Annotated in this window: 50 protein-coding genes and 6 pseudogenes (1 of these 56 running past the window's edge); 23 read left to right on the forward strand and 33 right to left on the reverse strand. The window is 69.9% G+C overall.

The window, feature by feature from the left end:
* Nucleotides 1–450, reverse strand: a 450-nt coding sequence (locus tag IEZ17_RS42820) for an amidase family protein (protein ID WP_268249848.1), incomplete at its 3' end; no start/stop codon positions are given.
* Between the two features lie 505 nt (nucleotides 451–955).
* On the opposite strand from IEZ17_RS42820, the gene IEZ17_RS25405 reads away from it, so the two are divergent.
* Entirely contained in the window at nucleotides 956–1,702 is a 747-nt protein-coding gene (locus IEZ17_RS25405) for a hypothetical protein (protein WP_189303897.1), read from the forward strand.
* A 51-nt stretch (nucleotides 1,703–1,753) separates the two neighbouring features.
* Nucleotides 1,754–2,854: a calcium:cation antiporter gene (locus IEZ17_RS25410; RefSeq protein ID WP_189303900.1), complete on the forward strand. Its 1,101-nt coding sequence runs from the start codon at nucleotides 1,754–1,756 to the stop codon at nucleotides 2,852–2,854.
* Here IEZ17_RS25410 and IEZ17_RS25415 read toward each other — a convergent pair.
* Nucleotides 2,844–4,796 carry an APC family permease gene (locus IEZ17_RS25415; RefSeq protein WP_189303902.1) on the reverse strand — a complete coding sequence of 651 codons (1,953 nt, stop codon included), beginning with the start codon at nucleotides 4,794–4,796 and terminating at the stop codon, nucleotides 2,844–2,846. The two genes, IEZ17_RS25410 and IEZ17_RS25415, sit on opposite strands and share 11 nt — an antisense overlap.
* Before the next feature lie 177 nt (nucleotides 4,797–4,973).
* Here IEZ17_RS25415 and IEZ17_RS25420 point away from each other — a divergent pair, with 177 nt between their 5' ends.
* The 5 genes from IEZ17_RS25420 to IEZ17_RS25440 all read left to right on the forward strand — a co-directional run bounded on the left by IEZ17_RS25420 (nucleotide 4,974) and on the right by IEZ17_RS25440 (nucleotide 11,719).
* A complete protein-coding gene (locus IEZ17_RS25420) occupies nucleotides 4,974–5,777 on the forward strand; it encodes a polysaccharide deacetylase family protein (RefSeq protein ID WP_189303904.1) in 804 nt (267 codons plus the stop codon).
* A gap of 243 nt (nucleotides 5,778–6,020) precedes the next feature.
* Entirely contained in the window at nucleotides 6,021–8,288 is a 2,268-nt protein-coding gene (locus tag IEZ17_RS25425; protein WP_189303906.1) for an MMPL family transporter, read from the forward strand.
* A 53-nt stretch (nucleotides 8,289–8,341) separates the two neighbouring features.
* Nucleotides 8,342–9,367, forward strand: coding sequence for a non-homologous end-joining DNA ligase (gene ligD / locus IEZ17_RS25430; RefSeq protein ID WP_189303908.1), 1,026 nt, complete (start codon nucleotides 8,342–8,344; stop codon nucleotides 9,365–9,367).
* A 344-nt stretch (nucleotides 9,368–9,711) separates the two neighbouring features.
* Complete coding sequence (locus IEZ17_RS25435) at nucleotides 9,712–10,746, forward strand: glutathione S-transferase family protein (RefSeq protein ID WP_189303909.1); 1,035 nt, start codon at nucleotides 9,712–9,714, stop codon at nucleotides 10,744–10,746.
* 106 nt (nucleotides 10,747–10,852) lie between these two features.
* A complete protein-coding gene (locus tag IEZ17_RS25440; RefSeq protein ID WP_189303911.1) occupies nucleotides 10,853–11,719 on the forward strand; it encodes an AraC family transcriptional regulator in 867 nt (288 codons plus the stop codon).
* A 98-nt stretch (nucleotides 11,720–11,817) separates the two neighbouring features.
* On the opposite strand, the gene IEZ17_RS25445 is transcribed toward IEZ17_RS25440, so the two are convergent.
* Nucleotides 11,818–13,158: an aminotransferase-like domain-containing protein gene (locus IEZ17_RS25445; RefSeq protein WP_189303913.1), complete on the reverse strand. Its 1,341-nt coding sequence runs from the start codon at nucleotides 13,156–13,158 to the stop codon at nucleotides 11,818–11,820.
* A gap of 106 nt (nucleotides 13,159–13,264) precedes the next feature.
* Here IEZ17_RS25445 and IEZ17_RS25450 point away from each other — a divergent pair, with 106 nt between their 5' ends.
* From IEZ17_RS25450 to IEZ17_RS25460, 3 genes are all read left to right on the forward strand, one after another.
* Nucleotides 13,265–14,074 (forward strand): alpha/beta fold hydrolase, encoded by an 810-nt coding sequence (locus IEZ17_RS25450; RefSeq protein WP_189303915.1) that lies wholly within the window; start codon nucleotides 13,265–13,267, stop codon nucleotides 14,072–14,074.
* Between the two features lie 148 nt (nucleotides 14,075–14,222).
* On the forward strand, nucleotides 14,223–14,669 hold the full coding sequence (locus tag IEZ17_RS25455; RefSeq protein ID WP_189303917.1) for an RrF2 family transcriptional regulator: 447 nt from the start codon (nucleotides 14,223–14,225) through the stop codon (nucleotides 14,667–14,669).
* A 136-nt stretch (nucleotides 14,670–14,805) separates the two neighbouring features.
* Nucleotides 14,806–16,029 carry a globin domain-containing protein gene (locus IEZ17_RS25460; RefSeq protein ID WP_189303919.1) on the forward strand — a complete coding sequence of 408 codons (1,224 nt, stop codon included), beginning with the start codon at nucleotides 14,806–14,808 and terminating at the stop codon, nucleotides 16,027–16,029.
* Between the two features lie 42 nt (nucleotides 16,030–16,071).
* On the opposite strand, the gene IEZ17_RS43935 is transcribed toward IEZ17_RS25460, so the two are convergent.
* A complete protein-coding gene (locus tag IEZ17_RS43935; RefSeq protein WP_268249846.1) occupies nucleotides 16,072–16,194 on the reverse strand; it encodes a hypothetical protein in 123 nt (40 codons plus the stop codon).
* 294 nt (nucleotides 16,195–16,488) lie between these two features.
* On the opposite strand from IEZ17_RS43935, the gene IEZ17_RS25465 reads away from it, so the two are divergent.
* The 3 genes from IEZ17_RS25465 (at nucleotide 16,489) to IEZ17_RS25475 (ending at nucleotide 19,195) form a co-directional block, all read left to right on the forward strand.
* Nucleotides 16,489–18,108: an alpha/beta fold hydrolase gene (locus tag IEZ17_RS25465; RefSeq protein ID WP_189303921.1), complete on the forward strand. Its 1,620-nt coding sequence runs from the start codon at nucleotides 16,489–16,491 to the stop codon at nucleotides 18,106–18,108.
* A 95-nt stretch (nucleotides 18,109–18,203) separates the two neighbouring features.
* Nucleotides 18,204–18,659, forward strand: a complete 456-nt coding sequence (locus IEZ17_RS25470) for a pyridoxamine 5'-phosphate oxidase family protein (protein WP_189303923.1) — start codon at nucleotides 18,204–18,206, stop codon at nucleotides 18,657–18,659.
* 56 nt (nucleotides 18,660–18,715) lie between these two features.
* Nucleotides 18,716–19,195 carry a hypothetical protein gene (locus IEZ17_RS25475; protein ID WP_189303925.1) on the forward strand — a complete coding sequence of 160 codons (480 nt, stop codon included), beginning with the start codon at nucleotides 18,716–18,718 and terminating at the stop codon, nucleotides 19,193–19,195.
* Nucleotides 19,196–19,218: 23 nt separating this feature from the next.
* On the opposite strand, the gene IEZ17_RS25480 is transcribed toward IEZ17_RS25475, so the two are convergent.
* The 10 genes and pseudogenes from IEZ17_RS25480 to IEZ17_RS25525 all read right to left on the reverse strand — a co-directional run.
* Nucleotides 19,219–20,082 (reverse strand): amino acid ABC transporter permease, encoded by an 864-nt coding sequence (locus IEZ17_RS25480; protein WP_189303927.1) that lies wholly within the window; start codon nucleotides 20,080–20,082, stop codon nucleotides 19,219–19,221.
* Nucleotides 20,079–20,723: an amino acid ABC transporter permease gene (locus IEZ17_RS25485; protein ID WP_189303929.1), complete on the reverse strand. Its 645-nt coding sequence runs from the start codon at nucleotides 20,721–20,723 to the stop codon at nucleotides 20,079–20,081. The genes IEZ17_RS25480 and IEZ17_RS25485 overlap by 4 nt, the downstream gene beginning before the upstream one ends.
* 34 nt (nucleotides 20,724–20,757) lie before the next feature.
* On the reverse strand, nucleotides 20,758–21,750 hold the full coding sequence (locus IEZ17_RS25490) for a glutamate ABC transporter substrate-binding protein (RefSeq protein ID WP_189303931.1): 993 nt from the start codon (nucleotides 21,748–21,750) through the stop codon (nucleotides 20,758–20,760).
* 14 nt (nucleotides 21,751–21,764) lie between these two features.
* A complete protein-coding gene (locus IEZ17_RS25495) occupies nucleotides 21,765–22,508 on the reverse strand; it encodes an amino acid ABC transporter ATP-binding protein (protein WP_189303933.1) in 744 nt (247 codons plus the stop codon).
* Nucleotides 22,509–22,674: 166 nt separating this feature from the next.
* On the reverse strand, nucleotides 22,675–23,115 hold the full coding sequence (locus tag IEZ17_RS25500) for a DUF6278 family protein (protein ID WP_189303935.1): 441 nt from the start codon (nucleotides 23,113–23,115) through the stop codon (nucleotides 22,675–22,677).
* Nucleotides 23,116–23,221: 106 nt separating this feature from the next.
* Nucleotides 23,222–24,001, reverse strand: coding sequence for an exodeoxyribonuclease III (locus IEZ17_RS25505; RefSeq protein ID WP_189303937.1), 780 nt, complete (start codon nucleotides 23,999–24,001; stop codon nucleotides 23,222–23,224).
* 30 nt (nucleotides 24,002–24,031) lie between these two features.
* Entirely contained in the window at nucleotides 24,032–24,670 is a 639-nt protein-coding gene (locus IEZ17_RS25510) for an MBL fold metallo-hydrolase (protein WP_189303939.1), read from the reverse strand.
* Nucleotides 24,671–24,743: 73 nt separating this feature from the next.
* Nucleotides 24,744–26,027: a bifunctional 3-oxoadipate enol-lactonase/4-carboxymuconolactone decarboxylase PcaDC gene (gene pcaDC, locus IEZ17_RS25515; protein WP_189303941.1), complete on the reverse strand. Its 1,284-nt coding sequence runs from the start codon at nucleotides 26,025–26,027 to the stop codon at nucleotides 24,744–24,746.
* Between the two features lie 754 nt (nucleotides 26,028–26,781).
* Nucleotides 26,782–29,622, reverse strand: a complete 2,841-nt coding sequence (locus tag IEZ17_RS25520) for a helix-turn-helix transcriptional regulator (RefSeq protein ID WP_189303943.1) — start codon at nucleotides 29,620–29,622, stop codon at nucleotides 26,782–26,784.
* 392 nt (nucleotides 29,623–30,014) lie between these two features.
* Nucleotides 30,015–30,455 (reverse strand): annotated as a pseudogene (locus IEZ17_RS25525) (ABC transporter permease); the annotation flags it as partial.
* Between the two features lie 196 nt (nucleotides 30,456–30,651).
* Between IEZ17_RS25525 and IEZ17_RS25530 the strand changes: the two are divergent.
* Entirely contained in the window at nucleotides 30,652–31,881 is a 1,230-nt protein-coding gene (locus IEZ17_RS25530; protein WP_189303947.1) for a ricin-type beta-trefoil lectin domain protein, read from the forward strand.
* 222 nt (nucleotides 31,882–32,103) lie between these two features.
* Here the strand turns inward: IEZ17_RS25530 and IEZ17_RS25535 are convergent, their stop codons facing one another.
* Nucleotides 32,104–32,349 carry a hypothetical protein gene (locus IEZ17_RS25535; RefSeq protein WP_189303949.1) on the reverse strand — a complete coding sequence of 82 codons (246 nt, stop codon included), beginning with the start codon at nucleotides 32,347–32,349 and terminating at the stop codon, nucleotides 32,104–32,106.
* Between the two features lie 47 nt (nucleotides 32,350–32,396).
* Nucleotides 32,397–33,044, reverse strand: a complete 648-nt coding sequence (locus IEZ17_RS44575) for an IS3 family transposase (protein WP_373299929.1) — start codon at nucleotides 33,042–33,044, stop codon at nucleotides 32,397–32,399.
* A gap of 468 nt (nucleotides 33,045–33,512) precedes the next feature.
* On the opposite strand from IEZ17_RS44575, the gene ilvC reads away from it, so the two are divergent.
* Nucleotides 33,513–34,511 carry a ketol-acid reductoisomerase gene (ilvC, locus tag IEZ17_RS25545; RefSeq protein WP_189303953.1) on the forward strand — a complete coding sequence of 333 codons (999 nt, stop codon included), beginning with the start codon at nucleotides 33,513–33,515 and terminating at the stop codon, nucleotides 34,509–34,511.
* Between the two features lie 409 nt (nucleotides 34,512–34,920).
* Here the strand turns inward: ilvC and IEZ17_RS44580 are convergent, their stop codons facing one another.
* From IEZ17_RS44580 to IEZ17_RS25570, 5 genes are all read right to left on the reverse strand, one after another.
* Nucleotides 34,921–35,118: a hypothetical protein gene (locus IEZ17_RS44580; RefSeq protein ID WP_189303955.1), complete on the reverse strand. Its 198-nt coding sequence runs from the start codon at nucleotides 35,116–35,118 to the stop codon at nucleotides 34,921–34,923.
* Complete coding sequence (locus IEZ17_RS44585) at nucleotides 35,105–35,755, reverse strand: hypothetical protein (RefSeq protein WP_189303957.1); 651 nt, start codon at nucleotides 35,753–35,755, stop codon at nucleotides 35,105–35,107. The genes IEZ17_RS44580 and IEZ17_RS44585 overlap by 14 nt, the downstream gene beginning before the upstream one ends.
* Nucleotides 35,756–35,809: 54 nt before the next feature.
* Complete coding sequence (locus tag IEZ17_RS25560; RefSeq protein WP_189303959.1) at nucleotides 35,810–36,289, reverse strand: hypothetical protein; 480 nt, start codon at nucleotides 36,287–36,289, stop codon at nucleotides 35,810–35,812.
* A 241-nt stretch (nucleotides 36,290–36,530) separates the two neighbouring features.
* Nucleotides 36,531–37,490: a polysaccharide lyase family 20 protein gene (locus tag IEZ17_RS25565; protein ID WP_189303960.1), complete on the reverse strand. Its 960-nt coding sequence runs from the start codon at nucleotides 37,488–37,490 to the stop codon at nucleotides 36,531–36,533.
* 708 nt (nucleotides 37,491–38,198) lie between these two features.
* Complete coding sequence (locus IEZ17_RS25570; RefSeq protein WP_189303962.1) at nucleotides 38,199–38,942, reverse strand: alpha/beta fold hydrolase; 744 nt, start codon at nucleotides 38,940–38,942, stop codon at nucleotides 38,199–38,201.
* A gap of 83 nt (nucleotides 38,943–39,025) precedes the next feature.
* Here IEZ17_RS25570 and IEZ17_RS25575 point away from each other — a divergent pair, with 83 nt between their 5' ends.
* On the forward strand, nucleotides 39,026–40,000 hold the full coding sequence (locus IEZ17_RS25575) for a helix-turn-helix transcriptional regulator (RefSeq protein ID WP_189303964.1): 975 nt from the start codon (nucleotides 39,026–39,028) through the stop codon (nucleotides 39,998–40,000).
* A 298-nt stretch (nucleotides 40,001–40,298) separates the two neighbouring features.
* Here IEZ17_RS25575 and IEZ17_RS25580 read toward each other — a convergent pair.
* Nucleotides 40,299–40,764 (reverse strand): annotated as a pseudogene (locus tag IEZ17_RS25580) (MepB family protein).
* Nucleotides 40,765–40,837: 73 nt separating this feature from the next.
* On the opposite strand from IEZ17_RS25580, the gene IEZ17_RS25585 reads away from it, so the two are divergent.
* Both IEZ17_RS25585 and IEZ17_RS25590 read left to right on the forward strand, forming a co-directional pair.
* Nucleotides 40,838–41,506 carry a response regulator transcription factor gene (locus IEZ17_RS25585; RefSeq protein ID WP_189303965.1) on the forward strand — a complete coding sequence of 223 codons (669 nt, stop codon included), beginning with the start codon at nucleotides 40,838–40,840 and terminating at the stop codon, nucleotides 41,504–41,506.
* Complete coding sequence (locus tag IEZ17_RS25590; protein ID WP_189303967.1) at nucleotides 41,503–42,840, forward strand: sensor histidine kinase; 1,338 nt, start codon at nucleotides 41,503–41,505, stop codon at nucleotides 42,838–42,840. The genes IEZ17_RS25585 and IEZ17_RS25590 overlap by 4 nt, the downstream gene beginning before the upstream one ends.
* A 346-nt stretch (nucleotides 42,841–43,186) precedes the next feature.
* Here the strand turns inward: IEZ17_RS25590 and IEZ17_RS25595 are convergent.
* The 5 genes and pseudogenes from IEZ17_RS25595 to IEZ17_RS25615 all read right to left on the reverse strand — a co-directional run.
* Nucleotides 43,187–43,612: pseudogene (locus IEZ17_RS25595) on the reverse strand (alpha/beta hydrolase fold domain-containing protein); the annotation flags it as partial.
* 2 nt (nucleotides 43,613–43,614) lie between these two features.
* A pseudogene (locus IEZ17_RS25600) lies at nucleotides 43,615–44,618 on the reverse strand (IS110 family RNA-guided transposase); the annotation flags it as partial.
* A 131-nt stretch (nucleotides 44,619–44,749) separates the two neighbouring features.
* Nucleotides 44,750–45,193, reverse strand: coding sequence for a GlcG/HbpS family heme-binding protein (locus tag IEZ17_RS25605; RefSeq protein ID WP_189303971.1), 444 nt, complete (start codon nucleotides 45,191–45,193; stop codon nucleotides 44,750–44,752).
* Between the two features lie 78 nt (nucleotides 45,194–45,271).
* On the reverse strand, nucleotides 45,272–45,592 hold the full coding sequence (locus tag IEZ17_RS25610) for an NIPSNAP family protein (RefSeq protein ID WP_189303973.1): 321 nt from the start codon (nucleotides 45,590–45,592) through the stop codon (nucleotides 45,272–45,274).
* A 179-nt stretch (nucleotides 45,593–45,771) separates the two neighbouring features.
* Nucleotides 45,772–46,734, reverse strand: a complete 963-nt coding sequence (locus IEZ17_RS25615; protein ID WP_189303975.1) for an NADP-dependent oxidoreductase — start codon at nucleotides 46,732–46,734, stop codon at nucleotides 45,772–45,774.
* 149 nt (nucleotides 46,735–46,883) lie between these two features.
* Here IEZ17_RS25615 and IEZ17_RS25620 point away from each other — a divergent pair, with 149 nt between their 5' ends.
* Entirely contained in the window at nucleotides 46,884–47,282 is a 399-nt protein-coding gene (locus tag IEZ17_RS25620) for a winged helix-turn-helix transcriptional regulator (RefSeq protein WP_189303977.1), read from the forward strand.
* A gap of 705 nt (nucleotides 47,283–47,987) precedes the next feature.
* Here IEZ17_RS25620 and IEZ17_RS25625 read toward each other — a convergent pair.
* Nucleotides 47,988–48,581: a TetR/AcrR family transcriptional regulator gene (locus IEZ17_RS25625; RefSeq protein WP_189303979.1), complete on the reverse strand. Its 594-nt coding sequence runs from the start codon at nucleotides 48,579–48,581 to the stop codon at nucleotides 47,988–47,990.
* A 123-nt stretch (nucleotides 48,582–48,704) separates the two neighbouring features.
* Here IEZ17_RS25625 and IEZ17_RS25630 point away from each other — a divergent pair, with 123 nt between their 5' ends.
* Nucleotides 48,705–49,814, forward strand: coding sequence for an FAD-dependent oxidoreductase (locus tag IEZ17_RS25630; RefSeq protein WP_189303981.1), 1,110 nt, complete (start codon nucleotides 48,705–48,707; stop codon nucleotides 49,812–49,814).
* A gap of 194 nt (nucleotides 49,815–50,008) precedes the next feature.
* Here IEZ17_RS25630 and IEZ17_RS25635 read toward each other — a convergent pair whose 3' ends face one another.
* Nucleotides 50,009–50,245: a hypothetical protein gene (locus IEZ17_RS25635; RefSeq protein WP_189303984.1), complete on the reverse strand. Its 237-nt coding sequence runs from the start codon at nucleotides 50,243–50,245 to the stop codon at nucleotides 50,009–50,011.
* A 518-nt stretch (nucleotides 50,246–50,763) separates the two neighbouring features.
* Here IEZ17_RS25635 and IEZ17_RS25640 point away from each other — a divergent pair.
* Nucleotides 50,764–51,006: pseudogene (locus IEZ17_RS25640) on the forward strand (allantoicase); the annotation flags it as partial.
* 546 nt (nucleotides 51,007–51,552) lie between these two features.
* On the opposite strand, the gene IEZ17_RS42840 reads toward IEZ17_RS25640, so the two are convergent.
* The 4 genes and pseudogenes from IEZ17_RS42840 to IEZ17_RS25655 all read right to left on the reverse strand — a co-directional run bounded on the left by IEZ17_RS42840 (nucleotide 51,553) and on the right by IEZ17_RS25655 (nucleotide 54,259).
* Nucleotides 51,553–52,395, reverse strand: a complete 843-nt coding sequence (locus tag IEZ17_RS42840; protein WP_373299933.1) for a serine/threonine-protein kinase — start codon at nucleotides 52,393–52,395, stop codon at nucleotides 51,553–51,555.
* A gap of 21 nt (nucleotides 52,396–52,416) precedes the next feature.
* Nucleotides 52,417–53,109, reverse strand: a pseudogene (locus IEZ17_RS42845) (SPFH domain-containing protein); the annotation flags it as partial.
* Between the two features lie 160 nt (nucleotides 53,110–53,269).
* On the reverse strand, nucleotides 53,270–53,572 hold the full coding sequence (locus IEZ17_RS25650; RefSeq protein WP_229852623.1) for a hypothetical protein: 303 nt from the start codon (nucleotides 53,570–53,572) through the stop codon (nucleotides 53,270–53,272).
* A gap of 99 nt (nucleotides 53,573–53,671) precedes the next feature.
* The gene (locus IEZ17_RS25655; RefSeq protein WP_189303988.1) at nucleotides 53,672–54,259 is read right to left on the reverse strand and encodes a TetR/AcrR family transcriptional regulator; all 588 of its coding nucleotides are present in this window, start codon (nucleotides 54,257–54,259) and stop codon (nucleotides 53,672–53,674) included.
* A gap of 277 nt (nucleotides 54,260–54,536) precedes the next feature.
* On the opposite strand from IEZ17_RS25655, the gene IEZ17_RS25660 reads away from it, so the two are divergent.
* On the forward strand, nucleotides 54,537–55,478 hold the full coding sequence (locus IEZ17_RS25660; RefSeq protein ID WP_189303990.1) for an alpha/beta hydrolase family protein: 942 nt from the start codon (nucleotides 54,537–54,539) through the stop codon (nucleotides 55,476–55,478).
* Nucleotides 55,479–55,661: 183 nt separating this feature from the next.
* Nucleotides 55,662–56,089, forward strand: the 5' portion of a protein-coding gene (locus IEZ17_RS25665) for an LLM class flavin-dependent oxidoreductase (protein WP_189303992.1). The gene runs 451 nt beyond the window's last position; the window shows 428 of its 879 coding nt (coding positions 1–428); its start codon is at nucleotides 55,662–55,664; its stop codon lies beyond the right edge, outside the window.

The following is a 56,089-nucleotide window of genomic DNA, read 5'->3' on the forward strand; positions in this document are numbered from 1 at the left end:
CCAGGGGTTGCGGGTGTCGCCGAAGGCCGGGCCCTCGGTGAACGGCCACTGGCCCAGTTCGCAGGCGTTGGTCTTGCCGACGATGACCGCGCCGGCCGCGCGCAGCCGCCGGACGACCTCGGAGTCGCGGTCCTTGGGCGGGAACACCCCGGCACAGCCGAACGCGGTCGGCTCGCCCGCCACGTCCGTGTCGTCCTTGACCGCGACCGGCACCCCGAGCAGCGGCAGCCGCTCCCCGGCGGCCAGTCTGCGGTCGGCCGCCGCGGCCTCGCCGAGCGCCGCCTCGGCCCGGACCCGCCGGAAGGCGTTGACGGTGTCCTGGGTGGCCGCGATCCGGTCCAGGCAGCGCTGGACGAGTGCGGTGGCGGCGACCCGTCCGTCGGCGAGCGCCTGCGCCTGTTCGGCGAGCCCTTCCCACTGGCCGTCCAGTTCCCCCGCCGTCCGGCGGATACCGCGTTCCCGGCGTCTCCGGCGTTCCTGGCTCTCGTCAACGCTCACGCTGCGTGCCCTCCCTGGGACCGCCCACTCGAACGAACGCCCCAGGAGGCTAATCGGCGCCGCAGAAGCCAGCAACGACACGCGCGGCGCGGCACGTCGACGACACACGGACGGCACACACGGGCCCGTCGTGTGCCGTGGGCGTTACGGGAATTCCGGCCCGCTGCCGCGCGCGGCGCGGGGCGCCCGGCCAACTCCCGGTGGATACCGGCCCGATCGGGTTCCTCGGCGTGGAGCCGGCCGCGGGCAGGGTGCCGCCGGACAGGAAGCGGGCGGCGGGCGGCGGGTGCCGGCACCTGCCCGAAGGACCGTCCGCCCCACTCCTTGACGGCGCCGTCAGGAACCGGACCCCACGCGCGGCAACCGCACGCAGAAACAGGGCATTTATGGAAGTAGACGCCATCTTGGACACCCCCCGCTCGAACACGCACCCGGGCAGCCGCTACGCTCGCCCGCCATGGACGACACCCTGCTGCTCCTGACCACGGCGACCGTGGCCCTCCTCGTGGGACTCGGCGCCGGCTGGGCCGTGCAATCGGCGATGGCACGCCGCAAGCTGGCCCGCGAACAGAGCTTCTTCGGGCTGCCGGAGGGCTCGGAATGCGTCCTGGTCACGCACCGGGACAGCACCTCGGCCCACTGGAGCATCCCGCGGCACGACGCGCTGGCGCTGCTCGGCCTGGCCTCGGTGGTGGAGATCTGCGGTGCGCACCCCGAGGTGGCCCCGCACGACACCGGCCTCCAGGGCTTCGGCGCGCGCACCGAGTTCTGCGTCGGCGACCCGACCGCGCACCGCCGCCTCGCCGCCCACATGACCAATCTGCTGCCCGGTGTCACGGTGCACCCGGGCGACGAGTCCGGCGCCGGCCGCGGCACGTTCACCATCGGCGGTACGGCGTACCGGATGGAGCCGGGCGCGGTGGAGTACGTCCTGCTGGCCCGGCTCACGGCCGGGGAGGGCGACCGCCCGGTGTTCCTGGCGGCCGGGCAGCGCCCGGTCACCCACCGGGCCGCGGTCCGGCACCTGGTCCGCAACCGGGCCCGGCTGGCCCGTAAGCACGGCGCCGACGGCCAGTTCTGCCTGCTGCTGAAGGTGGTCAACTCGCAGGCGTACGGACCCGATGTCGTCGAGCTGGTCGCCGATGTCACCAAGGCCGCGATCGCCCCGGCGGAGCTGAAGGGACAGCACCGGGCGGCGGCCTGAGCCCGGTTCACCGACGGGCAGCCGCCGGTCTTCTCTGCGAAGCTCGGGGGCATGATCGCGCCTCTCCGTTCGGCCGCCCTGCACTGGACCGGTGTGCTGCCGGTCGCGGCGGTGGTGCTGCTGGCGCTGACCTGGGGGCGGGCGCTGCCGGCCGTGCTGGTGGTGCTGGTGTCGCTGTTCCTGGCCGGGGCGGTGCTGGCCGCGGTGCATCACGCGGAGGTGATCGCGCACCGGGTGGGCGAGCCCTTCGGGTCGCTGGTCCTGGCGGTCGCGGTGACCATCATCGAGGTTGCGCTGATCGTCACGCTGATGGTGGACGGCGGCGACAAGAGCGCCGCGCTGGCCCGCGACACGGTCTTCGCGGCCGTGATGATCACGTGCAACGGCATCGTGGGGCTGTCGCTGCTCATCGGCTCGCTCAAGCACAAGGTGGCGGTCTTCAACGCCGAGGGCACCGGCGCCGCGCTGGCCACGGTCGCGACGGTGGCCGGCCTCAGCCTGGTCCTGCCGACCTTCACCACCACGACGCCGGGCCCGCGGTTCTCCCCTCCGCAGCTGGTCTTCGCGGCGCTCGCCGCGCTGGCGCTGTACGGCCTGTTCGTGGCCACCCAGACCGTCCGGCACCGGGACTACTTCCTGCCGATGACCACCGCCGGCGAGGTGATCGACGGCGAGGACCACGCCCATCCGCCCACCGCCCGGGGCGCGCTGCTCAGCCTCGGGCTGCTGGCGCTGGCGCTGATCGCGGTGGTGGGGCTGGCCAAGGCGGTGTCCCCGACGATCGAGTCGGCGGTGGTCGCCGCGGGGCTGCCGTCCTCGGTCGTCGGCATCGTGATCGCCCTGCTGGTGCTGCTGCCGGAGACCATCGCGGCGGCGCGCGCGGCCCGCCGCGACCGGGTGCAGACCAGCCTCAACCTCGGCCTCGGCTCGGCGATGGCGAGCATCGGCCTGACCATCCCGGCGGTCGCGCTGGCCAGCGTCTGGCTGAAGGGTCCGCTGATCCTGGGCCTGGGCGCCAGCCATATGGTGCTGCTCGCGCTCACGGTGATCGTCGGCGACCTGACCGTGGTCACCGGGCGGGCCACCCCGCTCCAGGCGGGTGTCCATCTGGCGCTGCTGGCCGCGTACATCGTGCTCGCGGTCAGCCCGTGACGCGCTCGTCGCGGTGCGATCGCAGGGCCTTGCTCGACGACAGCCGGTAGGGGACGTTGACCACCGTCACCCCGGGCGTGAACAGCAGCCGGGCCTTCAGCCGCAGCGCGCTCTGGTTGTGCAGCAGGTGCTCCCACCAGTGGCCCACGATGTATTCCGGGATCACGACGGTGAGCGCGCCGCCGGGATTCCGTGCGCCGACGTCCACGATGTAGTCGATCACCGGCCGGGTGAAGTCCCGGTAGGGCGAGCTGAGCACCTGGAGCGGCACGTCGATGTCATGGGCGTCCCACTGCTCGCGCAGCCCCTGGACGTCCCGGGGGTCGACGGCGACGGTCAGCGCGTGCAGCGAGGTGGGCCGCAGCGCGCGGGCGTAGCCGAGCGCCTTGAGCGTCGGGGCGTGCAGTGCGGACACCAGCACCACCACGTGGTTCCCGGCCGGCTCCCAGGGCCGCGCGTCCGGCGCGACCGCCAGTTCCTCGGCGACCCGCCGGTAGTGCTCGTGGACCCCGCGCATCGCCAGGAACAGCAGCGGCATCGCGATCGCCACGATCCAGGCGCCATGGGTGAACTTGGTGATCAGGACGATGACCAGCACCACCCCGGTGAGCAGCGCGCCGACCGCGTTGATCGCCTGCGACCGCCGGTGGCGCAGCCGCACCGGCCGCGGCAGTCCCGGCTCGGCGAGCATGCCGCGCCAGTGCCGCACCATCCCGGTCTGGGACAGCGTGAACGAGACGAAGACGCCGATGATGTAGAGCTGGATCAGATGGGTCAGCTCCGCCTTGAACAGGACGATCAACCCGATGGCGGCCAGCGCCAGCAGGGTCACGCCGTTGGAGAAGACCAGCCGGTCCCCGCGGTTGTGCAGTTGGCGCGGCAGATAGCTGTCCGCGGCGAGGATCGACGCCAGCATCGGAAATCCGTTGAAGGCGGTGTTCGCGGCCAGGATCAGCACCCCGGCGGTGAAAGCCTGGAGCAGATAGAAGAACGTGTGCGCATCGCCGAAGCTGGCCCGTCCGATCTGGGCGAGGGCGGTGGCGGTCGGCGTGTGCGGCGGCAGCCCCAATGCGGTGGTGTCCACCGCCACATGCACCTGGTACACCATCGCGAGAAAGGTGATGCCGGCGAACATGGTGATGGAGAAGAAGCCCACGACCAGCAGCGTGGTGGCGGCATTCCGGCTCTTCGGCCGGCGGAACGCGGGCACGCCGTTGCTGATCGCCTCGACCCCGGTCAGCGCCGTGCACCCGGACGCGAACGCCCGCATCCCCAGCAGCACCAGCGCCGGTCCGGAGAAGGCGGACGCGGCGTGCAGCGGCAGATCCGCCGACTCCGCCCGGGGGGTGGCACCGGTGGCCATGCGCACCGCGGCGAACGCGAACATCAGGTACACGAAGAAGATGAATCCGTACGTCGGGACCGCGAAAATCCGCCCCGATTCGCGGACCCCGCGCAGGTTCATCAGCGCCAGCAGGCTCACGAATCCGACCGACAGCGCCACATCGTGCCCGCCCAGTTCCGGAATGGCCGAGGTGATCGCGGCGACGCCGGACACCACCGAAACGGCCACCGTCAGCACGTAGTCGACCAGCAGCGCGCTGGCCGCGGTGAGCGCCGCATCGCGCCCCAGATTCTGCGCGCTGACGATATAGGCACCGCCGCCGCCCGGATACGCGTAACAGGTCTGCCGGTACGAGGCGACCACCACCGCCAGGACGACGACGATGGCCGCCGCCGCGTACCAGGCCAGGTGCAGCAGCACGACCCCGCCGAGGCCCACGACCAGCAGGATCTCCTCGGTGGCGTAGGCGACCGAGGACAGCGGGTCGCTACAGAAGATCGGCAGCGCCAGCCGCTTCGGCAGCAGCGTCTCGCCGAGCCGCGCGCTGTCCAGCGGGCGACCCACCATGATCCGCTTCGGCCTGATCAGGTGCCTCATACCCGGACAAAATAGGGTCTGCCGGACCGGGTACTCCCTTCCCACTCCGACGCGATACGCCAAACCCCCCGGCCCTGCGAGCCGAACGGGTACGGAACCGGCACCGCACGGTGTCGCTCCGCCCGCCGGCCGCGCACCCGTGAGAGCCCATGCAGGGTGACGTCCGATCACCCCGCCATGACGCGGCGCCTGCTCCTGCGCACCGCCGCGGTGATCGGCACCCTCGCCACCGCCCGCGTCCTGCTCTCCCCGGACGACGACGCTCCCGGACCGGGCCCCGGCCCGCAGACCCGAGCCCGGCCGCCGGCCGCCGCGCCGCCGGACGCGCACCGGCTGCCCCCTTTGGCCGGCGAGACCTCCCGCTCCGGACCCGGCGCCTCCCCGCCGCACGCCGGTGTCGCCTTCACCGTCCCGGCCCGCGCCGGCCGGATCGCGCTCACCTTCGACGACGGCCCCGACCCCCGCTACACCCCGGAAATCCTGGAGGTGCTGCGCCGGCACGACACCCGGGCCACCTTCTTCGTCGTCGGCGAATGCGCCGTGGAGTTCCCCGATCTGCTGCACTTCATCGCCGAGGAGGGCCATGCCGTCGGCAACCACACCTGGACCCACCCGCAGCTGACCACTCTCCCGCTCGGCCGCGTCCGGGCCGAACTCGGCCGCACCAGCGCCCTGATCGAGGAGGTCCTGGGCACCGCCCCCGCAATCGCCCGCGCCCCGTACGGTGACTGGGACCAGCCCTCCCTCGACATCTGCAACGACCTGGGCATGTCCCCCGTCGGCTGGTCGGTCGACTCGCGGGACTGGACGTGCCCGGGGTCGGAGACCATCGCCGGCACGGTCCTGGACGAGCTGCGGCCCGGCGCGATCGTGCTGTCCCACGACGGCGGCGGCGACCGCGTCGAGACCGTCCAGGCCCTGGACCGGTATCTGCCGCAGCTGCTCGACAAGGGCTTCCGGCCCGGGCGGATCACGCCCTGACTTCCGCCGCCCGGCCCGCGCGAAGGTGAGAGCCGTCACCCCGCGCGCCGGATGCCGGATTGATGGTTTATCGTTCAATTGGCAGCGCACCCCTCGGCGGGCAGCGCGCCCCCAGGACCGCCCCGGCCGGGTTCCCCCGTCCGGCCGGGGCTTCCCCCCTCTCCCCCGGCCGTCGCGCCCGCGGAACCACCCGTCTCGCTCCCCCCGCATGCCGCCCCGGCGAAACCCGCCTTGAATGCAGGCATGTCGTTGCCGAACTCGCCGAGCGGGCCGGGCAGCAGGCGGCCCGAGGGAGCATTGCGGCGCATCGGGGAGTGGTGCGCCCGGCACTCCGTGGTGGTCCTGGTGCTGTGGCTGGTGGCGCTGGCCGGGGTGCAGGTGCTCCAGCGGACGTTCGGCGGGGAGTACTCCGACGACTTCTCGCTGCCCGGGGTGCAGTCGAGCCAGGGGCGGGACATCCTCGCCCGGCACGAGCCGAAGGCCGGGGGCTACGCCAGCCAAGTGGTGCTGCACGACGCCACGGAGCCGCTGACCGCCGCCGGCGGGCAGATCGCCGGTGCGGTCACCGAACTGGGGCGGCTGCCGGACGTACTGGCGGCGCAGAGCCCGCTGCCGCCGCCCGGCACCGCCGCGAAGCCGCCGGCGCCGGGGACGCCGAACACCGGGCCGCTGTCCGCCGACGGCCGGACCGGCTACATCGCGGTACGGTTCCGGGTCCCGCCGCTCACCCTGGGGCCCGACTACCTCACCGGCGTGGACAGGGCGGTGGCACCGCTGCGCGCGGCCGGGGTGCAGGTGGAGTACGGCGGGGCGCTGGGCGAGCTGGCCCGGCCGCGGACCGACGACCGGCTCAGCGAGGCGATCGGGTTCGCGGTGGCGATCCTGGTGCTGCTGGCCGGGTTCGGGAGCGTCCTGGCCGCCGGGGTGCCGCTGCTGACCGCGCTGATCGGCGTGATCTGCGGGCTGGGCTGCCTGGGGCTGCTGGCCGCCGCGTTCACCTTCGCCACCGTCTCCCCCACCCTGGCCACGATGATCGGCCTCGGCGTCGGGATCGACTACGCGCTGTTCCTGATCACCCGTCACCGCCAGCACCTCATGGACGGCGCCGATCCGGCCGTCGCCGCGGGCCGGGCGGTGGCCACCGGCGGCCGGGCGGTCCTGGTGTCCGGCATCACCGTCATCATCGCGCTGACCGGACTCTCCGTCTCGGGCATCGGCTTCATCGGGAAGCTGGGCATGGCCGCGGCGGTCACCGTGATCACCGCGGTCCTCGGGGCGCTCACCCTCGTCCCCGCGCTGCTCGGGCTGCTCGGCCGCGGGATCGACCGGTTCCACGTCCGCCGGCCCGTCGCGGAGGCGGACCCCGCGCCGGCCACCGGGGCACCGGGCGGCCGGGACCGGTACGCGCAGCGGGTGGCGCGCCGGCCGTGGTGGTACCTGGTGGGCGGCGTGATCGTCCTCGCGGTGCTGGCCGTACCGCTCTTCTCGATGCGGCTGGGGCACATCGGCGACGGCGCCGACCCGACGTCCTTCACCGACCGGCGGGCCTTCGATCTGATGTCGTCGGCGTTCGGGCCCGGCTCGACGGGGCCGCTGACACTGGTCGTCGACCAGAGCGAGGTACCGAAGGCGGACCGCCCGGCGCTGGCGGAGCAGGCCCAGCAGGTCCTCACCGAGGTCCCGGGCGCCGCCGCGGTCACGCCCCTGCGGCCCACCCCGGACGGCGCGGCGCTGACCGCGACCGCGTACTCCGACCAGGCCCCGCAGCAGCCCGGCACCGCCGCGCTGACCCACCGCCTGGTGCACACCGTCCTCCCCGAGGCGGTACGCGGCTACGACGCACACGGCTATGTGACCGGCACGACGGCGGGACAGGTGGACTTCCTGGACATCGTGGCCGCCCGGCTCCCGCTGATCATCGCCGTGGTCGTCGCCCTCGCCTTCCTGATCATCCTGATCGTCTTCCGCGGGGTGCTGGTCGCCGTGAAGGCCGCGGTACTCAACGTCCTTTCGATCGCCGCCTCTTACGGGGTGGTGGTGGCCGTCTTCCAGTGGGGCTGGGGCGGTCCGGCGCTGGGCGTCCCCGGCACCGTGCCGATCGAGAGCTACGTGCCGATGATGATGTTCGCGATCGTCTTCGGGCTGAGCACGGACTACGAGATCTTCCTGCTGTCCCGGGTCCACGAGAACTGGCTGCGGACCGCGGATGCCCGGGCGAGCGTCGCGCACGCCCTGGAGATCACCGCCCGGGTGATCACCTGCGCCGCGCTGATCATGGTCAGTGTCTTCGCCGCGTTCATCCTCAGCGACAACATCGTGGTGAAGATGCTCGGCCTGGGCCTGGCGGTGAGCGTCCTGATCGACGCGACGGTGGTACGGCTGCTGCTGGTGCCCGCGGTGCTGACGCTGCTGGGGCCGCGCGCCTGGTGGACGCCCTGGTGGCTGGACCGGGCGCTGCCGTACGTGGACGCCGAGGGGCAGGCGCCGCGCGCCCCACAGCCGGTCCGCTGAACCGCGGCGGCTCCCGCCCTGCGCGGACCGCCGCCGCCCCCGATCATCGAACTATGGCCCCGACCGCCGGACGCGGCTCTGCCGATGACCCTGATTACCCCGACGTCCCCGGCAACGCCGCCGCGTCCCCGTATCCGCCGTATCCCGTGATCCAGCCGATGCTGGCCACGATCGGGCCGCTGCCCGGCGAGCTGGAAGCGCCGGACTGGGCGTTCGAGGCCAAGTGGGACGGGGCGCGGTGCATCGTGAACACCCCGGGCGACGGGACGGTCCGGCTGATCACCCGGGCCGGCAACGACGTGACCCTGACGTACCCGGAGCTGGGCCCGCTCGGCGAGCAGCTGCGCGGGCGGCCCGCGGTGCTCGACGGCGAGGTGGTGGTGCTGGACTCCCGCGGACGGCCCGACTTCGGGCTCCTCCAGCGCCGGATGGGCGTGGTGAACCCGCGCCGCACGGCCCGTCTGGCGATGGAGGTCCCCGTTCAGCTCATCCTCTTCGACCTGATGTATCTGGGCGGATGGCTGGTGGACTTCCCGTACCACGAGCGCCGGGCGGTGCTGTCCGGGCTGCGGCTCGGCGGCCCCAACTGGTCGGTGCCGGCCTACGTGGCGGGCCACGGCGAGCAGGCGTGGGAGGCGGCGCTGCGCGGCGGCCACGAGGGCGTCGTGGCGAAGCGGCTGATGTCCCGCTACGTCCCCGGGGTGCGGTCACCCGACTGGCGCAAGACGAAGCACCTGGAGACGCTGGACATCGTCATCGGCGGCTGGACGGAGGGCCACGGGGTGCTCACCGGGCTCCCCGGAGCGGTGGTGGCGGGCGTACCGGAGCCGGCCGGGCTGCGGTACGTCGGCTCCGTGGGCTCGGGCCTGTCCGACCGGGAGCGCCGGGAGCTCAAGCAGTACCTGGGGGTGATTCCGCTGGACCGCTCGCCGTTCCGCAATCCCGTGGATCTGCCGGGTGTCCACTGGGTGGAGCCCCGGCTGGTGGCCGAGATCAGCATCACCGGCTGGACCTCGGCGGGCCGGGTCCGGCATCCGATCTGGCACCGGCTCCGGCCCGATCTGACGCGCCTGGACTGAACGGCGCCGGCGCGCCTGCACTCCTCGTGGCGGACGGGTACAGCCGTGTCCCCTGAGAGCCCGTCATGTCACGGGCGGCACAACTCCGCGGAGGCGATCGACCCCCGCCGTTCCCGTCGTCCGAACCCATCGCCCCCACCCGGCACTTCGGCGGAACTCCCTGCTGCTCACGGCGAGTTGCCGGGAATTGCCGGGAATTGCCTCACGAATTCCCGTGGCATCGGGCAGGGGTTCACCGTCCGCCGGGCGGCTGATGCGGCGGGATGCCCGCGGCGGCCCGGGAAGGCTGTCCAGGACGCTGCCCCGACACCGCCCGCGGACGAAAGAAGACGAGAGAAGCCGCCATGCCCGACCCCGATCCCGATCCCGGTCCCGGTCCCGGCTCCGCCCCGGGCGCCCAGCCCTTCAAGCGCGCCCGCAGCCACTTCGCCGACCGCATCACCGCCGACGGCCGCGACGGCTGGCCCGTGGCCGCCGGCCGCTACCGCCTCGTGGCCAGCCGCGCCTGCCCCTGGGCGAGCCGTGCCGTGATCTCCCGGCGGCTGCTCGGCCTGGAGGGCGCGCTGTCGCTCGCCATCGCCGACCCCCTCCAGGACGACCGCAGCTGGCGCTTCACCCTGGACCCCGGCGGCCGGGACCCGGTGCTCGGCATCCGCTTCCTGCACGAGGCGTACGACGCCCGCGAGACCGGCTACCCGGGCGGCGTCAGCGTCCCCGCCGTCGTCGACATCACCAGCGGGAAACTGGTCACCAACGACTACCAGCAGATCACGCTGGACCTCGCGACCGAATGGCGGGCACTGCACCGGCCCGGCGCGCCCGACCTCTATCCGGAGGCGCTGCGCGAGGAGATCGACGAGGTGATGGCGGAGGTCTACCGGGACCTCAACAACGGGGTGTACCGGGCCGGTTTCGCCACCGGGCAGCCGGCGTACGACGAGGCCTGCGGCGATGTCTTCCGTCGGCTGGACCTCCTCTCCGAGCGGCTGGCCGACCGGCGCTACCTGGTCGGCGACACCATCACCGAGGCCGACATCCGCCTGTTCACCACCCTGGTGCGGTTCGACGCCGTCTACCACGGCCACTTCAAGTGCAACCGCTTCAAACTGGCCGAGGACCCGGTCCTGTGGTCCTACGCCAAGGACCTCTTCCAGACACCCGGCTTCGGCGACACGGTCGACTTCCGGCACATCAAGCTGCACTACTACCGGGTGCACACCGGCATCAACCCGACCGGCATCGTCCCCCTCGGCCCCGACCTGGCGGGCTGGCTGACCCCGCACCACCGCGAGGAGCTGGGCGGCCGGCCGTTCGGCGACGGCACACCGCCCGGGCCGGTCCCGCCGGCCGAGGCGGTGCCCCCTGAGGGGCGCCCCTGACCGCCTCGTTCCGGAGCCGGGGGACCCGACCGGGGCGGGCACGGAATGTCGGGTCCGGCAGGGTGGGCCTTCCTTAGCGTGAGGGACACAAGGGAAGGAGACCGAGGTGCTGGAGCGGCTGAACCAGGCCATGGAGCACATCGAGCGTCATCTCGACCAGCAGATCGAGGTGGCCGAACTGGCGCGGACCGCCATGACGTCGGAGTACCACTTCCGGCGGATGTTCTCCGCGCTGGCCGGGATCCCGCTGTCGGAGTACGTACGGCGCCGGCGGCTGACCGTCGCGGGTGCCGAGGTGCTCGCCGGCGAGCGGACGCTGCTGGACATCGCGGTGCGGTACGGCTACGGATCGGGCGAGGCGTTCGCCCGCGCGTTCCGCGCCGTGCACGGCGTGGGGCCGGGCGAGGCCCGGCGGACCGGTGCGGCGCTGCGCTCCCAGCCTCGAATGGCCTTCCGCCTCATCGTGGAAGGGAGCAGCAGCATGCAGTACCGCGTAGTGGAGAAGCAGGAGTTCCGGGTGGCCGGGAAGAAGGCCCGGGTCCCCGTCGTGCACCGGGGGGAGAATCCGGCCATCGCCGCGATGATCAAGGGCATCGGCCAGGAGACGCTGCGGCGCATCGAGGCGCTGTCGGACCAGCAGCCGGAGGGGATCCTCTCGGTCTGCGACGACCTCGACCCGAGTCGCGCGGAGGGTACCGAACTTGACTACTACCACGCGGTGGTGACGGGTGCTCAGGTACCCGACGACCTGGACTCCCTGACCGTTGTGGCGGGCACCTGGGCGGTCTTCGAGAACACCGGACCGTACCCGGAGGCGCTCCAGGAGCTGTGGCGGGACGTGTTCACCCAGTGGTTCCCGTCCAACCCGTACCGCAGCCGGCCGGGCCCGGAGATCCTGCGGACCCGTACGGCGCCGGACGGGTCGGCGGCGACCGCCGAGCTGTGGATACCGGTGGAGCGCACCGCGGCGTGAGCCGGCGGCCGGGCGACCGGCGACGAAGGAGGGGTGTGCGGCGGCCGTCGGACCCTCGCACACCCCTCAACACGCCCCAGAACAACGGACGTTGACGACTACTCGGCTCCGCCGTCCTCCGGCGTGCCGCGCCCCAGTTCCGCCAGGACGTCCAGCGCCTCGGCCAGTACGCCGAGGGGCGGGGAGGCCAGCGCCAGCCGTACCGCGTTGGGCGCGTGTCCGGTGCCGATGGTGAAGGCGCCCGACGGGGTGACCGCGATGCCTCGGCGGGCCGCGGCGGCGACGAAGGTGTCGGCGCGCCAGGGGTCGGGGAGTTCCCACCAGCAGTGGTAGGCGTGCGGGTCGGCGTGCAACCGGAAGCCCGCGAGGCGCTGTGCGGCGAGGCGCTGACGGGCCGCCGCATCGGCGCGCTTCGCCTGCTCGACGGCGGCGGCGGTGCCGTCGCCCAGCCAACGGGTGGCCGCGTCCAGGGCGAAGCCGGTGGCCGTCCAGCCGCCGGAGCGGAGGGCCCCGGCGAAGTCGGGGACGGCGGGGCCCTCGGGCGGCACCAGGAATCCGAGCGTCAGTCCGGGTGCGAGCCGTTTGGAGAGACTGTCCAGGAGGACGGTGCGTTCCGGTGCGAGGGCGGCGAGCGGCGGCAGATCGGCACGGAGGAAGCCGTAGATGGCGTCCTCGATCGCATGGATGCCCAACTCCCCTAGCAGAGCGACGAGTTGCTCCCGTCGATGGGCGGGCATCGTGACGCCGAGGGGGTTGTGCAGTGCGGGCTGGAGATAGACGGCGCGCAGCGGCGCCGCGGCACGGAGTGCGTCGGGGGTCACGCCGTGCTCGTCCATCGCCAGCGGGACGAGGGTGACGCCGAGGCGGGCCGCGATGCCCTTGACGACGGGGAAGGTGAGCGATTCGACGCCCAGCCGCCCACCGGGCGGCACCAGCGCGGCGACGGCGGCGGCGATCGCCTGCCGTCCGTTGCCCGCGAAGAGCAGCCGCCGCGGGTCGGGCGCCCAGCCGCCGCGGGCGAGATGCCCGGCGGCGGCCTGCCGCGCGGCAGCCGTACCGGCCGTGCCGGCCGGCCGCAGCGCCTCGGCCAGGGCGTCGCTGCGGTGCACCAGATGCGCCAGGCTCTTCGCGAGCAGCGCGGACTGCTCGGGCAGCAGCGGGAAGTTCAGCTCCAGATCGACCCGGTGGTCGCCCGGCTCGGCCAGCGCGGGCTCGGCCGGCGGCACCGCCGTACGCACGAAGGTGCCGCGCCCGACCTCGCCCACGGTCAACCCACGCCGCCCCAACTCCCGGTAGACCCGCGCCGCCGTCGACGGCGCGATCCGCCGGTCGCGGGCGAACCGCCGCAGCGGCGGCAGCCGTTCCCCCGGGCCGAGACGTCCGGCGGCGATGTCCGCCGCCAGCCCGTCGGCGATCGCGCGATAGTCCTCCGCCGTCATGCTCCCCACCCCTATTGCACCGAGCACATTGTGAACATTGTGCCGAGACATTGCCCCATATAGCATCGAGGCGTCAACTCCAGTGCAGCGCACGACGGGAGACCCCATGGGATCGGTCCATTCCGGAGAGATAACGGTCGCCTACGAGGACGAGGGCAGCGGCGAACCGCTGGTGCTCATCCACGGGCACCCCTTCAACCGCTCGATGTGGCGGCCCCAGATCGACCACTTCAGCCGCGCCGGATGGCGGGTGATCACCCCCGACCTCCGCGGTTACGGCGACAGCACCGTCGTCCCGGGCAAGACCCCGCTGGAGACCTACGTACGCGATATCGCCGGCCTCCTGGACCACTTGGGGATCGAGCGGTTCGTCCTCGGCGGGCTGTCCATGGGCGGGCAGATCGTCATGGAGTTCCACCGGCTGCTGCCGGACCGGATACGGGCGGTCGTGCTCGCCGACACCTTCGCCCCGGCCGACACGGACGAGGGCAGGGCGGTCCGCCACCGGACCGCCGCCCGCCTCCTCCGCGACGGCATGGACGGCTACGCCCGGGAAGTACTGCCGAAAATGATCTCCCCGGGCACCATCGCACGGCAGCCCGCGGTCGCCGAGCACGTCCTGGGGATGATGCGCTCCACCTCCCCCGAGGGCGCCGCCGCCGCGCTGTACGGCCGCGCGGAGCGCCCGGACTACACCGGCCTGCTGCCGCGGATCGCCGTACCGGCATGGGTCGTTGTCGGTGCGGAGGACGCGTTCACCCCGGTCGCCGATGCACGGCTCATCCAGGAATCGATTCCGGGGGCGAGCCTGACCGTCGTTCAGGATGCGGGCCATATGCCGAACTTGGAGCATCCGGACGTCTTCAACGCGGGTCTCGCCCGGTTCCTGGAATCCCTCCACGAGACGGCTTCCTGACCACACCACCCGGATCGCGCCCCCGGCCGGCCTCCGCCGGCCGCGGTCCGGGCAGCCCTGCCGCCGCCCCGCCAGGGCGCACCACCCCCCAGGCCACCCCACCCACCCCAAATCGGCATTCCAGATGCCACTTCTCTAGAGTCCAGGTGTGCGACTGACCAAGAGCACCGACATCGCGCTGCGGATCGCCATGCGCCTGGCCGTACTGGACGACGCCGCGGACGCCCCGACCACCCGCGACGTGGCGAGCGCCGTCCAGGTGCCGTACACCCACGCCGCCAAGGTGGTCAGCAGGCTCCAGCACCTCGGCGCCGTCGAGGCCCGCCGCGGGCGGGGCGGCGGACTGACGCTGACCGCCACGGGGCGCACCGGCTCGCTCGGCCGGCTGGTGCGCGCGCTGGAGGGGGTCGACGACGTCGTCGGGTGCGAGGACGACCCGCCCTGCCCGCTGCGCGACGGATGCCGCCTGCGAGGCGCCCTGCGCGCGGCACAGGAAGCGTTCTTCGCCGCGCTCGACCCGCTCTCCATCGGGGACCTGATCGGCACCCCCACGGGGCCGCTCCTGCTGAGCCTGACGCCCCGGCCCACGGACTGAACCGGACCACCCCCGCACCGGCGCCCGACGCCCCCCCCCGCCTCCGCGCCGGCCGCCGCACGCCCAAAAATACGCATCTCACATACCACTTTCCCGCCGGCCATCGCCGCCCACCGACGAACCGGAGTGACCGCCCGTGCTGTCCCCGAAGTCCGCCGCGACCGTCCGCGCCACCCTCCCCGCTATCGGGGCGGCGATCGGCGAGATCACCCCGCTCTTCTACGAGAAGCTGTTCGCGGCCCGGCCCGACCTGCTCCGCGACCTGTTCAACCGCGGCAACCAGGCCAACGGCAGCCAGCAGCAGGCGCTCGCGGGATCCGTCGCCGCCTTCGCCGGCCGTCTGCTGGCCCACCCGGACGCCCGGCCGGACCTCCTGCTCACCCGGATCGCGCACAAGCACGCCTCGCTCGGGGTGCGCGAGGACCAGTATCCGATCGTGCACGAGCACCTCTTCGCGGCCATCGCGGAGGTGCTGGACGAGGCGGCGACCGAGGAGGTCATGGCGGCCTGGGACGAGGTGTACTGGCTGATGGCGCACGCCCTGATCGCCATCGAGAGGCGGCTGTGCACGGAGGCGGGCGCGGCGGGCGGGACGGTGTGGCGGACGTACCGGGTGGCCGGCCGGGTCCGGGAGACCGCGGAGGTCACGACGTTCTTCCTCCGCCCGGCCGACGGTGCGCCGGTACCGCCGCACCGGCCCGGCCAGTACGTCTCCGTGCAGGTCCAACTCCCGGACGGGGCACGGCAGATACGCCAGTACAGCCTGTCCGGGCAGACGGACGGCGCGCTGCGGATCTCCGTCAGGCGGGTCGCCGCCGGCCAGCGCGGCGCACCGGCCGGCGCGGTCTCCGGGTATCTGCACGACCACGTCCACGGCGGCGAGACGCTGCGGGTGAGCGCCCCGTTCGGCGATGTGGTGCTGGACGGCGGCCCCGGCCCGGTCCTCCTGGCCTCCGCGGGCATCGGCTGCACCCCGATGATCGGGATGCTCGCCCACCTGGCCGCCGACGCCTCCCCGCGCCGCGTCATCGCGGCACACGCGGACCGCTCCCCGGACACCCACGCCTTCCGCGCGGAGCTCGTACAGCTCACCGGCAGACTGACCGGCGCGACCGCGGAACTCTGGTACGAGGACGGGGCCGTGAGCGACGGCGCGGCACCCGGCCCGGACACGGCCCCTGCGGTGACGGTACGCACCGGCCGGATGGATCTGACGCGGCTGGGCATCCCGGCCGGCACCACCGCCTACCTGTGCGGCCCGGTTCCCTTCATGAAGGCCGTCCGCGCCCAGCTGCTGGCATCCGGCGTCCGGCCCGCGGACATCCACTACGAGGTCTTCGGCCCCGACCTCGGCCTGTGAGCGACGCCGGGCCGGACGGTCACCGCGGGCCGCGCCCGGGCGTCACGACGCCGGCCCGGCCACCCGCCCGGACACCGGCAGCACCGTGTGCGGCAGTACGATTTCCCCGCCGGGGACCGTGAACTCCGTTGCCAGCACGGCGAACTGACGCCCGATCCGCTCCACGACATCCGCTCCCCGGCCGATCAGATCTGGCCGATGGTCGCCACTCCGGCCGCCGTCCGTCACCGCACACCCCTCCCCGGTCGAGCCCTCCCCCGCAACGCAGCACCCCTCACTTCGACCCCCTGCGCCCCTCCGAACACCCCTTCCACACCTCAACGTTACCCACCCGTAACCTACCGACGGGTTACCTGCGGTAATCGGTGGACCTTACCCTCCAGTCACATCGAGCCGCCGGATGCCCCTCCTGTCCTCGGACAGCGTCCGCGCGGCTCGCATCGAGATCTGGAGCAGAAGATGACGCCCTCCCGCACGACGCTGCGCGCCGCGATCGGCACCGTCTCCGCCGCGGTCCTCGCCGCCACGGTTCTCACCGGCGCACCGGCACACGCCGCCGGAGCCGCGGACTCCCACCACACCGGCGCGCCCGCCTCCCCGGCGACGTCCGCCGCCGCGTTCCCGTCCGTCAGGTTCGTCGACATCAAGGGCGAGGGCGGGATCACGCTCAAGGCGAACGTCTTCACACCGGCCGGCGCCGACGGCACCCGGCGGTACCCGGTCATCGTGCTGCCCACCAGTTGGGCCATGCCGCAGATCGAGTACATGGCGCAGGCCAAGAAGCTGGCCGATGCGGGATATGTCGTGGTCGGCTACAACTCGCGCGGATTCTGGCAGTCGGGCGGGAAAATCGAGACAGCCGGACCGCAGGACATCGCCGACGCCTCCAAGGTGATCGACTGGGCGCTGGCGCACACACCGGCCGATCCGCGGAAGGTCGGCATGGGCGGGGTCTCCTACGGCGCCGGGATCAGCCTGCTGACCTCCGCGTTCGACAAGCGGGTCAAGGCGGTTGCGGCGCTCAGCGGCTGGGGCGATCTGATCGACTCCATCTACACCGGGCGCACCCCGCACCTCCAGGCGGCGGAGGTACTGGGCGGCCTGGGCGATCTGACCGGCCGGCCCAGCCCCGAACTCCAGCGGATCCTCAAGGACTTCCTGAGCGCCGACATGTCCAAGGAGAAGGACATGATCGCGTGGGGGAAGAAGCGCTCGCCGGTCACCTATATCGACAAGATCAACGCCAATGGCGCGGCGATCATGCTCGGCAACGCCTGGGGCGATTCGCTCTTCCCGCCCAACCAATACGCCGCGTTCTACGAGAAGTTGAAGGGCCCCAAGCGGCTCGAATTCCGACCCGGTGACCACGCGACGGCCGAGGGGCTCGGCCTCTTCGGGCTGCCCAACGACACCTGGACCGACACCGAGCGGTGGTTCGACCACTATCTGAAGGGCGCCGACAACGGCATCGACCGCGAGTCGCCGGTGCTCCTCAAGTCCCGTTCCACCGGCGCGTACGAGGGCTACAAGAGCTGGAAGGACGTACCGTCCGCGCACCGCAGGATCGCACTCGACGGCAGTCAGCGCATCCACACCAATCTCGATTCCGGTGCCGACGGCGGGCTGATCTTCCTCTCCAGCATGATGGACCAGTTCCTCAGACTGCCGCCGATGGCGTCGATACCGCTGCTGCCCCGATCCCTGGCCGCCGTATGGCAGTCCGCGCCGTACGAGACCGGGCAGCGGGTCCGCGGGACCACCCGTCTGCACACCACCGTGACCAGCACCGCCGAGAGCGGCACCGCCATCGCCTACCTCTACGACGTGGGCCCGCTCGGCATCGGCAAGCTGGTCACGCACGGCCCGTTCACCTTCCACGGCAAGACCCCGGGCCGGCCGTTCGGCGTGGACCTGGACCTCTTCTCCACGGCGTACGACGTACCGGCCGGGCACCGGCTGGCGGTGGTCGTGGACACCGTCGACCCGCTCTACATCTCGCAGAACCCGATCGGGTCCCGGCTGACGTTCTCCTCCCCGGCGAACGACCCGTCGTATGTGTCGGTGCCGGTGCGCGACTGAACCGGCCCGGCCCGCCCGCGCGCCGGGCCTACGACCGCGGTCCTACGGCCTGCGCCCGAAGCGGCAGGCGGGGAGGCGTCGTTACGCTCCCCACCATGAGGACTCTCCCCCCGGCCCGCGACGCCGGGCAACGCAAAAGGGACGCGCTCCGGCGGCTGGAGTCGGACGAGGACGCCTGGGTCTCGTCCGCCTCCGCCGACGGGGCGCCCACCCTGGTGCCGCTCTCGTTCGTCTGGCACCGCGAGCGCCTGGTGATGGCCACCAAGGGCCGCAACCCCACCGCCCGCAACCTTGCTGCCAACGGGGAGAGTTGGGTGGCGCTGGGGACCACCCGCGATGTGGTGCTCGCCCACTGCACCGCCGAGGTCGTGGCGAGCGATGCGCTGCCGCGGGACGCCTCGGACATGCTCGCGACGAAGCTCGGCTGGGACCCGTGGGGCCGCGAGCGGTGGGTCTACCTGCGGTTCACCCCGCAGCGGCTGCTGGTCTGGCGCGAGGAGAACGAGCTGGCCGACCGGGAGCTGATGCGGGACGGCGGCTGGCTGGTCTGACGCCGCCCGCACCCCGGTCCGAGCCCGGAACCTCCGCATACGGCATGATCACGGCCATGGGACACCGCGACACACCGCCACCCGGCCGCCACCCGCACCTGCCGACGACCGAGGCCGCGGTCACCGCGATCCGGGAACTCGCCGGCGAGTACGGGCGGGAGCTGACCGTCACCGACGACATCGGCGCGGACCGGACCTCGCGGCGTACCTCCGCCGGGGCGTTCACCGTGCTCGACCCGGACGGTTCGCTGCCGCACGAGGCGTTCGTGGAGCTGGACGGGTCCCCCGCCGTCACCGTCCAGCTCTTCCCCGAGGACGACGCGAAGATCACCGTGGACGCGGTGGACTTCGCCGATGTGCCCCGGGACGCGGTACCGGCGTTCCTGCGCGCGGTCTACGGCGACCTGGCGTACGTGAAGAGCCGGTTCTTCCCGCCGGGGCAGTGGCTGGTCGTGCCGCTCCCCGGCGGCGAGACCCACAAGGAACTGATCGGGCACGCCGCGCTCAGCCCGTGGATGGCCCGCCGCTTTCGCTGAAGCGGCCGTCGGGCAGGGCCCGTTCAGCCCCGCGCCCGGTGGTCCCCCGGCAGCGGCGTGCCCGGCTCCGGCGCGGCCACCCCCTCCGTCTCCACCTTGGGATTGCGCCGCTGCCGCTCGGCGACCCAGTGGGCCAGCCAGGACAGCAGCATGCACATCCCGATGTAGACCGGCGAGACGACCATGACGACCGGGATGAACGGCAGGTCGTAATCGAGGTTGGACGCGATGAGCTTGCCGGCGTGCAGGAACTCCTCGTAGGTGATGAGGAAGCCGAGCGAGGTGTCCTTCAGGGCGACCACCAGCTGGGAGATGATCGCCGGGAGCATCGCCCGGACCGCCTGCGGTACCAGGACGTACGTCATGACCTGGGTCTTGCGCAGGCCCAGGGCGTACGCGGCCTCGCCCTGGCCGCGTTCGACGGAGTCGATGCCGGTGCGGAAGACCTCCGCGAGCACCGAGCCGTTGTACAGGGTCAGCCCGGTGACCAGGGCGGTCAGCGGCGCCCTCTTCAGCGCCACGTAGATGAAGAAGATCATCACGAGCACGGGCATGGCGCGGAAGAACTCCACCAGCAGCGTGCACGCCCAGCGGAGGGGCCGGTGCACGGACAGCCGGCCGGCCGCGAGCACCGCGCCCAGCGCCAGCGACAGCACCGCCGCGAGCCCGAAGGCGCGCAGCGTGTTGCCGAGGCCGGCCAGGAGCAGGTACTGGATGCCCTCGTAAGTGAACGGGGTCCACTTCGCCGCGGTGAACTGGTGGGTGCGGAAGAGGAGGGAGAGGATCCAGGCGAGCAGGGCGAGCAGTACGGCCGTCGAGCCGAGCCCGTAGTACCGGTGCCGCCGGCGGGCGCGCGGGCCCGGCAGGTCGTAGAGGGCGGTGGTCATCGGACAACTCCGTAGCGCTGCTCCAGTGCGTGGAAGAGCGCGCTGATGGTCAGGGTCACGAGCAGGTAGCCGACGGCGATCCAGACGAAGGACCAGACGATGCCGTATCCCCTCTCGTTCAGCGGTTTGTAGACGCCGAGGAGCTCGACGACGCTGAACGAGCCGGCGATCGCGGAGTTCTTGGCGAGCGCGATCAGGGTCGAGCCGATGGGCGGGATGACCGACCGGAACGCCTGCGGGAGGACCACCAGGCCGAGCGTCTGCGGGAAGGTCATGCCCAGGCTGCGGGCCGCCTCGCCCTGCCCCGCCGGCACGGTGTTGATGCCGGAGCGCACCACCTCGCAGATGAACGCGGAGGTGTAGCAGCCCAGCGCCAGGACGGCGAAGAGCTGGAAGGGCAGCACCAGTCCGAAGCGCGGCAGGCCCAGCAGCACGGCGAAGAACAGCAGGGTCAGCGGGGTGTTGCGCAGCACCGTCACCCAGACCGTGCCGAAGATCCGCAGCGAGCCGACCGGCGCGACCCGGAACGCGGCCATGGCGAAGCCCAGGACGAGGGCGAGCAGCGAGGCGTAGACGGTGAGTTCGACGGTGCCCAGCAGGCCCTTCCCGTAGAGGGAGAGGTTGTCGAGAAGCACGTTCATCGGTCGGTCCTGGTTCCTCGTGGGGCCGGTGTCCTCAGCCCGCCGGGTAGCGGTCGATCGGGGGCGGCTGCGGCGCGGGCACACCGGACAGGCCCAGCGTGGCGTCGTAGGCGGCTCGCCAGTTGCCGTTCTTCTCGTTGGCTGCGAGCGCGTCGTCCAGCGCGAACCGCAGGGCGTTGTCGCGGCGCGGTACCCCGATGCCGTAGGGCTCCCGGGAGAACGGCTTGCCGGCCACCTTCAGCTGGTCGGGCACCTTGGCGGCATAGCCCAGCAGGATCGCGTCGTCGGTGGTGACCGCGTCGACCTGGTAGGTGAGCAGGTTGTCCACGCAGACCGAGTAGGTGTCGTAGGCGACCAGGACGGCCTTGGGATAGTCGGCCTGGATGCGCTGGTACGCGGTCGAGCCGGCCGCCGAGCAGACGCGTTTGCCGGCCAGGTCCTGCGGGCCGTGGATGTCGTGCTCGTCGCTGCGGACCAGGAGCGACTGGCCCGCCATGTAGTACGGGCCGGCGAAGCCCACCCGCTGCTTGCGTTTGGCGTTGATGGTGTACGAACCGACGTAGAGGTCGATCTGGCCGTTCTGTAGGGCCGTTTCGCGGTTGGCGGAGGCGATGGTGCGGAACGCCACGGAGCGCTGGGGGAAGCCGAGCGCGGCGGCCGACATCCTGGCGATCTCGATGTCGAAGCCGCTGTAGGTGCCGGTCGCGGGGTCCCGTTCGCCGAGGTAGGGCTGGTCCTCCTTGACGCCGATGACGAGCCGGCCGCGGCGCCTGGCGGCCTCCCAGGTCGGGGAGGCGGGCAGCGAGAAGTTCCGGGCCACCGGGTACGTCGGCAGATCGCCGCCCTTGGGGCCCTTGACGGGCGGGCTGCCGGGCCGCCCGCAGCCCACTGCGGCGAGCGCGAGGAGTGCCGTGCCGAGGAAGCAGGCGACGACGGCGCGGAGGGTGGGGGCGGGGCCGGTGGCGCGCGGCGCGGCGGGTGCCGGAGCGGCCGGGCGGTCCGTGGGCGGGGTGGGCGGATGCGGCATCGCGGGCGCCCCGTTCAGTGCTTGAGGATCTTGGAGAGGAAGTCCTTGGCACGTTCGCTGCGGGGCGCGGTGAAGAACTCCTCGGGGGTGCGGTCCTCGACGATCCGGCCGTCGGCCATGAACACCACGCGGTTGGCGGCGGAGCGCGCGAAGCCCATCTCATGGGTGACCACGACCATCGTCATGCCGTCCCGGGCGAGCTGCCGCATGACCTCCAGCACCTCGTTGATCATCTCGGGGTCGAGGGCCGAGGTCGGCTCGTCGAAGAGCAGCGCCTTGGGTTCCATCGCGAGCGCACGGGCGATGGCGACCCGCTGCTGCTGGCCGCCGGAGAGCTGTGCCGGATATTTCTCCGCGTGGGCCGCGAGCCCCACCCGGTCCAGGAGTTCGCGGGCCCGCTGCGCCGCCTCCTCCTTCTTCTTCCTGCGCACCTTGACCGGCGCCAGCATCACATTGGCCAGCACGGTCTTGTGCGCGAAGAGGTTGAACGACTGGAAGACCATGCCGACTTCGGCCCGCAACTCGGCCAGTGCCCGCCCCTCTTCGGGCAGCGGGACGCCGTCCAGCCTGATGGTGCCGGATTCGATGGTCTCCAGACGGTTGATGGCCCGGCACAGCGTCGACTTCCCGGACCCGGAGGGCCCGATGATCACCACCACCTCCCCGCGGCCCACGGTGAGATCGATGTCCTGGAGGACATGCAGTTTCCCGTAGTGCTTGTTGACCCCGCGCAGTTCGATCAGCGCATCAGCGGCCATGGGCAGACCCGCCCCCTGTCATCCGTACAGCGGAGAGCCCGCAACTTACCCGTACGAATGGGGCGATGAGCCACTGACACGCATGGAAGGGACCTATTGCAGCACCGGGTACCGAACCGGGACCACGCCCGCCCGGCCGGGCACCTGCGGGGAGCACGCCGGACGATCAGCCCTCCGCCACCTCGGCGTACACCTGGGACAGTTCGGGCGCGCCGTCATCGGCCCACTCATGGCCGGCCGCCACCACATCGATCTCCCGGCCGGACTCCAGCCGCACCACCGGCTGACCGTCCGGCCACACATGCCAGACGGCGCCGCGCACCGTGCGCACCACGACCGTACCGAGATAGAGCCCCGCGTCATTGCCGAGCCAGGGCAGCACCTCGGGGTCGTCCCGCCACACCGGCTGCAACTGGTCGAGCGCCTCCAACGACCCTACGGAGTCGTCCAGTTCGACCCCCGCGGCGGCTGCCTGATCACGCAGCAGCTCACACTCGGACAGCAGCTCCACCACGCTCTCGGGATCCGCCCGCACCGCCTCCGCCAGCGGCACCGAGCCGGCCTGCTGCGCGCGCTTGAGCCACCTGTCCAGGAAAGACATGTTCATGGTGCGAGGGTCCCACCCGCCCCCGCACCAGGGCCACAGGCGCGCGGCGCGGCGCGCACGCCACCTTGCCGCCCCGCGCGCCTCCCCGGCGGACGGCCGATGCCGCCTAGACGTCCAGATCCACGACCACCGGGGCGTGGTCCGACGCGCCCTTGCCCTTGCGCTCCTCGCGGTCGACATAGGCGTCCGAGACGGCCTTGGCGAACGGCGCGTTGCCGTAGACCAGGTCGATGCGCATGCCCTTGTTCTTGGGGAAGGCGAGCTGGCGGTAGTCCCAGTAGGTGTAGGGCCGGTCGTACTTCAGGGGGCGGGGCACCACATCCGCCAGGCCGGCCTCCCGCAGGGAGGTGAGCGCGGCGCGCTCGGCGGGCGTGACGTGGGTCTGGCCGACGAAGACGGCGGGATCCCAGACGTCCTCGTCCGTCGGCGCGACATTGAAGTCACCGAGGACCGCGAACGGCCGGGCGCCCGCCGCGTCCCCGGCGACGGCCGCCGTCAGCGCCTCGAACCAGCCGAGCTTGTAGACGTAGTGCGCATGGTCGACCTCGCGGCCGTTGGGGACGTAGACCGACCAGACGCGAGCCGGGCCGCAGGTCGCCGAGACGGCGCGCGGCTCCTGCACGCCCTCGTAGTCCGGGCCGCCGGGCAGCCCCGCGACCACGTCCTCAAGGCCCACCTTGGACAGCAGCGCGACGCCGTTCCACCGGCCGCTGGCGTTGACCGCGGCCTCGTAACCGAGCTCGCGCAGCTCGTCGTACGGGAACTGCTCGGCGGAGCACTTGGTCTCCTGGATGCACAGCACGTCCGTGCCGGTGCTCTCCAGCCAGGCCAGCAGCCTCGGGAGGCGGGCGGTGATCGAATTGACGTTCCAGGTCGCGATGCGCATGTCTGCCAACCTACAACCCGGCACCGACAGCTACCCCACGTCGGTGCCGGTGCCGGGGGTGAGCCGGCCGTGGTCCGTTCCGCCCAGCCTGTCGATCAGGGAGTCGTAGACCGGCCGGGCGTGGTCCTGGAGCAGGCTGTCGTGGATGTCGATGGCCCTGCGGGGCGCCACCTCGCGGACGTAGTCGATGATCTCGGCGACCTTGTTCCAGGGGGCGTGGACGGGCAGCAGCAGGGTGTCGACGGTGCGGCCCTCGGGGACGGTGAGCGCGTCGCCGGGGTGGAACACCGAGCCGTCCAGCAGAAAGCCGACATTGGTGATGCGCGGAATGTCCGGGTGGATCACGGCGTGCAGTTGGCCGTGCACCTCCACCTCGAAGCCGGCGGCGGTGAAGGTGTCGCCCTCCCCCACGGTGTGCACGCGCCCGGGGAACGCCGCGGAGATCTGCTCGGCGACGCTCGCCAGGGTCCAGATCTCGGCTCCCGGATTGGCCTCCATGCCCGCCCGGAGCCGGCTCTGGTCGAAGTGGTCCATATGCTCGTGGGTGACCAGGATCGCGTCCGCCCCGACGGCCGCGTCCGCCTCGCTGAAGACACCGGGATCGATGACCAGCGTCCGCCCGTCCTTCGTGATCCGGACACAGGCGTGGGTCTTCTTGGTGAGTTCCATGCGGCCATCTTGCCGCCCGGCCGCCGGGGCGAGCGGCAACCGGCCGTCCCGCCCCGTCCGCCTCACGAGCCCCTCACGCCTCGGGAGTCGTCTCCTCCTGTATGACCTTCCGGGCCACCGCGAAGGCGGAGTTGGCGGCGGGGACGCCGCAGTAGACCGCGGTGTGGAGGAGGACTTCCTTGATCTCCGTCGGGGTGAGGCCGTTGCGGAGGGCGGCGCGGGTGTGCAGCGCGAGCTCCTCGTGGTGGCCGCGGGCGACCAGCGCGGTGAGGGTGATGATGCTGCGGGTGCGGCGGTCGAGGCCGGGGCGGGTCCATGTCTCGCCCCAGGCGTAGCGGGTGATGAAGTCGTGGAAGTCGGCGTTGAAGTCGTCGGTGTCGGCCTCGACGCGGTCCACGTGGGCGTTGCCGAGGACCTCGCGGCGGATCTTGATGCCCTGCTCGTACGTACCGCCGCGGACCTCGGCGGGCCGGCTGAGGCCGGATTCGATGGCGGCCGGGGCCGTCGTCGGCATCGGCGGGGGCGCGATCTGGGGCTTGGGGGCGGCGGCGCCGATGGCGGCCGGGCCGCCGGGGCCCGGCTTGTCGTTCCAGGCGGTGCTGAAGTGGCGGATGAGGAGCTCGGTGACCGCCGCGGGCTGCTCGACGGGGGCCAGGTGCGAGGTGCCGGGGATCAGCGCCAGGCCGGCGTCCGGTATCCCGGCGACCAGGGTGCGGGCGTCGGTGGTCGGGGTGACCTGGTCCTCGGAGCCGACGACGACGAGGGTGGGCACGCCGACCCGGCCCAGGGAGGACCGTACGTCGAAGGCGGCAAGCGCCTCGCAGGCGGCGATGTAGCAGCCGGGGTCGGTGGTCCGCACCATCTGGACGGCCCACTCGACGATGGCGGGCTGGGCGCCGGCGAAGCCCGGGGTGAACCAGTGCTCAGGCGCGGTGCGGGCGATCGGGTCGAGTCCGTTCGTACGGATCACCACGCCGCGCTGGCGCCAGGCATCGGCGGTTCCGTAGCGCGGCGACGACGACACCAGTGCCAGGGAGGTGACCCGGTGCGGGCGGGTGAGGGCCAGCTGTGTGCCGATGGCGCCGCCGATGTTGCACCCGGCGTAGCCGAAGCGCTCGACACCGAGGAGGTCGAGGGTGGCGACCAGCCGGTCGGCCAGTTCCGCGACGGAGGTTGCCGCGTGGGCGGGCGATCCGCCGTGACCGGGCAGGTCGAAGCGGATGATCCGCCACTGGCGGGTCAGCTCGGGGATCTGCCGGTCCCACATGTGCCATGTGGTACCGAGCGACGCGCCCAGCACGAGTACGGGGGCGTCGTCGGGACCGTCGATCCGGTGCTGCAGGGTCTTCTCGCTCACCCGACCACGCTACCGAACTCTCTGACGCGGTCCTGACACCCGGGTCAGGACGAGCCGGCACGAGGACGGCCGGGACGTGGCCGCCGGCCGCACCAGAAGCGGGAAACACGCAGGTCAGAGCTTCATGTCCGAGACGGTGTGGACGACCGGGTGGCCCCAGACCTGGGCCACCCGGACCGCCCTGGGCTCCTCCAGGAGATTCACCGCAACCACAAACCCGACTTCTCTACTGCCTCGGAGCCCACGAATACGGCACCGTCTGCCCGGGGTTCACGACGATTGTCGCGAAGAAGGGTCGCTACCACGCCCGGCGGGAGTGTCAACTTAAATTGACACACCCTGATCCGCACAAGGGGAGCAATCGAGACCGCCGCAGAGGCACTCCAGGCCAGGGGAGCTGCCCGTCACAGGACACCGCATTCATCTGCACACTGATCACTCACGGTGACGAGCGTCTGTTGCCGCCGGTGGCACGCGACGGGCTGTTCCTCCCGTCCGCTGGATGACGAGGAGGGTGGAGCGGTGGTTGGACACACCCAGCGGAAGACGACAACGGCAAGCTCCCGCCTCTGCCCTCTGGGCAGAGGTCGAGGGCAGAGTCCGACGCCCGAGACACAGGCGTCGCAATGACGGTGGCCAGCCGGTGGCCGGACGCCACCGCAGGTGTAGCGCGGCAAAAGGTGGGAATGCGGACGGCCCAGTTGTGCACAGGCGACGGCAGCATCAGTGCCGCCGGACACCGAGCCAGGGGCGATCAGCCCCTTGGGTGTTCATCGCCGGGACCGTGTCGGCGTATGACTTCCGCTGCGAGTTGGACGCGTGAGGTCATGTCGAGTTTCTTGAGGATGTTGGACACGTGCGTGCTGACCGTGCGTCGGGAAATGGTCATGAGGGTGCCTATCTGGGGGTTGGAGTGGCCGTGGGCGACGTGACCGGCGACGATGCGTTCGGTGGTGGTCAGGGCGTCCCAGCCGCAGCGGGCGTCGTCCTGCCGCCTCCGCGGGCTTCGGGTGATGGAGCGGAGGCGGAACAGAGCGCGAGCGCTGTCCCGACTGGCACCCAGGGAGGCGTATATCTCCAGGGCTTGGTTGAGGCGCGCGCTGGCCTCGGCCGGCCGTTGGTTGTGGGCGAGAAGTTCTGCGGCGTCGGTGTACGAGTGTGCCTCGTGCAGGGGACGTGAGGCGGTGCGGTAATGGCCGGCGGCTTCCAGCAGCAGGTGAGGGTCCTGAGCCACGAGCCCTTGGCATCTGTAGACGTCACCGAGGTGATTGGGCGCGTTGCTGTGGTCGGCTCTCCTTTGGGCGGCTGTGGTGACGCGTTGGGCGGTGGTGGTGTCGCCGTGGGCCAGGGCGAGTCGGACGATGTCGGGTGCGAGGAAGCCGAGGATGAGTTGGCCGGGCAGGTGGCCTATGCCCTCGTCGAAGGCGGTTGCGAGTTGGGAGTATGCGTTCTTGGTGTTGTTGCGTGCCTCGTCGAGCCGAACGCTTGCGGAGAGCGGTAGGTACTCGTAGAACCGGGCGATCGATCCGGGATCCTGCGTGGACGCGGTGGCGTCGAGGTGAGTTTGGGCGATGTCGTGTTGGCCGCGGTGGAGCGCGATGAGTGCTGCGATTGCCCGCAGGGGTCGGCTCATCGCATAAGGCTGTGCGAGATCCAGTCCTGCCTCGACGTCCGCCAGGGCGTCGTCCCATCGGCCCGTGTTGAAGGCCAGGAGTGCGCAGGACAGGTGGTACCAGGGAGAGAAGAGACCGCCGATGTGCTCTGTGGTGGCGCGGGCGGCGGCCAGCGTGTGCTGGGCTTCATGGCTTCGGTCCAGTTCTGTGTAGAAGTTGGCCAGGGCCAATTGAAGTCCGAGGTGCTGAGCCGGGTGGACGGAGTGCGGAGGCAGGCGGACTGCCTGCCGAGCCAGCTCCACTGCTTCGGCGCCCGGTGCTTCGAGGAAGCCTTTGGCCGCCAGAATCTGCAATGCGTAAGCCAAGGCATGGGGATCGCCGGCATCTTCAGCGGTGCGCCGGGCGGCCATCGCACGCGCTCCGGCTTGTTGCAGATCGCCCATCGCGAACAGGCACACCGCGCTGAACGCGTGGAACCGGTTCTTGTCGATGGCGGGCAGGCTGGCGCTTGCGCGGGCGGCTCGAGACTCGATCAGCGCCAGGTCAGGCCGGTCGCTGGCGAGGGCGGCCTGAACGATGACCCACCGCATGGCGCATTCCATGCCGGGGTCCTGGGTTCGGGCCAGTACGTGGCGGGCCTCGTCGTCCGCGTCGGCCAAGTGGCCGCAGGACAGGTGGGCTATGACGTGATGCAGCCGCAGATCACCGTAGCGCGGGTCAGCGGGGTCGGCGATGTCCAAGGCTCTATCGAGCAGACGCAGGAGGAGCGCCGGGGAGCGCGTGGTGAGGCGCGGCGCCGACTCCACCAGCCATGCGATCAGGAACTCACCTTGTGGCGCTGCGTAGAGCAGGTGCTCGGCGACGTGTTCCGGGGCGGTGCCCGCGCCCGCGAGCACCTGCGCCGCCTTCAAATGCACCATGGAGCGGACGGGGCCGGTGACCGCGTCGGCCAGGGTGTGCCGGATGAGGTCATGGCGGAAAGCCAGTCGATCGCCGGTGTCTCGCAAGACTCCAGCCGCTTGGGCTTCCGTGATGATGCCTAGCACCTCATGGGGTGGTCTGCCGATGACCGCCCCGAATTCGCCGAGCGTGCAGTTGTCGCCCACCACGGCGGCGACGCGCAAGGCGTGCAGCGCGTCATCACTGAGACAAGCCAGCCGGTGCTTGATCAGCTTGGGCAGTGACGGCGAACACCGCGCGGTGGTCTCCGCGGTCCCACCTCTTGTGTCGATCGCCCCGTCGCGCGCCAATGCGTCGACCAGCTCTCTGAGATACAAGGGGTTTCCTGCTGCCCCCTCGGCCATGCGACGTAGGCGTGGGCCGGGTCGGCCGCCGGACAAGGCCGCCAGCATCTGTGAGACGTCGGGTGGGCTGAGCGGCGTCAGTTCCACAACAGTGTGGTTGCGTACGCCGATGCTGTGGACGAGCTGGTCCACCTCCCTGACCCTGGGCACCGGCCGATAGGCGCCGATGATCAGCAAGGGCAGCTGACGCACCGACGCCATCAATCGCCGCAGCACCAGCAGACTCGCCGGGTCCGCCCACTGCAGGTCATCGAGGATGAGCGCCACTGGTCCTCGCGCGCACAACTCCTCGACCAGACCCAGCATCGCCTCAACCGTCGCCGGGTCCGCCTCGGCTGCATCACCGATTGCGCCCGGTAGCCCGTACCGAACCTCGCCCCGCAGGATCTCGGCAACGCGAGCTCGATGCGGGTCGGTTGGCGCGTCGTCGACCGCCAGGCAGGCCGAGATGACAGCGAACGGATGCTGCCGCTCCACCTCCTGCCCGGTATGACACAGCACCTGCATGCCCAGGCTCTCGGCGTGCGCGGCCATCTGCTCCACCACGGCCGTCTTGCCCACCCCCGCCTCACCGACGACGAACGCACTCTCCCCTTCACCCGCTGCGGAACGGGCCGCCAACCGGGTAAGCGTCGCTGTCTCTTTTTCACGCCCCAGAAGGCGGTTGGGATGCGTCATGCCCTGCACCTCTGTTCTGGTCAGCGAACCAGGGCGACTTCGCCGCCCACCGGAGCGGGCAAATCGAAGGTATCAGGGCTCTGGTGACCTTGAAACATAGCCATTTACGCGTCGGCACCTTCCAAAGTACGGATAGCCAGCCCTGCCGTCACCATTACGCGACCGTGTTACAGATCACATCCGCGCGCGTGTCCAGTGCGGCGCCGCTGCATCCAGGTGCATCCGCGATGTCGGTCCGGTTCAGGCAGTCACGGTTCTGATCGCCCGAACAGGCACGGGTGCGCAAGGGGGGCAGGGCCTATTAGGGCCATAGAGGCCAGCTGGCCCCGAATTCGCCAGCAGCCGTCCCCTCCGAGCTCCGGAGCGAGGCCCCTAAGGGCGCACGGGTGGGATCATTCCGTTTTAATGGCGCCGAGGAGGTCCAGATTCGCCGCCCTCCGTGCGGGCCAGCTCGCCGCCAGTACGCCCAACAGGGCCGCCAGCGGGAGGAAGAGCGCGATCCGCGGCCACGGAACGACCATGACGCACCCCTGAACGTCCGGGGTGATCGCGTCGCCTGCCGCCCAGGCGATGAACAGGCCAAGCACTACGCCGGCCACCGCGCCGAAGAGCGAGATGACCACCGACTCCAGCCGGATCATCCGCTTGACCGCGCCGTGGTCGAGGCCGACCGCGCGGAGCATGCCGATTTCACTGCGCCGCTCGAAGACGGACATGGCCAGGGTGTTGATCACACCGAGCACCGCGATGATCAGGGACATGCCCAGCAGCCCGTACATGATGTTGAGCGTGGTGTCGGTGCGGCCGCCGAAGGCGTCGCGGATGCCCTGCTGCTACACCGGCAGCAGCCGGCGGCCGACGCGTAGCCGGGCAGACATTCCCTGAGATACGTCGGTTGACCGATGTATAGCCCGAAACCGGACCATAACGTGACGGCGGCGCGACTGGCCACGTGAAAGGTGAGGTCCGCGAAGAGCGGCCTGCGTGCTACGTCCGCGCGCGACCACGAAGAGAAACGGGAGACAACTCATGACCGCTGATAGAGCCCCGCGCTACACAGTGCGATCGATAGCCGCACTGAGCGCGCTGTCGCTCTCCGCGCTGCTGGCACTCGCCGCCGAGCCGGCCCACGCGGACAGTTCCACGTGTGGTAGCAACTCCAACACCGGATGCCTCGATATCAGCCTGGCGCACTCTCCGAAGTACATCTTGCAGCTGAACGGAGACGGTTCCTCACACGGCAACGACCTTGTCCTGAAGGGTGGGAGCCCCGCACACAACTGGAACTTCGAGCCAGTCAAGGTGAACGGGGTCATGGACGGAAGCTTCCAGATCCGTAACAACGACCCAGGAAAGGCTGGTTGTGTCGATGTCCAGAACAACGGGCTGACCCTGAACCCCAACTGTAACTCGGCACAGAGCAGTCAGAAGTTCTACGTCCAGCCGTCCGGATCATCCAATGCCTATCTGCTCAGGAGCGTCAGCAACGACGAGTGCGTATCCAGCGCCGCCACCGGAAACCAAATCAACTCCCTCGCAACCACGTTGCAGGGATGCGTTCACAGCGTCAACGGAGCATCTGCATCCGGCAATCAGCCACTGACCATCAGCTCGTCGCAATCCGGTGGCAGTGGTCCGACCCTCGATGATTTGGCGACCTATTACGCGCTGAATCAGTACAACAACCGCTCCGGCGTCATCAGCTCGGCGTCATACACGAAGTCAGACCCGCAGCCCAGCCCCTCTCAGGGGCCTTTCACACTCGTCTCCAACCAAGGTGGAAATTCGAATGAAGGGGCGGTGTGCCAGAACAGCGCCGGAGCTGGCGGCGGGAACTTTTCGTGCAGCATGTCATGGTCACAGTCCACGGCGGACGCCGTCACTGAGTCCGCCGGCCTCAGCCTGACGCTCGGCCCGGGCTCCGTTGTCGACAGCCCGGTGAAGGCCGAGGTCTCCGCCCAACTCGGCTTCTCGAAGACTTCTACCACCACTACGACATCCGGCTCCAGCTACAACCTGACCGTTCCCCCCGGTAGGACCGCTTGGGTAGTTCGTTCTCTGCCCATACAGTCGAGCACTGGAACATGGACCTTCACCAGTGATATCGGGGTGCAGTGGCAGCATCAGGCAACCGTCAACATGCCGATGTCAAGCGTAACGGATCCGGCGTCCGGCAAGACGTACACCGAGATCCTCACTCAATGCGACACCGCATCCACGGATGCCATGTGTACGTCGACCAAGCCCGCTGGCGTCTAGTCAGCGGAATCGCCATAACCGCGTAAGACGAAGCTCGCCTACTCATCTCATAGCTGTGAATCGCGAGGCGACTCACAGCCCTACACGTGGCGATGAGGGCAAGTGTCACTGATGGTCTGATCTAGGCCGTTTACAGCTAGACCGACTTGTCGTTCCCGGCCGCCTCGGGTGACCAAAGCGGCCGGGAACAAACGTTTCGAAAGGGTCGGCATTCCGGATTCATCAAATGTCGCGTGTGGCGGTCTTCGAACTCGCTGAAAGCGCCGCTGTCCTGCGATTTTGATAAGTGTGCACAATGTGTGCGGTATGCGATATGCGGTCCCTGTCGCGACCACTATGGAAGACCATGTCTTTCACGTCGCTGCCGTGGGTGGCGACGGGCATGTGGAAGGCGGCGATGACGATTACGGCGTCGTGGCGTCTGCCCATCGCGTAGCTGAGCAGCCGACAGGAAAACGGATTGATCACGGTGGCCAGGCAGGGCCTGCCCGTCGCCAGTTTCGATCTCTGTCATGTCACCGCACCACACTTGGTCCGGAGCGCCGGCGGTGACGTCGCGGCGGACCAAGTCCGGGGCGGCCGCCTGTCTGCCGGGTCAGGCTCCGGCGCCGGTGGTTCTTCTGGCCGGCCAGGCCGAGTTCGGCCATGAGCTTGGCGACAGTGTTCATCGACACCCGCCGCCCCTCCCGCACGAGCGTGATCCGGATCTTCGGAGGGCTCCAGCTGCCGCCTGCGTCGTGGAAGATGCGTCTGATCTCGTCAGTGAGCCGTCCACGCCGGATCTCGCGGCCGGTCGTCGGCCTGTCGCGCCACGTGGAGAACCAGGACTCGCTCGGTCCTCTGGCTGCTGATGAACGCGGCCAAGGCCGATAGTTCGGACCTTGTGCTGACGTGAGCAGGCTTGCCGCGGGTGGACTGGGGCGGAGGTGTCCTGCCGCGCCGAGGGCGGCGATGGTCCGGGCGCTGGCCCCGGGGACCGCTCCGGGACCGGTCAGAGTAATGCCACCAACCAGGGCGAGAAGGCCAGCGGTGATGTGCGCGGCAGGCGCGACTGCGCTGTGCCACTTGGTCATATACGGCGGGGAGCTGTATCCGGTTCCTGCCGAACTCAGCCGAAAGGCATATACGTCAGATGACCGATGTACAGCTCTAGGCGCCGACATACTGTTTCGCTGCGCGGTGGAATATGAGTCGCATTCGTGGATTGACTGGATGCTCGCAGTGCACCCTCAAACTAGCCCCGGTAAGCCTTTCGAGACGAGACAATAGGACGTTCCCAGATGCGCTGGATAGGGTGAAGTGACACAGCTCCGTGAGCTCAAGAAGCGTTCCGAATAGGCCTGCGGGCACGTAGCGCAGCTCGTCGGATAGTGGTGGCCAACCTGGCAGCGGTGGCTGGGGCCACTTGCCCGGTCGCCGCCCAAGCACATCGCCCGAGGCTAACAGCGGTTAAGGAAATGTGAACCCCTCCGGGGCTATCGCACGCCAGCCGAATACCAGTAGCCCAATGGACTGGACCATCTTCGGCTGGCCCATACGCCGACCGCATGCCTAGATCCTCAAGACCCCTTTCCGCCCACCGGCATACGGTGGGAAACGCAACCCCCACATCAGCTAAGGAGAAATCCCAAGTGACCGAGCTTTTCTACGACGACGACGCCGACCTGTCCATCATCCAGGGCCGCAAGGTCGCGATTCTCGGTTACGGCAGCCAGGGCCACGCCCACGCACTCTCGCTGCGCGACTCCGGTGTGGACGTGCGGGTCGGGCTGCCCGAGGGCTCCCAGTCCCGTGTGAAGGCCGAGGGGCAGGGTCTGCGCGTGGTATCGCCGGCCGAGGCCGCAGCCGAGGCCGACGTCATCATGGTCCTGGTGCCGGACCCGATCCAGGGCAAGGTCTACGAGGAGTCCATCAAGGACAACCTCAAGGATGGCGACGCGCTGTTCTTCGCGCACGGTTTCACCATCCGCTTCGACCTGATCAAGCCCCCGGCGAACGTGGACGTGTGCATGGTCGCTCCCAAGGGCCCGGGCCACCTGGTGCGTCGCCAGTACCAAGAGGGCCGTGGTGTGCCGTGCATCGTCGCGGTCGAGCAGGACGCGAGCGGCAACGCGTTCGCACTGGCGCTGTCGTACGCGATGGGCATCGGCGGCACCCGGGCGGGCGTCATCAAGACCACTTTCACCGAGGAGACCGAGACCGACCTCTTCGGCGAGCAGGCCGTCCTCGCCGGGGGCGTGTCCGCGCTGGTGAAGGCGGGCTTCGAGACCCTGGTCGAGGCGGGCTACCAGCCGGAGATCGCCTACTTCGAGTGCCTGCACGAGCTGAAGCTGGTCGTCGACCTGATGTACGAGGGTGGCCTGGAGAAGATGCGCTGGTCGATCTCGGAGACCGCCGAGTGGGGCGACTACGTCACCGGCCCGCGGATCATCACCGACGCCACCAAGGCCGAGATGAAGAAGGTCCTCGGCGAGATCCAGGACGGCACCTTCGCTCGGAACTGGATCAACGAGTACAACGCGGGTCTGCCCAGGTACAACGAGTACAAGAAGGCTGACAGCGACCACCTGCTGGAGACCACCGGCCGGAAGCTGCGCCAGCTGATGGGCTGGGTGCACGACGAGGTGTGACGCGATCGGCGCGGTTGGGCCAGCGGGCTGCACCAGAAGTACCAGACGTAGGTCTCTAGTTATTCTCGGTGTTGGGCTGAGCGATCTTGGTGAGGTGGCTGGCGAGGGAGTTCAGGATCTCGTCGGCGGTTTTGGTTCAAGCGGAGGGTCTGGGGTTCTCGTTCCAGGCGTCGATCCGTGCCTTGATGTCGTCCTCCGGTGCCTTGACGGAGGTGTGGACACCGCGTCGGATGAGCTTGTCCGTTAGCAGGCCGAACCAGCGCTCGACCTGGTTGACCCAGGATGAGCTGGTGGGGTGCCTCCAGGGCCCGGGGGGAGTCCTGATCGTCCGGTTTGATCATGGGATTCCGTGGAGGGCCAGGACTGTTCCGGGTTGGGTGTGAGCACGTCGGCCGCTGGCGATGTTGGCTCAGCCGGTCCGGTGGAGCGTGGCACGGGCGAGGTCACGCAGCGCGCCCATGACCGCGGGGGTGTGGTGGCGACGGACCTGGCTGGCGTCCTCGCTGAAGGTGACGTCCTTGGTCCAGTGGACGGTGTTCTCGGTGATCCAACGACTGCGAACGAGCCTGGTCGACGCCGCGGACGTCACCAGCTCACCAAGCAGCACCGACAACCTGGCCCACTGGTGGCAGTGTTCGACCACCCCGCAGCACCTGCCCGTCTACCGATTGCTCTTCGAGATCTACGCGCAAGCGGTGCGGCAGCCGGAACGCTACGGGCGCTACCTTCAGCAGGTCGTCCACGACTCCCTGAAACTGATGGAGAATCTGGTCAAGGCAGAGGGATGCCCTCCCGCACGGGCTCACCTCGTGGCCTCGGTGATCGTGGCGCAGGCTCGTGGCCTGCAACTCGATCTGCTCGCCACCGGCGGCCGAGAGCGGGTCGACCGCAGCTTCGCGCTCTGCCTCGACATGCTCACCGTGCTCAAACACACCTGGCACCAGTAGCCCACGTCCACCACCGGTTCGAGCCACTGACGCCGGCGCCGCGAGCCAGCGGCGCACGGTGGAGGCGGAGACGCCGTTGCCGCCCGCCATGTGGGAAAGCGGCTGGTCGTGGCGGAGGACCGCGAGGACGATCAGGGCGATCCGTCCGGGCAGGAGCTTGCGCCGGCGGGAGCGGATCTTCTTCAGGTGGCCGCGGATGAGGCCGGCGAGCATGTCCAGGGTGGTGCTCGACAGCGGCAGGCGGCACTGGTAGACAAGGCCGTCAGTGCCCTTGGCGGGCCGGGAGTTCTTCGACATGAACGCCCCAACACCCGCCGGGGTCCTGTCTGTTACGCCACGATTCGGCCAGACTCACGTTCGTAGCGAAGGCAGCGGTACATATCGGCCCGCCGGGGTGCGATGCAGCCAGCCCCGCTCGGCCAGCCGCTTCAGCTTCGCGCGCACCGACTCCACCTGACCGGGCAGTGTCCCCTTGCCCAGGGACTCGCTGACCTGACCGGCCTTGACCGTCTCCGCGGCCCGAGCCACCACCTCGACCACCGCCCGGTAGTCCGCGGGCAGATGGTCGGTGCCCATGCCGTCCTCGCGCAACGGAACCAGCAGCATCCCACCCGCCCCGGGCGCCGCGGTGACGCGCTCCAGCTCCGCGTCCATCACCGGATCGTCCGCCTCGCCGAACCGCTCAGCCTCGATGAACTGGCCGATCACCACTTCCGCGACCTCCAGCCGAGCCACCTCCGCCTCGGTCTCCGCCGGCTCCTTGCGCGGCTGTTCGGCATGCTCGACCAACACCATCCGCCGCTGCATCACCCAGGTCAGCGCCTCGGCCACCGGTCAGCCCTCCCGCCCGCGAACTTCTCATGCTCAGCGGACAGCAGACGACACCGATCGCCGCGGTGCTTGTTTCCGGCAAACCGGCCCATGGCCGACGATCACCTGCTATCGATCACAACCCCGACCAGCACCGTGACCTGCAACTTCAAGATGAAACGGCCTCATTGGATACGCCACTGCCCTGATACCTCTGCTTGATCTACGGCTGGCTGTTGGTCCGATGCACAGGTTCTGGAGGTCAGTGGGGGGCGACGTCCTTGTAGCTCGCCGAGCCTTGCGCGGTGCGGATGGCGTCGTCGTAGACGGTGATCGGCTTGGTAGCGGCGGTGTCCTGGCGGTACTTGGCTGCGTTGAACGACTTCCATTCTGGGTGATAGATGCCGATCTTGAAGTAGGGGCCCTGCTTGTTGTTGTACTCGTCCGGACCGGTGTAGTTGACCTTCTGGTGCCCGTCCTGCCACAGCTGCACCAGCCCGTCACTGTTGTGGGACCACTTGGCGTGCAGCACGAAGTTGACCCACACGCCCTTCTTGATGGACCCCAGATTGAAGGTCCGTGTGCCCTTACCAGCCCCCTTGAAGTCCGGGCCCTGCGTGTTCCAGTGCATCTTCAGCCGCCACTGGTTTCCTTGGACGGACAAGGCGACAGGTGGCTGGCCCGTTCCGTCACCCGCGGTCCTTGCGGTGTCGACGATGGCGTGCCATTGGGCGAGGATGTTGCCTTGCGGGTCGTTCTGCCAGGTGGGGGGCAGGTAGATGCTGAAGCCGTACCAGTCCTCCGAGCCCATCGGCACGGGCGGTCGGGCGACCTCCGAGCGGAAGCTGCCCAGTTGATGGGGGACCGTGGCCTGCAGTGCGTAGTGGCCGTCCCGGGTCGGCGAGGAGACGCGCTGGAGCAACCCGCCCGGCTGCTGTTCCATCTGTGTCAGGGACAGCTTGCGTCGGCTGTCGGTGCTGTCGTTGACGGCGGTCTTCCAACCGTTGTCAGCTTGCTGCTCGAACCCGTCGTAGAAGACCCCCGAACCTTGCGTCGAGCCCTTCGAACCGCCTTCCGCCGGGGTGCCTGCGGCCGTGGCGGAGGAGGAAGCGTTGGCATGGGCGCCGGAGCCGGCGTCCTTCCCCGTGCACGCCGACGCGGTCAACCCCACGGCCAGGGCCAGGGTCACCGACCAGACGCGGCTCTTCGTCGAGATCATCATTCGCCTTCCTGTCATTGATTTCATTGGGTGCCTCCCATGCGGGCCTGTTGCCTCACGGCCCGTTTCGGGGGGCCGACGCGAGGGCGATCACCGGCGACGCGCACGTGTCACGCCGGCGGCCATCGCGGCTGAAGGAGACCCAGCTGATGCCTCCGGCACGTCGGCGGGAGGGTGAGACCAGGCTGTGGATTCAAGGCGCCTGGCTGAATGCGGCGCACGGCCATGGTCGCCGACGGCGGTGATAGGCCGGTCGTACACGTCATGGATGCAGTGTTCCGGCGGAAACCTGAACGTACCCTGACCAGCCGACCGGGCCCGCCCCGCGGGGCCTTGCGGAAAGCGTTGGTGAACACTCTGCGTGAGAACTCCCCTGCGCCTAACAAGGTCGGGGAGCGCCGCTGAGGGCGGTCCCCGACAGGGGAGCGGTGGTTCCGTGACGTACTGGGATCAGGTCGCGTGAAGCACGACTGTGGGATGGAGGCGGGAAGCCCGGACCGCCGGATGGACCGCGTCCGCGCGGTCGCACGTGCCCGTGTTGCCCGACTGCGCGTGTGAGGGGCCCGCCCGCACGGTCCCGGTGCGTGCCCACCTCGACGCGCCTGCTCCGGCCAGGCGTTGATGGGTTGGATGCATGCCATGGAGATCGCGGCAAGGCGGATGCGGTGCAGAACATCGCGCAGTGCCTGCGCACGAGCGCGAATTTGCCTGTCAGCGTGCGGAAGAGACGACTTCGTCGAGGGTGTCGGCGAGTTCGACGGGCCTGGACAACATGGGCCAGTGCCCCGTGGGCAGATGGAAGTGCCGCCACGGTGATTGGTCGAGGAAAGCCAGCGTCGGCACCGCGGCATCCAGCAGAGCCTTGGCATCGTTGCAGGCGACCACCACGCGGTCCAGGTCGGGACCGAACTCAGCAGGACTGGCGAGCCGCTGCTCGAAGGTGCGGAACGGCTGGGGCGTGGCACGGGTGCGCAGGAGGTCGCGCTGGGCCTGGTCGAGCCCTTCGATGCTGCTCAATGCGCCGAGAAGCTCGAACGGCGGCAACGGGAGCCGCCATCCGCCTCCGTGCTCGGCAACCTGCTCGCGCAGCTGGTCGACGACATCTTCCGGCATGACATCGAGCAGGCGCATGCCCTCGGCGAAGGGAGCGCTGTCGAGATAGACCAGGCGCTCCAGCCGCGGCCCGAGGCGGTCCGCAGCGCCCGTGACGGGGACCGCCGCGTAGCTGTGCGCCACGAGGGTGACGTCCCGCAGGTCCTGTTCCATGACGAACGCGGTGATGTCGTTGATGTGAGTGTCCAGGCTCACCTCCGGGGTGGCGTCGCCGGATCGTTCGCCCAGGCCGGTCAGCGTCACCGGCAGCGCCGCGTGGCCTCGCTCGCTCAGCGCACGAGCGGTTTCCTCCCATGCCCAGGCTCCGAGCCAGGCGCCGGGGACGAGTATGAAGGTAGACATGCGGATTCTCCTTGGATTTCATGGGTTGAGGCGAGAGTAGAGTCCATACAGGACAGTTTCCGCCCTGAAACCATGAGTGATCCATGTCATACCCCTTGACGCGCGTACTGGCCCTGCTGGAGCTCCTCCAGACACATCCAGGACTGACCGGCACGCAACTGGCCGACCGTCTGGGAACCGACGTCCGCACCGTGCGGCGCTACGCGGCGCGCCTGCGCGATCTGGGCATCCCTGTGGAGTCCGTCCGAGGCCGCTTCGGCGGGTACCGACTGGCCCGCGGCTACCGGATGCCACCTCTGATGCTCACCAACGAAGAAGCCCTCGTGGTCATGCTGGGCCTACTGGCCGGCGAGCGTCTGGGCATGAGCACCACCGCCCCAGCCAGCGCTGGCGCCCTCGCCAAGATCGAACGAGTGCTCCCCGACGCCCTGCGCGAACCGCTCGCCGCCATGCGGGACACCGTGGACTTCACCGCCAACACCGTGCTCGCACAGGCCCCTCAGACAGGCATCCTGCTGACCCTGGCGCAGGCATGCCGCTCCGCTCATACCGTCGGCCTGCACTACCGGTCCTGGTACCAGGAACACACAGAGCGCGACGTCGATCCCTACGGCGTGATCTTCCACGCCGGCTGCTGGTACCTCGTCGGTCACGACCACCTCCGTGACAGCCTGCGCACCTTTCGCATGGACCGGATCGAATCCGCCACGCCCAGCGCCAGCACCTTCACCGCCCCCGACGACTTCGACCCGGTTACCTACCTCACCGCATCCCTGGCCCGGACCCCCTCCCTATGGCAGGTCGAGGTGCTCATCGACGGCCCTATCGATGACATCTCGCGTCGGCTGCCGCGCACGATCGCAACCCTCACCGCCACACCCACCGGGGTACTGCTGCGCGCGCAGGTCGAACGGCTGGAGTCCATGGCCCACCTGCTCGCCTCCATCGAATGGCGCTTCACCGTCCGCCGTCCCGATCAACTGCGCCAGTCCCTCAAAGACCTGGCCCAACAGCTCACGGCCGCCGCCGAACGGCCACCCGAGGACACACCGGAGTAGATGGCGGGTCTACCGCGACACTCCGCCGACCACCCACGCCGACCACCCGTCAATGCCAACTACGGCCTGTGGAAGCGTGGACGAGTGTTCCTTCCAGATGCGTCAGCGGTCGCTGACGGGGCCCAGTAGTACTCGCGGAAAGACACTGGATCACCCCTGGCCTTCGGCGATACGAGCCTTGAGGGCGGTGTCGTGTCCGGATCGCGCGAAGATCTCACTGGCCGGTGTGGCGGGTGACGCCATCCAGCCGGGGCCCTGGGCGAGGCGGCAAGCAGCCATTGCGGACCGAAGCGCGGACCTACGGGTGGTAGAGGGCGCGGGCACACGCCAGGTCAACCGGCCCGTCCTCGTCGATGTGCAGGAAGTAGTTCGCCTGCCACGCTTGGGTGCTGCGTGCCTGAAGATTGGCCGTGGTCACCCACGGCGGGTAGCCACGGAACCCTCGCTTCCCGGCGGAGCCGTTTCGGGACATGATCCCGCGCCCGCACAGCACCTCGCGCGGGAACACGAACTGTCCGAAGTGGCCGCTGTCGCGACTGCTGATGACGACGAGGTCAACCCCGTCGTCGGCATCGAAGGGCCGGATCGGCCCCTCCGGGGACCGCTGCCACACCGTGGCGAACTGGCCGACCTTCGTCGGGGTGGTCCTTGACCGCGCGGATTCTGACCGAGCGCCCGTCGAGCGTGAACTCGTCAGCCGCGTACTCGGCGCTCTCCGGTTCGGGCACCGGCTGTGGGCAGGCAAAACCGCCCGGGTCGTACACCCATGCCTTCGCTGCCAGGAGGTCGCAGTGAAGCGCGTATCGGCTTCACAGGCAGCCGGGTGATACTGCGGGTATGACCGAACCGACGGTGCTGGTCGTCGAGGACGACCACGGGCTGCGCGAGGTGCTGGCCCGGGGGCTGCGCGAGGAGTCCTTCGCGGTGCGTACCGCAGCGAACGGCGCCATGGCGCTGCGCAGCATCGATCCGGGTGTGGACGCGGTGGTGCTGGACGTGGGGCTGCCGGATGCGGATGGCCGCGATGTGTGTCAGGCCATGCGCGCCGCGGGGGTGACCGCTCCTGTGGTATTCCTCACGGCCCACGACGTCATTACCGACCGGCTGGCGGGTTTCTCAGCCGGCGGTGACGACTATCTGGGCAAGCCCTGCCACGTGGCCGAGCTCGCCGCGCGCCTGCGCGCCGCATTGCAGCGCACCGGCCGTGGCACCCAGCCGGAGACGCCGGCGCTGAAGCTGGACCCGGTCACCCACGCCCTGTGTCCCGCGGAGGGGGCGCAGGTACCGTTGACGCCGACGGAGTTCCGGCTGCTGGCCTGCCTGATGTCTGCTCCGGGTGCCGCCGTGCGCAGACGGGTTCTGGTGCGCGCGGGCTGGCCCGAAGGCGCGTACGTGAGCGACAACACGCTCGATCAATACCTGCTGCGGCTGCGCCGCAAGCTGCGCCGGGCGTGCGGCACGCACGGCATCGACACCGTACGCGGTGTGGGCTACCGCTTCACATGAACGCACCCCGCCTTCACCGGCCATCGACGCTGCGCGGCCGTCTCGCGCTGCTCGCACTGGCCATCGCCGCGATCTTGATAGCGGTTCCCATCGCCACCTTCAACCTGGTCCTCCACGGCCAGCTGGGCCACCAGATCGAGCAGCAGCTGCGCACGCGAGCCACCGCCGTTGCCTCGGCTGTGACCGCGCATGCAGACGGAACCATCACCGTGCGGGAGACCCCGAACGACGCCGTCGCGGACCGCACCGGGTGGATTTACCAGGGCACCACCAACATCGAACGCCCCCATGCCACCGCGGCACTCCAACGTGCCGCCGACTCCATGGCCGGTGCCGGCAGACGCTACGAGAACGTCGCAGGCTCACGTCTGTTCGCGCTGCCGCTGAATCACGGCGGGCGCCAGATCGGCACCGTGGTCACCCAAGTGAGCCTGGACTCCTACACCTTCACCACCCGCGCCGTCCTGGCCGGCTCGATAACGCTCGCGCTGCTGCTCCCCGCCTGCGTCTACTGGCTCGCACGCATGATCGTCGGACGAGCTCTGCGCCCGGTCACCGCGATGAGCGCCAGCGCCGCCCAGCACAGCGAAGACGGCATCACAAAACGCTTCGGCACCCACGGCCGCCCGGCAGAACTGGCGGAAGTGGGTGGCCACCTCGACACGCTCCTGGAGAGACAGGCCGCAGTCCTGCGCCACGAGAAGCAACTGACCGCCGAACTCTCCCACGAACTGCGCACCCCCCTCGCGCGCATCTGCGCCGAAGCCGAATGGCTCACCGCCCGCCCCCGCAGCAACGCCGAGCAGCAAGCCGCCCACCAGGCGATCGCCGACGCGGCAGAGCGCATGCGGCAGATCTGCCGAACCCTGCTGACCGAGGCCCGCTCCGGCACCGTAGGGCCCGGCCGGTGCCAAGCCCGGGAAGTCCTCGAAGCCCTCGCACAGCGCGCCCGCAGCGAACACCCCGACGCACCCCCGATCACGGTTCACGGCGCGGCCGTGACGGTGGGGGTCCCGGCCCCGCTGCTGGAACGCATCCTGACACCGCTGCTGGACAACGCCCGCCGCTACGCCACGACCCAGGTGACACTCGAATACACGGCTGGGGAGAACGGGGTCGAGATCACGGTCGCCGACGATGGACCCGGCGTCTCCCACGTCGTGTCGTCGCAGATCTTCGAACCCGGCTACCGCGCCGATCCAGAAGACGGCCACGACGGCGCGGGCCTGGGACTCCCCCTCGCTCGCCGCCTGGCCCGCGCGGCCGACGGCGACCTCACCCTCGACGCCACCACGACCGGCGCGCGCTTCGTGATCCGCCTCCCCGCCAAGTGAATACCAGGCTTCGGGTACACCCGGGCCGCATCGGACACGCACCAGACATCACGCCACGACGCCCGCCCGGACTCGCTGCCCGTGGACATATCCGTGGCTCTGGGACGCCTTTCGCTTCCGCCTGGTTCAACGAGCCTGACGCGTAGCGGTAGTAGCGCAGATTGGGCTATTTCCATCCTCAACCCACGCCAGGCCCGCTACCTGCGACTTCAGGATGGAAATAGCTCAGTGGTGCTCAGGTGACCGGCAAGGCGACCTGCTGCCCGCGATCAGCGAGACCGGGCCCGGCTCTCGCGAAGCCGGACCCGGGTCGCCGTTCGTCCGATCACCATCGGATCGTGGCAGCTCACCACCCGTGCAATGCGTCGCGCAGGGTGTCACCGGCCAGCTTGAGCGCGACGTTGTTGGCGGCGGTGTCGCGCAGGCTGTCCAGCATCATGAAGTCGTGGACCGTGCCCAGCACGCGCACCGCCGTGACCGGGATCCCCGCCTCGCGCAGCCTGGCCGCGTACGCCTCGCCCTCGTCGCGCAGCACGTCGGCCTCGTCGGTGATGACCAGGGTCGGGGGCATGCTCCTGAGCTGGTCCAGTGAGGCGCGCAGCGGTGAGGCGTGGGGGTCGGCGCGCTGAGCGGGGTCGGCGGTGTACTGGTCCCAGAACCACTTCATGCCTTCGAGGGTGAGGTAGCAGCCCTCGGAGAACTGCTGGTAGGAGGGTGTGCCGAAGTTCGCGTCGGTGACCGGGTACAGCAGCACTTGGCACTTGAGGCTCAGCTCTGCTTGATGCGGCGTTCGCAGTAGTCCTGGGTTCGCGGGTCGAGGCGCAGACGCGTCTGCACGATCCGGTGCAGCGCGGCATTGGCCTGCCGGTCGCCGCCGCGGTTGAGGCGACGGTACTGCCGACGGCCCGAGGAACGCTCGACGGGACTGACCCCGCACAGCGCGGCGAAGGACGCCTCGCTGCCCAGCCGTTCCGGGTTGTCCCCCACCGTGATCAGCAAAGTGACGGCCGTGTCCGGCCCGGTCCCTACCACTGCGAGCAGCTGCGGGGCGTGGCGTTCCACGAGGCGGGCCAGGTGATCTTCCAAGTCCCGGATCTGCTCGGTGAGCTGCCCGATCCGGCGAGCCAGCACGCTCAGGGTGACGCGAGTGGCATGCAGCACCGCCTCTTCACCGTCCCCCTCGCTCTGGCTCACATCGGCGAACCCCGCGCAGGTGCGGAAGAGTTCCGCGTGGTGCAGCCCGGCCAATTCTTCCCGCAGGTCGGGGTCGGCAGTAAGAAGGACGGCCTTCAGTTGATTAATGGCCTGAGTGCGGGCTTTGACGGCCGATCCCTTGGCCAGTTTGTACAACCGGGCGATCTGCGCTGGCCCGTCACCTGACTTGGCCCTGGCGCGGGCCCGCCCGCTCAGCACCGCCCGGGCCGCGTTCTGGGCATCGAGCGGATCCGTCTTGCCGCGCCGACGGCGATCCGTGCGGTCCATCCGATTCACGTCGAACACGTCCACACCCTGGGCCAGCAGATAGCGGGACAGAGCCGCCCCGAAGGAGCCGGTCCCCTCAACCCCGGCCCGCCTCACCACACCCAGGCCCCCGGCCCACTTCAGCAGATCGCGGTATCCCGCCGCGGTGGCCGGGAACTCGCCGGTGGCGAGGACCGCCCCCACCAAGGAGAGCACCGCAGCCACGTGAGCATCCCGGTGCGTGTCCACTCCGAGGACCACCTCCCCCGTGGGCCGGCGTCGGCGAGTACGCGAGAGGTTGAGGACGTATCGGTCATGCTCGTCCGTCGCGGGACGTCGGGTGGACGACGGGCCCGGGGCGCCGGATCCAGGGATACCTGGTCGGTGCGATGGAGGGCACACGAGGGACGGCGTGCTGTGCGCTGCCCGCGCCGGCGCGGTGGCTGTTTCAGGCCGGGACCGGGAAGCCGAGCGAGTTCAGCGCGGTTTCTGCGGCCTGCTGGTCCTGCTCGTAGCTGCCGCCGGAGATGCCGAGACCGCCGATGACCTTGCCGTCCTCGATCACCGGGTAGCCGCCGCCGACGGCCATCAGCCTGGGGTGGTGTGTGAGAGGGGCTACCTGGGGGTTGGCCACGTGGGAGTTCCAGACGTGGGTGGCGATGCGGTAGGAGGCTGCCGTCCACGCCTTGTCGACGGCGACTTCGGCGGCCAGGAAGGGTGCGTCGTCGGCACGCTCGAACGCCTTCAGGTGGCCGCCGGCGTCCGTGACCGCAACGGCCACCTCGAATCCGATCTTCTCGGCGGCCGCGCGCACCGCTTCGATGAGCGCGGTGGCGGCGGAGTGGGTGATCGATGGTGCGGGCAGGGATTTCGCTTGCGTTGCGGTATTCATCAGGATCTTCTCCGTTGAGGGGGACGCTTCTTGGGATTCGTGCCGGTTCTGCGGTGGGGTGCGCGGTGGGTCCTGGTGTCAGCGGAGCGCGGAGAGTGCTGTGGGGACCGCGCGGGTGATGACGGACTTCTCCGGGATCAGCAGCTCCTGGACTGCCGGGCGGATCCCGTCTCGCCAGCGGTCGCTCTCGTAGACGGCGGCATACAGTTCCTCGCGGTGCGCCTCGTCGTCGAACCGGCGGATCCAGACGTAACCGTCCGGGTCCTCCTCGTCGATGAAGGACGCGGTGACCGTCATCCCCTTCGACGTCTGGAACGGGATGACGACTTCCTCCATGTAGCGGACCCATTCATCCCGGCGGCCGGGCCGGGTCTGGTAGCGCCGAAGCTCGTAGAACACGGCGAACTTCCTCACATTGTGGGATCGGTGGTGCTCGGTGGCCGGTCTTTGCGGCTGTGGGTGGTGCACCCTGACTGTGTCTGCCCTGCGACCAGGTCGGTGTGGTGGTCAGGGTGCCGGTTCGGACGTGCGCCGGTCGCCCGCTGCGGCCAGGTGGCGTGGGCAGCGAATGAACCGGGTCAGGAGGCGACGCGCAGGACGAGCTTGCCGCGGGTGCGGTCGCTCTCACCGCGGGCGTGGGCCCGGGCGGCCTGCTCCAGCGGGTAGACCTCCTCGACCTCCACACCCACCTCACCGGCGTCGATGAGTTCGGCGATGCGTGTCAGAGCCGGGCCGTCGGGCTCGACCAGGAAGGGACTGGTGCGCAGCCCGCGGGACTGGGCCGCCTGGAGGAGTTCAGGCGAGACCCCGGCGGGGATGGCGACAATCAGCCCGCCGGGGCGCAGCACGTCGAGCGAGCGGATGCTGGTGTTGTCGTGCGCGTCGCCGACGAGGTCGAGGACCACGTCGATGTCCTTGGCGGCCTCCTCGAAGCGGACGGTGGTGTAGTCGACCAGTTCGTCGGCGCCGAGTGCGGTGAGCCATTCGTGGCGGGGACTGCTGGCGGTGCCGGTGACGTAGGCACCCAGGTGCTTGGCGAACTGGACGGCGAAGTGTCCGACGCCTCCGGCGGCGGCATGGACCAGCACCCGCTGGCCCGGCCGGACGTCCGCAGTGTCCACCAGGGCCTGCCAGGCGGTGAGTGCTGCCAGCGGTACGGCGGCAGCCTGCTCGTGGCTGATGCTCGCAGGCTTGCGGGCGAACTGGCGGGCGGGGGCGGTGACGTACTCGGCGTAGCCGCCGGCCGCGCGGGGGAACCACGGCATCCCGTAGACCTCGTCGCCGGGCTTGAGGGTGGTCACGCCGAAGCCGGTCTCCTCCACGATGCCGGAGACGTCCCAGCCCAGAGTGAACGGCGGCTCGCCGAGCACCCCGGCCATGGCGCCGCCGCCCCGGGTCTTCCAGTCGACCGGGTTGATCCCAGCGGCGTGCACCCGCACCAGGACCTCGGTCGGAAGCGGCACGGGCCGGGGCACCTCCTCCACCCGCAGGACGTCCGGGCCGCCGAAGGCATGCTGCACCACCGCGCGCATCGAGGACATGAGTCAACTCCCTTGAACCTGAGCCAAATACACCGGAAGGCCGCTTATCGGCCGCCGGTCCAGTGGGATTGACCGTAGCCCCAGGGAGGTAGTTACCATCAAGGGAACCTACTTCCCAATGGGAAGCATGCTGTTGAGGAGCGTTCCACGTGACCACCGACTGCCACACCGGGCAGCACGCCCACCACGACGTCTACGCGGCCCAGTGCCCCTGCCGCGCCATGCTGGACCTGCTGGCCAACAAGTGGTCAGCCCTGGCCATCGGAGCCCTGGAAGACGGCCCACAGCGCTTCGGCGCTCTGCAACGTCTCCTGCAAGGGGTAAGTCCCAAGGTGCTCACCCAGACCCTGCGACGCCTGGAGGACGCGGGGCTCGTCGACCGCACCGTCTACCCCGCCGTCCCCCTGCACGTGGAGTACGCCCTGACCGCCCTCGGCCACAGCGCAGCCGTGCCGCTGGGGCTCCTGCGCACCTGGGTCGAGGAGAACATCGACGACGCCGCAAGCGTGCCGGGCCACCAGGAGACGGGACCGGCGCCGACGAAGTAGCCATCGGACGGTCTGCTGGGGCCAGTCAGGCAGGCAGGCACACGATGTGTCCGCGCCCTCCTGGGCTCTTGTGGTGGGTGTCATACGTGGTGTGCCTCGCAGAGGTAGACGACACATCACAGGGCTGTCTGTCACCAAGACCGCACCCGCCGACCCGTCTGTCAGGTAGCACCCTGTCCTGCCCCCGCGGACTCGGCAGATTCCTACCGCGTCTGGCCATGCCGCCCGCACGACGCCAGAATGACGGCCGGGGCAGCCCGATCAGTTCACGCGTGAAACTCGGAGAGATCGATGGTGTGAACGCGCGGCGGATGGCCGTACGCCGGGTGCTTCGTTTCGCGCTCCGGCACCATGCCCAGGGCGGTGCCGTTCAGAGGTTCTGTCCGGCTGGATGCCGGTTCAGGTGGCCTGCGTGGAGCGTAGTTGGCCGTGGCAGCGAGCAGTTGCCCTGGCGGGACATACTGCTGCTGGGCAGGACCCGAGCCACAGCACACGGCCGCGACGAGATCCGCCGATTCAGGACCTGTGCCGTCGCACCCGGCCTCGCCTTCCCCAGGCCGTCCAGGCCCTGCGCCGCCGTACCATCACCACCGGCAAGGTCACCCTGGAACGCGTCCACGCAGCACCGATCTGACGGCTGGTCAGGCTGATGCTCCCGAGAGCACGCACCGCATCCGCGCACACCGGGGCTCCTCGCAGACCGGGTCAGTTGCCCGGGTGGGAGGCTGCCCAGCCGTGTTCGAGCAGCGCGAAGGCTTCGTCGGCGGCTTGGCGCGGTTCGGCGTGCCGCAGGATGAGGCTGCGGGCCTCAAGGGCGAAACGGGCCAGGGCGGCGCAGCTGACGTCGTCCTCGGGTGCACCTACAGCTTCGGCGATGGCCCTCGTCAGGGCCGCTTCGTGGCGCGTCCACATGCGGTGGGCGTAGTCGCGCAGCGCAGGGGTCTCCTGCACCAGGCGCGTGAAGTCGGTGAACCGCGGGTCCGTGGCGTGGACGGCGAACTGGGTCTGTTTCAGCAGGATGTGCTCGCGCAGCGCCTGCGGGATCGACTGGCCCGGGGTGCGGTCGCGCACGGCGGCGACGAGTGCTGCTTCCAGGTCGTCGTCCTGATCGAAGACCAGGGCTTCCTTGCCGGAGAAGTGCTTGAACAGGGTGGTCACCGAGACGTCGGCGACGTCGGCGACGTCTTTGACACCGACCTGGTCGTAGCCGCGCTCAAGGAAGAGCTTGAGTGCGGCGTCGGCCAGGGACTGGCGGGTCTGGGCCTTCTTGCGCTCGCGGCGCCCGGTCGGTTCGGTCACTCGCCCACCATACCCCGATGTGCATCCGCTGTGAAAGTTTAGTCGTTGCGCTTATTTAGCGAGTGTGCTTTCTTGGTGATGTCGGGCCTCCCGGCGACTCACCCACCTCCCGAGGGACACTCCATGAACTCTGCTCGTGATCCCCGCATCGCGATTGTCGGCGCCGGTCTCGGCGGCCTCACCTGCGCCCGAGTCCTGCAGCAACACGGCTGCTCCGTCGCCGTCTTCGAACGCGAGGCATCCGCCGACGCCCGCCCGCAGGGCGGCACCCTCGACATGCATGCCGACACCGGCCAGGCCGCCCTGTGTTCGGCGGGGCTCCTCGACCGATTCCACGCCCTGGCCCGCCCCGAAGGAGATGAGTGGCGCGTGCTCGACTTCGCCACCGCCGCCCCTCTGGCACAGCAGGGGCCCTCCGCCACCGGCGGCCGGCCGGAGATCGACCGAGGCCAACTGCGCGGTCTGCTCCTGGACTCGATCGCCGAGGGCACGGTGCGGTGGAACCGCGCCGTCAACGCGGTCACCCCACTGGCGGACGGCACCTGCCGGCTGCTCTTCGGTGACGGCACCGCCGAGGACTTCGACCTGGTGGTCGGTGCCGACGGCGCCTGGTCACGCGTCCGCCCGGCCCTGTCGCACGCCGCACCCGGCTACACCGGTGTCACCTTCGTCGAGACCGGATTCGACCACTGCGACACCCGCCACCCCGACCTCGCGCGGCTGGTCGGCAACGGATCGATGCTGGCGAAGGGCGCTGGCAGGTCCCTCGTCGCCCAGCGCAACAGCAACGGCCACATCCGCGCCTACATCGCGCTCCGCGAGCCGGAGGACTGGCACGTGGCCGCCGGTATCGACCTCGGCGACCAGCGGGCCGTGCGGACGCACCTGCTGAGGATGTTCGACGGCTGGGACGAGAGCCTGCGCTACATCCTGCGCAACAGCGACAGCGGGTTCATCAACCGGTCCCTGTTCGTCCTGCCCACCCCGCACACCTGGGAGCACGTTCCCGGCGTCACGCTGCTCGGCGATGCCGCGCACCTGATGCCCCCGGTTGGGCTGGGCGCCAATCTCGCCATGCTCGACGGCTCCGACCTCGCCCACGCCCTCGTCACCGAATCCAGCATCGGCGACGCCGTCCGCGCCTACGAGAGCATCATGCTGCCGCGCTCGATCGAGGCCGCGACGGGCAGTGCGCAGGGACTCGACCACCTCGTTCCCGCGACGGCCTCCTGAGCCGACTCCACCGCCCCCGGCCCCGCGGCCGTGCCCGCGTCGGTCATGTGCACTCTCTACGGCGGTCGCATCCGCCCCAGGGCGGCGTCGTCAGAGGGTCTGCTCGGTTTGATCACGTGATGCCGAGGGGTGATCGCGCGCATTTCCACCTGGCCGGGTGACGTCGCAGGGCGGAAGCCCGTCGGCGTGCGCGGTCACTGCACCGGTCGGCGGGCGGATGTCGTGGACCCCATGAACTGGACCGTGCGGCGTCGGCCGGCGGCTCGGGCCAGGGTCGCCATCGCGCGGTTGAGGCGGCCGGAGATGACGCTCGGCGGTGGTGTGCGGCGGTCGAGTGTCCGCAGCGCGGTGGCAACGACCTCCTGGGGGGAATGGGGCTTGCTGCCACCGTCCGCTGCATCCGTGCCGATGACGTCGAAGAACTCGGACATGCCCCTTCTCCTTCCAGTCCGATCGGCGTATCGCGTTGCCGGCACCGGGCCGCGTCGGGCGGTCAGAATTGTGATGACGCCTCATTGATCGGCAAGCCCCTATCGAGACACACCCCGTCAGCCCGGTACCGACAACGCGCCCTCCCCGACCAACGGTCGACACCGTGTGATCAAGACACTCCGGTCAAACGTCTCATGAGTCAGACCCCGGACCCGGGACAGCACCCACCCCTCCTCCTGCCCCTCACGACCCGTGAACCTCCTGTGTTCAAACCTGACCGACAGTCGGGACCATTCGACAGTTGACGCCCACTGACGACAGCGAGTGCACGGAACAAGGGGAGGGGACGATGCGAGCTGCGGCGGGCCTGCTCGCCGATGCAGCCACCGTCATCGACCAGCCCGATACTTCGGCCAACTCCGTTGTCAGGGGCAGGACTTACCCTGAAAACATGACCCACGACGTGCTGCATCGCGGTTACGGGATCACTATCGACTTGAGTGCATCAGACCTGGGGGCGGGCTGGGCAGGGCTGTCCGGACGCGACGGCGAGAGCGGCGACTGGGTCGAACTGCTGCCCCGTACGCGCCTCCAGCCCGACACCGTCCACCGCTTCATGCTCGACGACGCACCCGCCACCACCCACGTCCGGATGGACATCTTCCCGGACGGCGGCATCGCCCGCCTGCGGCCGCACGGTTCACTCACCGAGGAGGGTGCGCGCCGGCTGCTCGCCCGCTACCAGGAGTTGGGCGGCTGAGCCCGGTCGACGCCACCGCCTCCACGATCGGGCCGACTCGCGTGGCTATGCGTTGAGCATTCACGAGGGGGCGTCACCGTCTCGGACCACTGTTGTGGTGTGCGCCTCCGAGTAACAACGGCTTCTGCCGCGTGGCGAGGGGCCTGGTTGCGTCTCTGCGGACGATGGGGCGAACTCTTGCTCTGCTTCTCCGCTGCGTGATCTTTCAGCCCACCAGGTAGAAGCTCAAGATCATCGAATGAAGCGTCATCCGGACCGGCCCGCAGCACCGCTCATTTTCTCGCCTGCGGTGTCCGGGACGCATAGCGGGCGCAGCCTGCCGGGTAGCTCCAGGGGTGCCTGCGGCGACTGCTCCCCGGACCGCGTTCGTGGCCCGATGCGGCCCGTGCCACGGCTTGTGGGTCGGTGATGTCCGCGTCCGCACTTCTCAAGGGGGCACGTGGTGCCCTTGTGCGCTCGCCTCGGATCGCCGGTCGTCGTTGCGTACAAGCGGGGCACCGACGCTGGGGTGTTCTCTGGACTGGAGAGGTCGCGCACGTATGTGGCTCAAGGTGCCGAGGCAGTAGGGGCGTTGTACAGGTCGACCATCGTGCGTACGGGAGGCGGCAGCCAGTCTTCGGATGACGAGTCGTTCTGGGAGAGCCGTTCGAGTACCTCGGTGGACGTCGGGCGACTGTTCGGGTCGTGATCGAGGCACCGGGTGATGATGTCGACGAAGCGAGATGGCAACAGACTGAGGGCGGACTCCAGGGATTCGCCGTCCGTGAGCGGCGTAGCTCCAGTGGCGTGACAGAGCACCATGCCAAAGGCGTAGAGGTCTGTGGCGTGCGTGATCGACGCGCCGGTGAGCTGTTCCGGGGCGAGGAACCCCTGTGTGCCGACGACGTGGTTGGTGCGGGTGAGTGCGGTGCTGTCGAGGGCTCGGGCGATGCCGAAGTCGATGACGCGAGGACCTGTACCGGAGATGATGATGTTGCTGGGTTTGAGGTCGCGGTGGATGATGCCGCAGGCATGGATGCGCTCGAGCGCTTCGGCGACGCCGACGGCGAGCGTATGAAGGGTTCTTGTGGGCAGGGCGCCCTGTTGCCTGAGGACGTCGTGCAGTGACGGGCCTGGGATGTACTCGGTGGCCAGCCAGGGCGGTTCGCCGTCGGAGTCGGCGTCGACCACCGGCGCGGTGTGGAACCCGCCGACGAGGCGTGCGGCTTCGATCTCGCGGGTGAACCGTTCCCGGAACGTTGGGTCCGTAGCGAACTCCGACCGGATGACTTTGACCGCGACCAGGCGCTGCCCGGGAGACCGGCCGAGATAGACCGTCCCCATCCCTCCTTGGCCCAGCCGAGCTGTCAGGTGGTAGCGGCCGACGCGGCGAGGATCGTCCTGCCGCAGCGGCTGGTGTCCGGGGGTGGGACCGGCCTGGACGGGCGACTGCGGTGTGCTGCGCGTCGCTCTGCTCCCGCCGGCGAGGATGGCTGCCACTTCGCGTTCGGTCTCCGCTTTCAATAGCGCGGCCTGCTTCTCGCCTTCGGCCTGGAGAATGGCGGCGCGCTTGTCACGGTCGGCGCGCATCTGCTTCTCCATCGAGTCCTGGATGGAGGTGGGCGGCTCGATCGCCTTGAGCTCGACGCGGTTGACGCGGATGCCCCACTTGCTGGTGGCCTCGTCGAGGACCCCGCCCAGGGTCGCGTTGATCTCCGCGCGGGAGGTGAGGGTCCGCTCCAGGTCCATGCCGCTGACGATGCTGCGCAGCGTGGTGACGGTGAGCTGCTCGATCGCCTGGATGTAGCCGGCGACTTCGTAGGTCGCGGCGCGGGCGTCCGTCACCTGGTAATAGATGACAGTGTCGATGTTCACGACCAGGTTGTCCTGGGTGATCACCGGTTGCGGTGGGAAGGGAACCACCTGCTCACGGAGGTCGATGCGGTCGACGACCTTGTCGACGAATGGGACGACGATGCTCAGGCCCGCGTTGAGTGTGCGGGTGTAGCGGCCGAAGCGCTCCACGATCGCGGCACTGCCCTGTGGAATGGTGTGGATCGTCTTGATCAAGGCGATGAAGACCAGCACCACCAGAATGATCAGGACGATCAAGATCGGTTCCACAGCGGCTCCCCTGCCCCTCGGCCGTCCTTGCACTGGCGTCAGACAGTGCCGAGCAGGAGTCTTCCAGATCCACCGCACAAGCGGGCGTGAGTTCACGGACACAAGGTCGGGTGCTCGCCCCAACGGTGGGTGCTGAGTGGGATGTTGGTGATGGCGTGGGTCAGGTCGAGCGCACGTGATGGCTGGTCACCAGCATCACGTCCGCCGTCGCAGGTGCACCTCCGGTGTACAGCATCAACTGCTGGACCGGCGATACGTCGCGGGTCGTGGGCGCGAAGGGTCCGCTGACGAGCGGTGCCGGCCGGACCGGCTGGGCGAGTGAGACGGCTCGTCCGGTACGGGCCTCCTCGGTGAGCAGGTTGAGCGTGCCCAGCTCGTCTTCCGTACCCCATCGGCCCCAATTGCTGGGGAAGTCCTGCTCGTTGGCCGTTCTGGTGGCGTCGTTCACCGGCTTCGTGCCCACGGTGGTGAACCTACTGGAAGCGTCGGCCGGCCTTCCGGCGGGTGAGCCGCGGCCTCGTGGCCTACAGTCGCCGAGGACGGGGACCGGACAACGCTGTCATCACGTTCGGCTCAGCCCCGCGACGAGGAGTGAGGCGAGTCGGCGTGCGTCGTATCGGGGGTCGCTCTCGGCGCCGATGCACAGGTTTCCGATGCCGCGCATGAGCTGGTAGGCATCGATCCCGGAGTGGATCTCACCAGAGGTGGCGGCAGCGTCGAGGAGCTGGGTGCACACCGGCAGCAGACGTTCGAGGAAGTAGGCGTGCAGCGTCTCGAAGCTGGCGCCGTCGCCCTGCATGGCGGCGGCCAGGCCGTGTTTGGTGACCAGGAAGTCGACGAAGAGGTCGACCCACCGCCCCAGGGCGGCATGAGGTGTCGGGCCGGCCGCCAGTAGCACCGGGCCGGCCTCGGCGCAGGCGTCGACCTGGTGTCGGTAGACGGCGATGACGAGGTCCGCCCGGGTCGGGAAGTGCCGGTAGATCGTGCCCAGGCCGACGCCGGCTTTGGCCGCGATGTCGCGGACCGGCGCTTCCACTCCCGAGGCGACGAAGACCGCGGCGGCAGCGTCCAGCAGGGTCTGCCGGTTGCGCCGGGCGTCCTTGCGCTTGGACTGGGCCGAACTGCCCGGGCTCTGGCCGCTGTCGTTCACCGGGGCACTCCTTTCGTGCTGTGCATTGCAAACCGGAACCGCGTTCCGTATTGTCAGCGGAACAGCGTTCCGTTTCCATTCGATAGTACCGGCGAGCGGCCCACCAGGGCCGCTGCCGACGCCATCACGCTCCACCCGGGCGGAAGAGCACGGCCCGCAGGTAGCCGACGCCGATGCAGCGTCACACGAGAAGCACTCCTCACTCCCCACCCGCCCGAGCCCTGCGACGCCGCCAACGAACCACACAGCGCGAAGACACTGAACGGAAGGCATCTCCATGGCCGACTCGAACACCGCGAACGCGCAGCAGATCGCGGACGCACCCACCACGGTGGTCTCCGCGAGGCCGGTTGTCCTGTCCGCGCCGGGCCGCGGCGAGGACCTCCAGGTCCGCGTGTCCGCTCCCGCGACCGGCAGCAACCTGCCCGTCATCCTCTTCTCCCACGGCTTCGGCTGGTCGATGGATGGCTACGCCCCGCTGGCGGACCACTGGGCCGCACACGGCTTCGTGGTCATCCAGCCCACCCACCTCGACTCCCGCACACTCGGCATCCCCGCCGAGGACCCACGCACGCCGCGGATCTGGCGCTTCCGCATCGAAGACCTCACCCGCGCGCTCGACGGACTCGACGTTCTGGAAGCCGCCGTGCCCGGCCTCGCCGGACGCCTCGACCGCGACCGCATCGCCGTGGCCGGCCACTCCTGGGGAGCCCAGACGGCGAGCACGCTGCTGGGCGCCCGCGTCCTCGACTCCGACGGCACGCCCGGCGAGGACATGTCCGACCCCCGCGTCACGGCCGGTGTGCTGCTCGCCCTGACCGGTCTCGGCGACGACCTGACCCCGTTCGCCGCCGAGCACTTCCCCTTCATGAAGCCGTCCTTCACCACCATGACCGCACCGGCCCTCATCGTCGCCGGCGACCGTGACCAGTCCCACCTGTCCACCCGCGGACCGGACTGGTTCACCGACCCCTACACCCACAGCCCGGTGAACAAGAGCCTGCTCACCCTGTTCGGAGCGGAGCACTCGCTCGGAGGCATCCCCGGCCACCAGGTCACCGAGACGACGGACGAGAGCCCCGAGCGCGTCGCCCTGATCCAGCACCTCACCACGTCCTTCCTCCGCAGTGCCCTGCATGGCGAGGACACCGGCTGGAAGGCGGCGGCCACCGCACTGGAAGGCGACCCCGACGCGCTGGGGAAGCTTTTGAGCAAGTAGACGAACGCACCAGGGACACTGCGCGGTGCCGGTGCGTGGCACGGGAAGCGGACCCCCGGGCGCCCCTGCCCCGTGCCGCGAGGTGCCGCCCGCGCCTCGCCGGACAGGCACCCGGAAGGGACTGCCGACACCACCCAGCAGTCCGCACCGCACGTCATCCGAACGAAAAGGGACTCAACACCTATGACGAAATCCCTCCTTCCCCGCTTCGGGATCATGACGGCCCCCTCGCAGGTCGACTACCACGACATCCTGCGGGTCTGGCACGAGGCCGACACCATCGCGGAGATCGAGCACGCCTGGCTGTTCGACCACCTCATGCCGATCGGCGGCGACCCCAACGGGGTGACCTACGAAGGCTGGACACTCCTCTCCGCCCTCGCGGCCCACACCCAGCGACTGCGCCTGGGCGTGCTCGTGACGAGCAACCGCTTCCGCCCGCCCGCGCTGCTGGCCAAGATCGCCGCCACCGTCGACGTCGTCTCCGGCGGACGCCTCGACTTCGGCATCGGCGTCGGATCGCGCCCCAGCCACCCCAGCGCCCGGCGCGAGTACGAAGCCCACGGCCTGCCCTTCCACGACGCAGACCGCGCCGTGGCCCACCTCGCCGA

This window comes from Streptomyces albospinus, assembly GCF_014648695.1.
Lineage (GTDB): Bacteria > Actinomycetota > Actinomycetes > Streptomycetales > Streptomycetaceae > Streptomyces > Streptomyces albospinus.

Bases quoted from the DNA above. Each gene is read 5' to 3' on its own strand.
- IEZ17_RS25485 (WP_189303929.1), bottom strand. From the start codon at position 20,723: ATGAACGTGCTTCTCGACAACCTCTCCCTCTACGGGAAGGGCCTGCTG.
- IEZ17_RS25445 (WP_189303913.1), bottom strand. From the start codon at position 13,158: ATGACGGCGGAGGACTATCGCGCGATCGCCGACGGGCTGGCGGCGGAC.
- IEZ17_RS25500 (WP_189303935.1), bottom strand. From the start codon at position 23,115: ATGAACATGTCTTTCCTGGACAGGTGGCTCAAGCGCGCGCAGCAGGCC.
- IEZ17_RS25470 (WP_189303923.1), top strand. From the start codon at position 18,204: ATGAGGACTCTCCCCCCGGCCCGCGACGCCGGGCAACGCAAAAGGGAC.
- IEZ17_RS25615 (WP_189303975.1), bottom strand. From the start codon at position 46,734: ATGTCCTCGATGCGCGCGGTGGTGCAGCATGCCTTCGGCGGCCCGGAC.
- IEZ17_RS25605 (WP_189303971.1), bottom strand. From the start codon at position 45,193: ATGAATACCGCAACGCAAGCGAAATCCCTGCCCGCACCATCGATCACC.
- IEZ17_RS25510 (WP_189303939.1), bottom strand. From the start codon at position 24,670: ATGGAACTCACCAAGAAGACCCACGCCTGTGTCCGGATCACGAAGGAC.
- IEZ17_RS25630 (WP_189303981.1), top strand. From the start codon at position 48,705: ATGAACTCTGCTCGTGATCCCCGCATCGCGATTGTCGGCGCCGGTCTC.
- IEZ17_RS25520 (WP_189303943.1), bottom strand. From the start codon at position 29,622: ATGACGCATCCCAACCGCCTTCTGGGGCGTGAAAAAGAGACAGCGACG.
- IEZ17_RS25565 (WP_189303960.1), bottom strand. From the start codon at position 37,490: ATGATGATCTCGACGAAGAGCCGCGTCTGGTCGGTGACCCTGGCCCTG.
- IEZ17_RS25425 (WP_189303906.1), top strand. From the start codon at position 6,021: ATGTCGTTGCCGAACTCGCCGAGCGGGCCGGGCAGCAGGCGGCCCGAG.
- IEZ17_RS25465 (WP_189303921.1), top strand. From the start codon at position 16,489: ATGACGCCCTCCCGCACGACGCTGCGCGCCGCGATCGGCACCGTCTCC.
- ligD (WP_189303908.1), top strand. From the start codon at position 8,342: ATGGCCCCGACCGCCGGACGCGGCTCTGCCGATGACCCTGATTACCCC.
- IEZ17_RS25495 (WP_189303933.1), bottom strand. From the start codon at position 22,508: ATGGCCGCTGATGCGCTGATCGAACTGCGCGGGGTCAACAAGCACTAC.
- IEZ17_RS25435 (WP_189303909.1), top strand. From the start codon at position 9,712: ATGCCCGACCCCGATCCCGATCCCGGTCCCGGTCCCGGCTCCGCCCCG.
- IEZ17_RS25415 (WP_189303902.1), bottom strand. From the start codon at position 4,796: ATGAGGCACCTGATCAGGCCGAAGCGGATCATGGTGGGTCGCCCGCTG.
- IEZ17_RS25660 (WP_189303990.1), top strand. From the start codon at position 54,537: ATGGCCGACTCGAACACCGCGAACGCGCAGCAGATCGCGGACGCACCC.
- IEZ17_RS25575 (WP_189303964.1), top strand. From the start codon at position 39,026: ATGTCATACCCCTTGACGCGCGTACTGGCCCTGCTGGAGCTCCTCCAG.
- IEZ17_RS44575 (WP_373299929.1), bottom strand. From the start codon at position 33,044: ATGTCGGCGCCTAGAGCTGTACATCGGTCATCTGACGTATATGCCTTT.
- IEZ17_RS25585 (WP_189303965.1), top strand. From the start codon at position 40,838: ATGACCGAACCGACGGTGCTGGTCGTCGAGGACGACCACGGGCTGCGC.
- IEZ17_RS25410 (WP_189303900.1), top strand. From the start codon at position 1,754: ATGATCGCGCCTCTCCGTTCGGCCGCCCTGCACTGGACCGGTGTGCTG.
- IEZ17_RS25420 (WP_189303904.1), top strand. From the start codon at position 4,974: ATGACGCGGCGCCTGCTCCTGCGCACCGCCGCGGTGATCGGCACCCTC.
- IEZ17_RS25590 (WP_189303967.1), top strand. From the start codon at position 41,503: ATGAACGCACCCCGCCTTCACCGGCCATCGACGCTGCGCGGCCGTCTC.
- IEZ17_RS25570 (WP_189303962.1), bottom strand. From the start codon at position 38,942: ATGTCTACCTTCATACTCGTCCCCGGCGCCTGGCTCGGAGCCTGGGCA.
- IEZ17_RS25475 (WP_189303925.1), top strand. From the start codon at position 18,716: ATGGGACACCGCGACACACCGCCACCCGGCCGCCACCCGCACCTGCCG.
- IEZ17_RS44585 (WP_189303957.1), bottom strand. From the start codon at position 35,755: ATGTCGAAGAACTCCCGGCCCGCCAAGGGCACTGACGGCCTTGTCTAC.
- IEZ17_RS25405 (WP_189303897.1), top strand. From the start codon at position 956: ATGGACGACACCCTGCTGCTCCTGACCACGGCGACCGTGGCCCTCCTC.
- IEZ17_RS25530 (WP_189303947.1), top strand. From the start codon at position 30,652: ATGACCGCTGATAGAGCCCCGCGCTACACAGTGCGATCGATAGCCGCA.
- IEZ17_RS25490 (WP_189303931.1), bottom strand. From the start codon at position 21,750: ATGCCGCATCCGCCCACCCCGCCCACGGACCGCCCGGCCGCTCCGGCA.
- IEZ17_RS25450 (WP_189303915.1), top strand. From the start codon at position 13,265: ATGGGATCGGTCCATTCCGGAGAGATAACGGTCGCCTACGAGGACGAG.
- IEZ17_RS25480 (WP_189303927.1), bottom strand. From the start codon at position 20,082: ATGACCACCGCCCTCTACGACCTGCCGGGCCCGCGCGCCCGCCGGCGG.
- IEZ17_RS25635 (WP_189303984.1), bottom strand. From the start codon at position 50,245: ATGTCCGAGTTCTTCGACGTCATCGGCACGGATGCAGCGGACGGTGGC.
- IEZ17_RS25505 (WP_189303937.1), bottom strand. From the start codon at position 24,001: ATGCGCATCGCGACCTGGAACGTCAATTCGATCACCGCCCGCCTCCCG.